This is a genomic window from Mycobacterium xenopi (assembly GCF_009936235.1).
GTDB classification, from domain to species: Bacteria; Actinomycetota; Actinomycetes; order Mycobacteriales; family Mycobacteriaceae; genus Mycobacterium; species Mycobacterium xenopi.
Genome location: NZ_AP022314.1, coordinates 1,147,676 through 1,203,634 on the forward strand (window position 1 = coordinate 1,147,676; position 55,959 = coordinate 1,203,634).

Annotated in this window: 55 protein-coding genes, 4 pseudogenes and 1 riboswitch (2 of these 60 only partly in view); of the genes and pseudogenes, 32 read left to right on the forward strand and 27 right to left on the reverse strand. The window is 65.1% G+C overall.

What is annotated here, in order from left to right; translation table 11 throughout:
- The 5 genes in view from MYXE_RS05310 to MYXE_RS05330 are tightly spaced (each overlapping or abutting the next) and all read left to right on the forward strand, a layout consistent with a single transcriptional unit that may run on beyond the window.
- Positions 1-313, forward strand: the end of a protein-coding gene (locus MYXE_RS05310; protein ID WP_085195933.1) for an MCE family protein. It extends 716 nt beyond the left edge of the window; 313 of the gene's 1,029 nt are visible here — the last part of the coding sequence; the start codon falls outside the window, past its left edge; it ends in the stop codon at positions 311-313.
- A complete protein-coding gene (locus MYXE_RS05315) occupies positions 313-1,431 on the forward strand; it encodes an MCE family protein (protein ID WP_085195935.1) in 1,119 nt (372 codons plus the stop codon). The genes MYXE_RS05310 and MYXE_RS05315 overlap by 1 nt, the downstream gene beginning before the upstream one ends.
- Complete coding sequence (locus tag MYXE_RS05320) at positions 1,428-2,834, forward strand: MCE family protein (protein WP_003922659.1); 1,407 nt, start codon at positions 1,428-1,430, stop codon at positions 2,832-2,834. Before MYXE_RS05315 ends, MYXE_RS05320 begins: the two co-directional genes overlap by 4 nt.
- Entirely contained in the window at positions 2,834-4,024 is a 1,191-nt protein-coding gene (locus MYXE_RS05325; protein WP_112650043.1) for an MCE family protein, read from the forward strand. The genes MYXE_RS05320 and MYXE_RS05325 overlap by 1 nt, the downstream gene beginning before the upstream one ends.
- On the forward strand, positions 4,025-5,752 hold the full coding sequence (locus tag MYXE_RS05330) for an MCE family protein (RefSeq protein ID WP_085195937.1): 1,728 nt from the start codon (positions 4,025-4,027) through the stop codon (positions 5,750-5,752). It abuts the gene before it with no gap.
- Positions 5,753-5,782: 30 nt separating this feature from the next.
- Here MYXE_RS05330 and MYXE_RS05335 read toward each other — a convergent pair whose 3' ends face one another.
- The 3 genes from MYXE_RS05335 to MYXE_RS05345 all read right to left on the reverse strand — a co-directional run bounded on the left by MYXE_RS05335 (position 5,783) and on the right by MYXE_RS05345 (position 7,712).
- On the reverse strand, positions 5,783-6,307 hold the full coding sequence (locus MYXE_RS05335) for an Rv2253/PknI dimerization domain-containing protein (protein WP_039891147.1): 525 nt from the start codon (positions 6,305-6,307) through the stop codon (positions 5,783-5,785).
- A 125-nt stretch (positions 6,308-6,432) separates the two neighbouring features.
- Complete coding sequence (locus tag MYXE_RS05340; RefSeq protein WP_003922664.1) at positions 6,433-7,026, reverse strand: hypothetical protein; 594 nt, start codon at positions 7,024-7,026, stop codon at positions 6,433-6,435.
- Complete coding sequence (locus MYXE_RS05345; RefSeq protein WP_139821165.1) at positions 7,026-7,712, reverse strand: hypothetical protein; 687 nt, start codon at positions 7,710-7,712, stop codon at positions 7,026-7,028. The genes MYXE_RS05340 and MYXE_RS05345 overlap by 1 nt, the downstream gene beginning before the upstream one ends.
- A gap of 189 nt (positions 7,713-7,901) precedes the next feature.
- Here MYXE_RS05345 and MYXE_RS05350 point away from each other — a divergent pair, with 189 nt between their 5' ends.
- Both MYXE_RS05350 and MYXE_RS05355 read left to right on the forward strand, forming a co-directional pair.
- The gene (locus MYXE_RS05350; RefSeq protein WP_003922667.1) at positions 7,902-8,279 is read left to right on the forward strand and encodes a hypothetical protein; all 378 of its coding nucleotides are present in this window, start codon (positions 7,902-7,904) and stop codon (positions 8,277-8,279) included.
- Between the two features lie 82 nt (positions 8,280-8,361).
- On the forward strand, positions 8,362-9,807 hold the full coding sequence (locus MYXE_RS05355; protein ID WP_039891231.1) for an adenylate/guanylate cyclase domain-containing protein: 1,446 nt from the start codon (positions 8,362-8,364) through the stop codon (positions 9,805-9,807).
- Here MYXE_RS05355 and MYXE_RS05360 read toward each other — a convergent pair whose 3' ends face one another.
- Genes MYXE_RS05360 through MYXE_RS05370 form a run of 3 tightly spaced genes read right to left on the reverse strand, consistent with a single transcriptional unit; the run spans position 9,808 to position 12,840 of the window.
- The gene (locus tag MYXE_RS05360) at positions 9,808-10,629 is read right to left on the reverse strand and encodes an SDR family NAD(P)-dependent oxidoreductase (RefSeq protein WP_003922671.1); all 822 of its coding nucleotides are present in this window, start codon (positions 10,627-10,629) and stop codon (positions 9,808-9,810) included. It lies immediately after the preceding gene.
- 10 nt (positions 10,630-10,639) lie between these two features.
- The gene (locus MYXE_RS05365; RefSeq protein WP_085195939.1) at positions 10,640-11,836 is read right to left on the reverse strand and encodes a cytochrome P450; all 1,197 of its coding nucleotides are present in this window, start codon (positions 11,834-11,836) and stop codon (positions 10,640-10,642) included.
- Entirely contained in the window at positions 11,833-12,840 is a 1,008-nt protein-coding gene (locus tag MYXE_RS05370; RefSeq protein ID WP_085195941.1) for an LLM class flavin-dependent oxidoreductase, read from the reverse strand. Before MYXE_RS05370 ends, MYXE_RS05365 begins: the two co-directional genes overlap by 4 nt.
- A gap of 138 nt (positions 12,841-12,978) precedes the next feature.
- Here MYXE_RS05370 and MYXE_RS05375 point away from each other — a divergent pair, with 138 nt between their 5' ends.
- The 3 genes from MYXE_RS05375 to MYXE_RS05385 are packed head-to-tail and all read left to right on the forward strand — an operon-like array spanning position 12,979 to position 15,337.
- Positions 12,979-13,572, forward strand: a complete 594-nt coding sequence (locus tag MYXE_RS05375) for a TetR/AcrR family transcriptional regulator (protein WP_085195943.1) — start codon at positions 12,979-12,981, stop codon at positions 13,570-13,572.
- A gap of 20 nt (positions 13,573-13,592) precedes the next feature.
- Entirely contained in the window at positions 13,593-14,408 is an 816-nt protein-coding gene (locus MYXE_RS05380) for a MaoC/PaaZ C-terminal domain-containing protein (protein WP_085195974.1), read from the forward strand.
- 32 nt (positions 14,409-14,440) lie between these two features.
- The gene (locus MYXE_RS05385) at positions 14,441-15,337 is read left to right on the forward strand and encodes an LLM class flavin-dependent oxidoreductase (RefSeq protein WP_085195976.1); all 897 of its coding nucleotides are present in this window, start codon (positions 14,441-14,443) and stop codon (positions 15,335-15,337) included.
- 87 nt (positions 15,338-15,424) lie between these two features.
- On the opposite strand, the gene MYXE_RS05390 is transcribed toward MYXE_RS05385, so the two are convergent.
- The gene (locus MYXE_RS05390) at positions 15,425-16,702 is read right to left on the reverse strand and encodes a cytochrome P450 (protein ID WP_085195945.1); all 1,278 of its coding nucleotides are present in this window, start codon (positions 16,700-16,702) and stop codon (positions 15,425-15,427) included.
- 163 nt (positions 16,703-16,865) lie between these two features.
- On the opposite strand from MYXE_RS05390, the gene MYXE_RS05395 reads away from it, so the two are divergent.
- Complete coding sequence (locus tag MYXE_RS05395) at positions 16,866-17,477, forward strand: TetR/AcrR family transcriptional regulator (RefSeq protein ID WP_085195947.1); 612 nt, start codon at positions 16,866-16,868, stop codon at positions 17,475-17,477.
- An 18-nt stretch (positions 17,478-17,495) separates the two neighbouring features.
- Here the strand turns inward: MYXE_RS05395 and MYXE_RS05400 are convergent, their stop codons facing one another.
- The 8 genes from MYXE_RS05400 to MYXE_RS05435 all read right to left on the reverse strand — a co-directional run bounded on the left by MYXE_RS05400 (position 17,496) and on the right by MYXE_RS05435 (position 23,141).
- Positions 17,496-17,975, reverse strand: a complete 480-nt coding sequence (locus MYXE_RS05400; protein WP_085195949.1) for a VOC family protein — start codon at positions 17,973-17,975, stop codon at positions 17,496-17,498.
- On the reverse strand, positions 17,972-19,126 hold the full coding sequence (locus MYXE_RS05405; protein ID WP_085195978.1) for an FAD-dependent oxidoreductase: 1,155 nt from the start codon (positions 19,124-19,126) through the stop codon (positions 17,972-17,974). The genes MYXE_RS05400 and MYXE_RS05405 overlap by 4 nt, the downstream gene beginning before the upstream one ends.
- 4 nt (positions 19,127-19,130) lie before the next feature.
- The gene (locus MYXE_RS05410) at positions 19,131-19,634 is read right to left on the reverse strand and encodes a nuclear transport factor 2 family protein (RefSeq protein WP_003922686.1); all 504 of its coding nucleotides are present in this window, start codon (positions 19,632-19,634) and stop codon (positions 19,131-19,133) included.
- 16 nt (positions 19,635-19,650) lie between these two features.
- A complete protein-coding gene (locus tag MYXE_RS05415; RefSeq protein WP_085195951.1) occupies positions 19,651-20,319 on the reverse strand; it encodes a TetR/AcrR family transcriptional regulator in 669 nt (222 codons plus the stop codon).
- Positions 20,316-20,699, reverse strand: coding sequence for an SDR family oxidoreductase (locus MYXE_RS05420; protein WP_003922690.1), 384 nt, complete (start codon positions 20,697-20,699; stop codon positions 20,316-20,318). The genes MYXE_RS05415 and MYXE_RS05420 overlap by 4 nt, the downstream gene beginning before the upstream one ends.
- Positions 20,696-21,784, reverse strand: a complete 1,089-nt coding sequence (locus tag MYXE_RS05425) for an NAD(P)H-dependent amine dehydrogenase family protein (protein WP_085195952.1) — start codon at positions 21,782-21,784, stop codon at positions 20,696-20,698. The genes MYXE_RS05420 and MYXE_RS05425 overlap by 4 nt, the downstream gene beginning before the upstream one ends.
- A 182-nt stretch (positions 21,785-21,966) precedes the next feature.
- Positions 21,967-22,398 carry a hypothetical protein gene (locus MYXE_RS05430; protein ID WP_003922694.1) on the reverse strand — a complete coding sequence of 144 codons (432 nt, stop codon included), beginning with the start codon at positions 22,396-22,398 and terminating at the stop codon, positions 21,967-21,969.
- Between the two features lie 17 nt (positions 22,399-22,415).
- Complete coding sequence (locus tag MYXE_RS05435; protein WP_085195980.1) at positions 22,416-23,141, reverse strand: enoyl-CoA hydratase/isomerase family protein; 726 nt, start codon at positions 23,139-23,141, stop codon at positions 22,416-22,418.
- A 92-nt stretch (positions 23,142-23,233) separates the two neighbouring features.
- On the opposite strand from MYXE_RS05435, the gene MYXE_RS05440 reads away from it, so the two are divergent.
- The 7 genes from MYXE_RS05440 to MYXE_RS05470 all read left to right on the forward strand — a co-directional run bounded on the left by MYXE_RS05440 (position 23,234) and on the right by MYXE_RS05470 (position 29,775).
- Complete coding sequence (locus tag MYXE_RS05440) at positions 23,234-24,793, forward strand: AMP-binding protein (protein WP_003922697.1); 1,560 nt, start codon at positions 23,234-23,236, stop codon at positions 24,791-24,793.
- Between the two features lie 13 nt (positions 24,794-24,806).
- Positions 24,807-25,985, forward strand: coding sequence for an amidohydrolase family protein (locus MYXE_RS05445; RefSeq protein WP_003922699.1), 1,179 nt, complete (start codon positions 24,807-24,809; stop codon positions 25,983-25,985).
- 10 nt (positions 25,986-25,995) lie between these two features.
- Entirely contained in the window at positions 25,996-27,423 is a 1,428-nt protein-coding gene (locus tag MYXE_RS05450) for a FadD3 family acyl-CoA ligase (protein WP_085195954.1), read from the forward strand.
- 84 nt (positions 27,424-27,507) lie between these two features.
- Entirely contained in the window at positions 27,508-28,323 is an 816-nt protein-coding gene (locus MYXE_RS05455; protein WP_085195955.1) for a hypothetical protein, read from the forward strand.
- Positions 28,324-28,418: 95 nt separating this feature from the next.
- Complete coding sequence (locus MYXE_RS05460; protein WP_232061808.1) at positions 28,419-28,925, forward strand: twin-arginine translocation pathway signal; 507 nt, start codon at positions 28,419-28,421, stop codon at positions 28,923-28,925.
- A 25-nt stretch (positions 28,926-28,950) separates the two neighbouring features.
- Positions 28,951-29,577, forward strand: a complete 627-nt coding sequence (locus MYXE_RS05465) for a fatty-acid--CoA ligase (RefSeq protein ID WP_085195958.1) — start codon at positions 28,951-28,953, stop codon at positions 29,575-29,577.
- Positions 29,578-29,589: 12 nt separating this feature from the next.
- The gene (locus MYXE_RS05470) at positions 29,590-29,775 is read left to right on the forward strand and encodes a (2Fe-2S)-binding protein (RefSeq protein WP_003922706.1); all 186 of its coding nucleotides are present in this window, start codon (positions 29,590-29,592) and stop codon (positions 29,773-29,775) included.
- Between the two features lie 10 nt (positions 29,776-29,785).
- Here MYXE_RS05470 and MYXE_RS05475 read toward each other — a convergent pair whose 3' ends face one another.
- Positions 29,786-31,468 (reverse strand): alpha-keto acid decarboxylase family protein, encoded by a 1,683-nt coding sequence (locus tag MYXE_RS05475; RefSeq protein ID WP_085195960.1) that lies wholly within the window; start codon positions 31,466-31,468, stop codon positions 29,786-29,788.
- Positions 31,469-31,534: 66 nt separating this feature from the next.
- Here MYXE_RS05475 and MYXE_RS05480 point away from each other — a divergent pair, with 66 nt between their 5' ends.
- The gene (locus MYXE_RS05480) at positions 31,535-31,981 is read left to right on the forward strand and encodes an SRPBCC family protein (protein WP_085195982.1); all 447 of its coding nucleotides are present in this window, start codon (positions 31,535-31,537) and stop codon (positions 31,979-31,981) included.
- 184 nt (positions 31,982-32,165) lie between these two features.
- A pseudogene (locus tag MYXE_RS05485) lies at positions 32,166-32,528 on the forward strand (SRPBCC family protein); the annotation flags it as partial.
- Between the two features lie 171 nt (positions 32,529-32,699).
- On the opposite strand, the pseudogene MYXE_RS05490 reads toward MYXE_RS05485, so the two are convergent.
- Positions 32,700-34,104, reverse strand: a pseudogene (locus MYXE_RS05490) (IS1380 family transposase).
- Positions 34,105-34,286: 182 nt separating this feature from the next.
- A complete protein-coding gene (locus tag MYXE_RS05495; RefSeq protein ID WP_085194687.1) occupies positions 34,287-35,498 on the reverse strand; it encodes a pyridoxal phosphate-dependent aminotransferase in 1,212 nt (403 codons plus the stop codon).
- Positions 35,499-35,692: 194 nt separating this feature from the next.
- Here MYXE_RS05495 and MYXE_RS05500 point away from each other — a divergent pair, with 194 nt between their 5' ends.
- Positions 35,693-36,904, forward strand: a complete 1,212-nt coding sequence (locus MYXE_RS05500; protein ID WP_085194685.1) for an acetyl-CoA C-acetyltransferase — start codon at positions 35,693-35,695, stop codon at positions 36,902-36,904.
- A gap of 4 nt (positions 36,905-36,908) precedes the next feature.
- Positions 36,909-39,046 (forward strand): annotated as a pseudogene (locus MYXE_RS05505) (3-hydroxyacyl-CoA dehydrogenase NAD-binding domain-containing protein).
- A gap of 17 nt (positions 39,047-39,063) precedes the next feature.
- On the opposite strand, the gene MYXE_RS05510 reads toward MYXE_RS05505, so the two are convergent.
- The 3 genes from MYXE_RS05510 to MYXE_RS05520 form a co-directional block, all read right to left on the reverse strand.
- Complete coding sequence (locus tag MYXE_RS05510) at positions 39,064-39,669, reverse strand: class I SAM-dependent methyltransferase (protein WP_085194681.1); 606 nt, start codon at positions 39,667-39,669, stop codon at positions 39,064-39,066.
- 140 nt (positions 39,670-39,809) lie between these two features.
- A complete protein-coding gene (locus MYXE_RS05515) occupies positions 39,810-40,673 on the reverse strand; it encodes an LLM class F420-dependent oxidoreductase (RefSeq protein WP_085194679.1) in 864 nt (287 codons plus the stop codon).
- A gap of 3 nt (positions 40,674-40,676) precedes the next feature.
- Positions 40,677-41,888 (reverse strand): FAD-dependent monooxygenase, encoded by a 1,212-nt coding sequence (locus MYXE_RS05520; protein ID WP_085194677.1) that lies wholly within the window; start codon positions 41,886-41,888, stop codon positions 40,677-40,679.
- 76 nt (positions 41,889-41,964) lie between these two features.
- On the opposite strand from MYXE_RS05520, the gene MYXE_RS05525 reads away from it, so the two are divergent.
- The 4 genes from MYXE_RS05525 to MYXE_RS05540 all read left to right on the forward strand — a co-directional run bounded on the left by MYXE_RS05525 (position 41,965) and on the right by MYXE_RS05540 (position 45,164).
- A complete protein-coding gene (locus tag MYXE_RS05525) occupies positions 41,965-42,501 on the forward strand; it encodes a TetR/AcrR family transcriptional regulator (RefSeq protein WP_039891152.1) in 537 nt (178 codons plus the stop codon).
- A 16-nt stretch (positions 42,502-42,517) separates the two neighbouring features.
- On the forward strand, positions 42,518-43,507 hold the full coding sequence (locus MYXE_RS05530) for an LLM class F420-dependent oxidoreductase (protein WP_085194674.1): 990 nt from the start codon (positions 42,518-42,520) through the stop codon (positions 43,505-43,507).
- 87 nt (positions 43,508-43,594) lie between these two features.
- Entirely contained in the window at positions 43,595-44,008 is a 414-nt protein-coding gene (locus MYXE_RS05535; protein WP_003922729.1) for a Zn-ribbon domain-containing OB-fold protein, read from the forward strand.
- Positions 44,009-44,018: 10 nt separating this feature from the next.
- Entirely contained in the window at positions 44,019-45,164 is a 1,146-nt protein-coding gene (locus tag MYXE_RS05540; protein WP_085194672.1) for a thiolase family protein, read from the forward strand.
- Between the two features lies 1 nt (position 45,165).
- Here the strand turns inward: MYXE_RS05540 and MYXE_RS05545 are convergent, their stop codons facing one another.
- On the reverse strand, positions 45,166-46,818 hold the full coding sequence (locus tag MYXE_RS05545) for a DNA repair helicase XPB (protein WP_085194670.1): 1,653 nt from the start codon (positions 46,816-46,818) through the stop codon (positions 45,166-45,168).
- A gap of 43 nt (positions 46,819-46,861) precedes the next feature.
- Positions 46,862-49,129, reverse strand: a complete 2,268-nt coding sequence (locus MYXE_RS05550; RefSeq protein ID WP_085194668.1) for a helicase-associated domain-containing protein — start codon at positions 49,127-49,129, stop codon at positions 46,862-46,864.
- Between the two features lie 131 nt (positions 49,130-49,260).
- On the opposite strand from MYXE_RS05550, the gene MYXE_RS05555 reads away from it, so the two are divergent.
- The 4 genes from MYXE_RS05555 (at position 49,261) to MYXE_RS05570 (ending at position 51,172) form a co-directional block, all read left to right on the forward strand.
- A complete protein-coding gene (locus tag MYXE_RS05555) occupies positions 49,261-49,461 on the forward strand; it encodes a hypothetical protein (RefSeq protein ID WP_003922735.1) in 201 nt (66 codons plus the stop codon).
- An 81-nt stretch (positions 49,462-49,542) separates the two neighbouring features.
- Positions 49,543-49,968 (forward strand): cyclic pyranopterin monophosphate synthase MoaC, encoded by a 426-nt coding sequence (moaC, locus tag MYXE_RS05560; RefSeq protein ID WP_232061809.1) that lies wholly within the window; start codon positions 49,543-49,545, stop codon positions 49,966-49,968.
- On the forward strand, positions 49,968-50,450 hold the full coding sequence (locus tag MYXE_RS05565) for a MogA/MoaB family molybdenum cofactor biosynthesis protein (RefSeq protein WP_085194664.1): 483 nt from the start codon (positions 49,968-49,970) through the stop codon (positions 50,448-50,450). The genes moaC and MYXE_RS05565 overlap by 1 nt, the downstream gene beginning before the upstream one ends.
- A gap of 296 nt (positions 50,451-50,746) precedes the next feature.
- Positions 50,747-51,172, forward strand: a complete 426-nt coding sequence (locus MYXE_RS05570; RefSeq protein ID WP_085194703.1) for a molybdenum cofactor biosynthesis protein MoaE — start codon at positions 50,747-50,749, stop codon at positions 51,170-51,172.
- A gap of 3 nt (positions 51,173-51,175) precedes the next feature.
- Here the strand turns inward: MYXE_RS05570 and MYXE_RS05575 are convergent, their stop codons facing one another.
- The 4 genes and pseudogenes from MYXE_RS05575 to MYXE_RS05590 form a co-directional block, all read right to left on the reverse strand.
- Positions 51,176-52,198, reverse strand: coding sequence for a transglycosylase family protein (locus MYXE_RS05575; RefSeq protein ID WP_085194662.1), 1,023 nt, complete (start codon positions 52,196-52,198; stop codon positions 51,176-51,178).
- A 9-nt stretch (positions 52,199-52,207) separates the two neighbouring features.
- Positions 52,208-52,418: riboswitch (cyclic di-AMP (ydaO/yuaA leader) on the reverse strand.
- 210 nt (positions 52,419-52,628) lie between these two features.
- A complete protein-coding gene (locus MYXE_RS05580) occupies positions 52,629-52,901 on the reverse strand; it encodes a MoaD/ThiS family protein (protein WP_003922740.1) in 273 nt (90 codons plus the stop codon).
- A gap of 4 nt (positions 52,902-52,905) precedes the next feature.
- Positions 52,906-53,984 (reverse strand): annotated as a pseudogene (gene moaA, locus MYXE_RS05585) (GTP 3',8-cyclase MoaA).
- On the reverse strand, positions 53,981-54,385 hold the full coding sequence (locus tag MYXE_RS05590) for a YccF domain-containing protein (protein ID WP_085194660.1): 405 nt from the start codon (positions 54,383-54,385) through the stop codon (positions 53,981-53,983). Before MYXE_RS05590 ends, moaA begins: the two are co-directional and overlap by 4 nt.
- A gap of 157 nt (positions 54,386-54,542) precedes the next feature.
- On the opposite strand from MYXE_RS05590, the gene MYXE_RS05595 reads away from it, so the two are divergent.
- Positions 54,543-54,950 (forward strand): cold-shock protein, encoded by a 408-nt coding sequence (locus MYXE_RS05595; RefSeq protein WP_003922744.1) that lies wholly within the window; start codon positions 54,543-54,545, stop codon positions 54,948-54,950.
- A gap of 94 nt (positions 54,951-55,044) precedes the next feature.
- On the forward strand, positions 55,045-55,959 hold the 5' end (the start) of the coding sequence (locus MYXE_RS05600) for an acyl-CoA dehydrogenase family protein (protein WP_085194658.1). 1,023 nt of this gene lie beyond the right edge of the window; the window shows 915 of its 1,938 coding nt (coding positions 1-915); it begins with the start codon at positions 55,045-55,047; its stop codon lies beyond the right edge, outside the window.

The following is a 55,959-nucleotide window of genomic DNA, read 5'->3' on the forward strand; positions in this document are numbered from 1 at the left end:
AGCCGCCATCGACGCCTTGGATAGGGGCACCGCCTCGCTAGCAGATCTGCTGTCGAATGCGAGGCCCCCATTGGCGGGCACGGTGGAGCAGCTGAGCCGACTGGCACCAATCCTGGAGCAGGACAAGGACCGCCTCGACGCCGCGATCCAGAAAGCGCCAAAGAACTACCGCAAACTGTCGCGACTCGGCGTATTCGGCGCCACCATTCCGTACTACCTGTGCCAGATACGCATCCGGGGCACCGACCTCAACGGCAACACGGTGGTTGCGCCCTGGTTCAGGTCCGAGGCACCGAGATGTGAGGAACCCTGATGCTCAAGTATCGCGGCGCTAGCCTCATCAGGGCGGGATTCATCGGTGCAGTGCTCATCGTATTGGTCATTCTGGTTGGCCTCTCGCCCGAGCGACTGGTCTCGTGGGCAACGGAAGTTCGCTACCAAGCCTTGTTCGCCGAGGCCGGCGGTCTTGCGGTCGGCAACACGGTCACGGTGTCAGGAATCAAAGTTGGCACGGTATCGGGCGTGTCCCTGCACAACGGCGATGCCTTGGTGACTTTCACGATGAAGGGCAATGTGCCGCTCGGCTCAGACACCACCGCTCACATCAGGACCGGCACGCTGCTAGGTGAACGGGTGCTGACCGTGGAATCGGCAGGCCACGGCACGATGCATCCGATGGAGGTCATCCCGGTCTCGCGCACATCCTCGCCCTACTCCCTGACCGAGGCAGTCAGCGACGTGACCAAATACGCCGCGGAGACCAATACCCAAACTCTCAACCAGTCACTGGACACACTTTCGGCGACGTTGAACCAACTTGCACCGCAATTGGGGCCCACTTTCGACGCAGTGAGCCGGCTGTCGCGAAGCCTCAACAGCCGCAACAAGACCCTGGGCGACTTGTTCAAAAATGCCGCCGATGTCACCGGAATCCTGTCCGAACGCAGTCAGCAGGTTAACAAGCTCATCCTCAACGCCGACGATCTGCTCCAAGTTTTGGTCGTGCGGCGACAAGAGATCGTCGATCTGCTGGCCAACACAGCGGCCGTGGCCAAGCAACTGACGGGATTGGTGCACGACAACGAAAGCAAGTTGGCGCCGACACTGGAGAAGTTGAATGCGGTGACCGCGGTGCTGGAAAAGAACCGCGACAACATTTCCAAGGCACTGCCGGGACTGAAGAAATTCCAGCTCACGGTGGGCGAGTCGGTATCTAGCATGTACGCCTACTCAGCGTTCGTCCCGAACTTCCTTGTCCCACAACTTTTCCAGCCGTTCCTCGACTACCTGTGGGGCTTCCGCACGTTCGATACCACCCGCGGCCCCGGCTTCCCGTCACCGGTGCCACGATCGCTGGTGCCCTGGCCGTACAACGGCATTCCTCCCTGTGAGGGCTGTACGTTGGGCGGACGGATCGGAGGATCGCAATGATTCGGCGCAGCCGGTTGGCAGCGGTGCTAGCGATCGCGTTAGCCGGCTTGTTGGTCGGTGGCGCCGCTTTGGTTGTCCATCACACGTTCTTTCGTCCGAGAACCATCACCGCCTACTTCACCACTGCCACCGCGATTTATCCAGGCGACGACGTTCGGGTCTCCGGTGTCAAAGTGGGCAGTATCAAGTCCATCGAGCCGCACGGCACAACGGCTAAGATGACGTTGCACATCGACCGCAGTGTACCGATCCCGGCCGATGCGAAAGCGGTGATCGTCGCCCAGAATCTGGTGGCTGCCCGTTACGTACAGCTCACTCCCGCCTACCGAGCCAGCGGTCCGGTAATGCCGGACGGGGCGGTGATACCAGTTGAACGCACGGCGGTGCCTGTCGAATGGGACGAGGTTAAAACCGAATTGATGCGGTTGGCAACGGAATTAGGTCCCAACAGCACGGTATCGACGCCGGCGGTCTCGCGGTTCATCGACAGCGCCGCAAATGCACTTGAAGGCAACGGCGACAAATTGCGGCAGGCGCTCGCGCAATTGTCCGGGGTTGCGCGGATTCTCGCCAACGGGAGCGGCAACATTGTCGACATCATCAAAAATCTGCAGACCTTCGTCACCGCCTTGCGCGACAGCAACGTGCAGATCGTGCAGTTCAACGACCGGCTGGCCACGCTCACCAGCGTAGTCAACGACAGCCGATCCGAACTGGATGCGGCCCTGACTGAATTGTCGACAGCTGTCGGGGAGGTGCAGCGATTCATCGCCGAAACCCGCGACCAGACAAGCGAACAAATCCAGCGCTTGGCCAATGTCACCCAGGTCCTGGCCGACCAGCATCTGGATCTGGAAAACATTCTGCATGCGGCACCGAATGCGCTGGGAAACTTCTTCAACGACTACAACGCCGACACCGGAACCATCGTCGGAGGGTTCGGCATCATGGACTTCGCAAATCCCGTCGCATCGGGTTTGCTGGTTCCGCTGCCAATTCCCGGCTGCACGCAGACCGGCGCTATCGGGAACATCACCGCGGTCGAATCGGCCAAGTTGTGCTCTTTGTTTATCGGTCCAGGGCTGCGGCTGCTCAACTTCAACAATCTGCCGTTTCCCATCAACATATTCCTGCAGAAGTCGATAGATCCAAGCAAAATTATCTACAGCGAAGAGCGCCTGGCGCCCGGTGGCGAGGGCCCGAAACCTGGACCGCCAGAACAGCCGCCCGCGGTGTCGGCCTACACCGGTCTGCCCGGGGATCCGGTCGGTCCGCCAGGGGCCGTGCCGCCGGCGCGCATACCGGGAGCGGCGATGCCGCTGCCACCGGCACCATCGAGACCGATGGAATCGCCGCCCCCACCGCCACCGGCGCCAATGCCAGCTGAAGGGCCGCAATCATGATGCGTTTAGTGCGGCGGGTACTTGCGATTGGTTGCTGTGCGCTGCTGAGCGTGACCGGATGCGCCTTCCACGGCCTGAACTCATTGCCTTTACCGGGCGCCGTGGGGCGCGGGCCCGGAGCGAACATCTACCACGTCGAGATCCCTAACGTCAGCACGCTGGAGTCGAATTCGCCGGTAATGATTGACGACGTCGTCGTGGGCAGCGTCGGCCCAATGAGGGTAAAAGACTGGCACGCCGACGTTGAGATCTCGGTAAAACGCGATGTTGTCGTTCCCGCGAATGCAGTGGCCAGTGTCGGTCAAACCAGCTTGCTGGGATCGATGCACCTGGAGCTCAACCCGCCACTTGGTCAGCCGGGCATCGGGCGGCTGCAACCGGGTGCCACCATCCCGCTCAATCGGTCGTCGACATATCCGTCGACGGAGCAAACGCTTTCATCGCTATCGATCGTTGTCAACGGCGGCGGGCTTGGGCAGATCGGCGAGATCGTCCACAATTTCAGTGCGGCTTTGTCCGGCCGAGAGAGCGCCGTTCGTGACCTCATCAACCGCCTCGACACTTTCGTGGGTACCCTGGACCAGCAGCGCGACAACATCGTCGCGTCCATTCAAGCGTTGAACCGGCTGTCTACCACATTCGCCGGGCAGCGTGACGCCCTCACCCGCGCGCTGCGCAAGGTTCCGCCAGCGTTGGATGTGCTGATCAAGGAGCGGCCCCGATTCACGGCCGCACTGGACAAACTTCGCGTCTTCAGCAACACCGCCACCGGACTGATCAACGACACTCAGGCTGATCTGGTCAAGAACCTGAAAAACTTGGAACCGACGATCCGTGCGCTTGCCGACGTCGGGCCGGAGCTCGACACGGCGATCGCGGCGGCGACGGTTTTCCCGTTCACTCAGAACTTCGTCGACCGAGCCGTTCGAGGCGACTACTTCAACCTGCATGTCGATTTGGACCTGAGTATTCCACGGCTCAAGCGGGGACTGCTGTTGGGCACCCACTGGGGACAACTCGACATGCCATTGGTACCCGCTCCCGGGGAACCGTATTACCTGAACTACACGCTCGATCCCCTGCACGCCGGGGTCGCGCCACGGCTCCCCGGTCCGCCGCCTCCAGGTGCCGCGCCGCCAACTGGCCCGACGCCACAGTTAACCGGCCCGCTGCTCGAGGGAGGCGGATAGATGCTGTCGCGCTTTGTCCGGATACAGCTGGCAATATTTACTATTGTCGGGGCCATCGGTGTGATCGCGATGGTGCTTTTCTACATCCAAGCGCCGACGCTGCTGGGCATTGGGCGGATGACAGTCACCTTGGAGTTACCGGCCACTGGCGGTCTCTACCGGTTTTCCAACGTGACCTACCGGGGTGTTCAGGTTGGTAAGGTCACCTCGGTGGGACTGACAGCCAATGGTACGAAAGCGACGCTCTCCCTTGCTACTTCGCCCAAGATTCCGGCGAACTTGCAAGCGGATGTGCGCAGCATCTCGGCAGTGGGCGAACAGTATGTCGATTTGCGCCCAAAAACCGACTCCCCACCTTACTTGCGCAACGGGTCGGTTATTCCCATGCGTGACACTACGATCCCGCAATCTGTTGGCCCCTTGCTCGAGCAAGTCAACGCCTTGATCAGCAGCATCCCCAAGAACAAGCTCAGCCAATTGCTCGACGAGTCGTTCCAAAGTTTCAACGGGGAAGCTTACGATCTCGGGTCGTTGTTCGACTCGTCTACGAGGATCTCCGCAGACGCGAACAGCGTCGCTGACCGCACCCGGACCCTCACCGAAGACACTGTCCCGCTGCTAGATTCGCAAGCACGCACCACCGATTCGGTCAGAACATGGGCGCGCAGCTTAGCTGGGATCTCGGACGTGTTGGTAACTGACGATTCCCGGGTTCGCACCCTGCTGCAAAACGGTCCTGAGGCCGCGAACGAAGCGTCCCGGCTTTTTGAACAGATCAAACCGACGCTGCCGGTGCTCCTCGCCAACTTGACAACCATCGGGCAGATCGGCGTCACTTACCACCCCGGCTTGGAGCAACTCTTGGTATTGCTGCCGACGGCGGTTGCCATCGAGCAGGCGGCCGGTCCCGTCAACCATCCAGAAGGTTTCGCTCAAGGCGACTTTGCGCTCACGATCGACGATCCGCCGATATGCACGGTCGGCTTTTTGCCGCCCAGCCAATGGCGCTCTCCCGCCGACACCAGCGACATCGACACCCCGGATGACATGTACTGCAAACTCCCGCAGGATTCACCGCTTTCGGTTCGCGGTGCCCGTAACTACCCGTGTATGGACAAGCCCGGAAAGCGCGCGCCCACGGTCGAAATCTGCAAGAGCGACAAGCCATACATGCCGCTCGCGATGAGGCAGCACACGCTCGGCCCCTACCCCCTCGATCCCAACCTGCTCGCGCAGGGCATTCCGCCCGACGACCGGGTCACCGCCAGCGACAGGCTCTACGCCCCGACTGAGGGCACACCGTTGCCACCAGGAGCGATCCCTCGGGGCACACCTCCTGGGCCGCGGGGTGCGACTCCGCCACCAGGCACGTTGGGAGCGGCTGCACCGCCGCAGCCGTCATCGGGACCGCCGCCGGCGATCATCGCACCGCAGTCCGGTGAGGTTTCACCCATTGCGCCACTTGACGTCCCCTCGCCGGGTGAGTCGCCCCCGCGATCAGCCTCGCCGCCACCTACGATTCCGCCGCCCGCCAATGTCAACGGCGGACAGCCGCAAGCTGCGCCGAGTGCATTCGGCACGATCAAGGAATCTCGGCTACCAGTGGTGATCGCAAAGTATGACCAGCGCACCGGTCGATACGTTGGCCCGGACGGAAAGCTTTACCAGCAGTCGGATCTCGTCAGCCCTTCAGCGCCGAAGAAGTGGCAGGACCTGCTACCCACCTGAAGCCGCACGGCATTAAGTCCCGAGCTCCCGTCAGCCAATCCGGTCCAGGCGGAACGGCATTTCGACCATCAGCCACTGGTTTCGCCCGCAGGCGCCGCTCGGGCCGAGCGTCCTGTCCTTGCCTGCCAATGTCGGCGAACCGATTTGCAGTTCAGCGCTCGACTCGTTCACCGGATAGAAATAGAAGGTCTGCTGCCCAGAATAAGCGGTGCCGTCGGGGCAGCGCTCCCAGTTCGGCACTTCACGTTTGACGTACCAGGAGGTCCCGTCGACCGTATATACCGGTGCGCTCCATCCCTGGTCGCTCGTGACCGAGCCGCTGCACTCGTAAAATGTTGTGCATGACGACCTGATTATCCATGTGCTGACGACTGTCGCCTCGTTGTTGTACTGATCGTTGGTCTTCGCCCAATCACCAATCGACGTGGCGCGGTACGTTCCATTGAGGGCGACCTCCTCTTTGGTTGTCGCCCACGCCGTGGATGCCGCACTCGAACCGCCAAATACGGTAAGAGCCACTAGAAGAGCGGTCGAAGCTGATCCCATCACGCGCATTCATGCTCCTCAACGGGCTTAACTGGCTAGCGGCTTTTCGCTGTCGGTAGTGGCGTTCTCGAGCGACGAGAATACACCGCTACTGGCCGTGAGGTGCCGCTTCGAACCAGATATGACGACCGTGATCACAATGGATCGAACTTCTCGATCAGCCAGGAACCGTTGACCTTTCTCAGCGTGACGCGGACGCCGCTGGGCGTCACCAATGGTTTTGGCTTCTGCTTGCTTGTCGTGGTCTGGTCGAGGAACACAAGCACGATCGCCGAATCCGGCTGTAAGTCCGACACCGCAGCCCGCACTACCTTGGCGGTTTGGGCGAGTTGCATCTGCTGCGCCGCCGGTGAGACGATTTGTGCGGTGAACTGGTTGTAATAGGTCAGCAAGTCGCCGGTCAGGTGGGACCGCGCCCGATCGAAATCGCGATTCAGATTGTTGGCCGAATACGACAGCAGCGCTACCGCGCCATCGGAAGCCGCGTCGATCACCTGCTGTTTCGCTGCGTCGTCGAGTCGGCGGTCAGGACGATACTGACCGAAGAACAGACCGGCAGCAAGCCCCATAGCGGCAATGACCGACGCCGTCCAGAGAATAAGGCTTCGCCGAGCCAGGCACCAGCGCATCCGGGCGGTGATCCCGGCGATTTTGCCCGGATGGCCCGGCTCTGACGCACCGCCGACAGCATCGGTGCTGTCAATCGACGACGTCTGCTCGACCGCCATTAGATGAAGTCGACTTTCGACAATTTGAGCTGACCGCCATCGCGGCTGATACTGACGCTGAGCCGCCAAGATGCCGGTGGCCGTTTGGTTTTATCGGGATTGGTGGTGTCGGATTTCGCGGCGACGAGCACTACTGCGGAATTGTCGGTCATCGACTCGACGGCGACGACGCCCACGGTTGCTTTGGTGCTGACCTTCGAATTTTCGGCCTGCTTGACCAGAACGCTCGAGGTCGCGCGCAGCTGGGATTTCAACGGGTCGGTGGAAGCGTCGATAATGCGCTGGAAGTCGTCCCTAGCATGGTTGGCGTCAATCGACATGAACGTCACCACCGCCTGCTTGGCCGCCGCGGCGAACTCCGCCGCCAGTTGTCGTTTGTGAGTGACGGTGTGGTGCTGCCATAACATGTAACCGCTTGCACCGACCGATGCGCAGATCAGGACGATTGCCGCCGCGGTGCCCAGCGCTTTTCGTCCCGGGATACGCAGCTTCGGCCGCCAGGAGAAGGCCAGTCGCCGAGGCGGTTCTTCGTCGACGCGGTCGGAGGACTCGGGCTCGGCGCCGGATGCCGCTTCCGCTTGCTGGCGCAGCCGCATCGCGCGTGCGCGGGCCTCCTCGGCGGTCGCTTCGGCCTGCGCGGCTTGCTCCTCGGCTTCAGCAAGCGACAGTTGCTCCGGATCGTGCACGGAGAACCACATTATCACTTCTGCGTGCCCGCTCATGGGTCGCTTCGGAGGCTATATTCAGGGCAAATACACCGTGTCCGGCCAACATTGGGGGCGGTGGACAGGGTGCCCCGGCGAATACTCGGGTTGGCGAGCCCCAACCTTCTCCGAACAGGAGAATTTTCTTTCCGGCTGTGCCAAAGTATTGGCGTGCGCTACTTCGTGGCAGCGGTCGCGGCGTTGCTCGGCGTTGGGGCATTGAGTTCACCCCCTGCCGCCGCCGGGCCGACGGTGTGCGACTATCCAGCTTGCACACCCGGCATCGCGCCCGGCGTCGTGCTCGGGGCGCCGTGTGAGAACACCACCTACTATGTCTTCGGGGTCACCGACTGGGGGCGGTTGGTGTTCTGCGGCTCGCCAAGGCGATACCAGCCGCGGTGGTTCCGGTCGCCACCGATGGCCGGGATCAAGGAAGAAAACGCCGACTGCACCCAGTGGATGAACTATGTTGCCCAGGCACCGGACGGGCTGTTCCTGACCTGCATCGCGGAAAACGGTCATACCTTCTGGACCCGCGCCGACACGTAGTCGCCCTCGGCCGTACCTTCTTCCTGTGAGGCAGCTGGGTCCACCGGGGGCGGCCAAGCTGTCGATTCGGTACGCGGCCGCGCTGGTGTTAGCTCACCTCATTGCCGCCGGCGAGGTCGTCGTCATCGCGCTAGCGCTGGGCAGCCATACCGCCGGTGGAATACACGTCCACTTGAACGCGAAGAACACGGTAGCGGCCATCGCGCTAGTTGTGTTGGGGGCCGCTGTGGTCGGGGCAGGCGGAGTCATGTCCCTCGCTCCGTCGCTGCGCTGGTTTGTCGCCGGTCAGGAGCCAGACCCGGACCAACGGCGCGCAGCGTTGAAGCTCATTCGCAACCAGTCGGTGGTTCTCGCGGTCACGTGGGTGGCCAGCGGCGCAGTTTTTGCATTGCTGAACATTCATGGCGGAGTCCCGGTTGTCGTGTCGACAGGCCTGGCGGTGTTATTCGGTGGGGCTGCCGCCACGGGCAGCGGTGTGCTGCTCACGCAACGCACCGTGCGTCCGATCATCGCTGCTGCCACACACGGTTTCGAAGGCTTCGTGACCGCCCCGGGCGTGTTGGCACGGCTGGTCGGCATGTGGCTGCTGACCAGTGCGCTTCCCAGCGTGGCGATAGCGTCGCTGATCTTTCTGCGGTCGCTGGGCTGGATTATCCACAAGAGCGCCTCGGTCGAGATCCCGGTACTGGTGCTCTCGGTTGTCGCGGTATTGCTGGGATTGCGGGGGACGATCCTGGTCGCCAAGTCGATCTCCGATCCGGTTCGCGAAGTCGTGGCGGCGATGGCTGAGGTCGAACGTGGCCGAATCGGCACCACGGTCGACGTCTACGAACGCTCCGAGATCGGCCGTCTACAAAGCGGATTCAATCGAATGGTGTCCGGCCTGATCGAACGTGACCGGCTGCGTGACCTGTTCGGCCGACACGTCGGAGTCGACGTCGCCCGTCGTGCGGTCGAAGAAGAAGCATCGTTGACCGGCGACGTCGTGGACGTCGCGATTCTGTTCATCGACCTGGTGGGCTCGACACGGTTGACGGCGAGCCATCGGCCCGACGAGGTCGCGCAACTGCTTAATAAGTTCTTCGAAATCGTCGTCGCCGAGGTAGACCAAAGGCAAGGATCGATCAACAAGTTCGAGGGCGACGCGGCGCTGGCCGTGTTCGGGGCGCCGCTGCGGCTCAATGGAGCGGCATCTGCGGCGTTGGCGACCGCACGCGCCCTGGGCGCACGGCTGCGCGAGCTGCCGCTGGTGGACTTCGGCATCGGCGTCTCGGCCGGCCCAGTGTTTGCCGGCAATGTCGGCGCCGAAAACCGCTACGAATATACGGTGATCGGCGATGCTGTCAACGAAGCGGCGCGACTGGCAGATCTCGCCAAAACCACGGACCGCAGAATCCTGTGTTCAGATGCCGCCATCGCCCGAGCCGACCCGGCCGAGCGGAAGCATTGGGTAGCAACAGGTTCCGTTGTGCTTCGCGGCCGCTCCGACACCACTCATGTGTCGGCACCCGCAGACGAAGGGGTTTGATCAGGCGCTGGCCACCACCAGACTGTGATCCCAAAGCTCACGGGCTAGTCGTGGATCGTTCGCCGCACGGTGTGGTTTGGCAATCTTGTGCCGCGAGTAGTATTCACCCGATTTCCAGTCGACGCCGGGTGTGCTGGTGGCGAGCCAGACCAGCTGGTCGGCTCCTTGATCGGCGGTTGCCACGAATCGCGTCGTCGGCGTATGCCGCATGAACGCAAGAATTCGCGATCCGGATGCGGGGCCGAAGTTGGAGTCGACATACCCCGGATGAAACGCCACAGCCGACAGCCCCGCATCGTGATATCGCCGGTGTAGTTCTTTGGTGAACAGGATGATTGCCAGCTTGGTGAGGGCGTAGACCTTGCTGGGACGGCAGCGGTGAGTGTTCTCCAGGTCCTCGACGCTAACTTTGCCGAGCAGCTTCTGTGATGCGCTGGAGGTGTTGATGACCGAGGCGCGGGAATCGACCAACAGATCCAGCAGCTGCGTGGTGAGCAGAAACGGCGCTAGATAGTTGACCTGGAAGGTCTTCTCGTAGCCGTCTTCTGTCATCTCGATTTTGGTTGTCATGCCGCCGGCATTGTTGGCCAACACGTCGATACGGGGGTATCGGGAGCGCAACTGCTGCACCAATGTTCGCACTTGCGCCAGGTTGGCGAAGTCGACCACGAAACAGTCGGCGCCCAGTTCAGCGGCCATGGCGTTGGTCTTGCTTTCCGAGCGTCCGATCACGACGACGTGTTCGCCGGCGTGAGACAAGCGACGCGCGGCCGCGGCACCGATCCCGTCGCTGGCGCCCGTGATAACGATAGTTTTGGTCACCGGCCTACCGTCAACCCGTGATAACAGGCAATCGCGCCCATCCGCGCACGCTGGCGGTGTGCGCCCTGACCGCGTTGTCATAGTCGACCTGCCAATCGGGCCAGCGATTGAGCACTTCTTCGAGAGCCACACGGGCTTCCATGCGTGCCAGTGCCGAACCCAGGCAGAAATGCAGCCCGTGCCCGAAGCTCAGATGCGAGCCTGTGCGGTGGATATCGAATCGTTCCCCGTCGGTGAAATGCCGCTCGTCGCGGTTGGCAGAGCCGTTCAGCAACAACATGATTGAGCCCGTCGGGACGGTCTGGCCGTAGTACTCGACGTCACGGGCGACGTAGCGAGCCTGCACCGGTGACGGTGCCTCGTAGCGCAGCACTTCTTCGATGGCCTGCGGAATCAGTGACCGGTCGGCCACGATCTCGCGGCGCTGATCGGGGTGATCGGACAGCAGTTGGCCGATGAACCCGATCAGCCGTGTCGTCGTCTCGTTGCCTGCCCCGGCGATCGTGCTGGTGTAGGTGAGCACTTCGGTGCGGCTCAGCCGTCGGCGCGTACCGTCGGGTTCTTCCAGCTCGGCGTTGAGCAGTTCGGTCATCAGATCGTTCGACGGATGTTTAGCCCGCCAGTCGATGTAGTCGGCAAAGATCTGATATGTCTGCTCGAAACTGGTGGCGTCGAAGGTCGGCTTGGCCTCCTTCAGCGTCAAGATGGTGTCGGTGCGCTTGCGGATCATTTCCTGGTCGGACTCCGGGATGCCGACCAGATAACCGATCACCCGCATCGGCATCTGCGCACCGAGATCTTCGATGAAGTCGAACCGGCCTGAGCCAACGTGGGGATCGAGGGCCCGGACACAGTACTGGCGCGCTAATCCTTCGACCGCCTCCATTCGGCGGGGAGTGAAAACCCGTGACAGCAACCGCCGATGAGCATCGTGAATCGGCGGATCCTCCCACAAAATGATCCCGGGCGGAATCTCAGCCCCGCTGAGCAGGAGGTCAGCGGTCGTTCCCCGGCCGGATAGGAATGTCTCCCAGTCATTAAGCGCGGGAGCCACATCGGCGTAGCGGCTCAGCGCGAAGAAATTGAACCTCTCGTTGTAATAAAGCGGCGCCTCGTCGCGCAGTCGCTTCCACACCGGATATGGGTCATTGTCGATCTCGAAATCGAATGGGTCATAGTACACGTCGGTGGTTTCGACGCTCGTCATTCCTGCACCCCTTGTGTCTGTGGGATCTTGGTCTTAGCCAGCTCGGGGACCACGTCATTGGCAACGCGCTCCAGGTATGGCCAAGCGATATCGGGTGGCAGTCCACCGCAGAGCGGCGCCAGGGTGAGCATGCCGCCACTTTGCAGGTGGTCGATCGCTTGCGGCACAGTGAAGATGCGGTATGTGCGGGAGATGGCCCGCAGCTCGTCAACGGTGTGCACGTCGGCGATGCCTGCCGATATCTCGTTGCCCGGGTTCCAGTCTGCGTAGGTCCGAGCATCATGGAGCAGATAGGGGCCGAGCTCGTCCCATGCCCGGTCGATATCCTCGGCGACAAAACACACTGACGGTGTGTCGCGGTCCGGCAGCAAGGTCATCCCAGGCTCGTGTCCATGTGCGCGACAGGCGGCGTCGTAGGTTTCCTGGGAGCCGGGGACATTGGCTTGGGCGAGGAAAGGAAGGCCGTATTTTCCGGCGCGCCGAGCAGCGGCCAGACTGCCGCCACCCCACATCAGCAGCGGGCCACCGGCGGTGCACGGAGGCGGTGTCACTTTGACGCGGCGCCCGTCACGGACGACAGTCTCACCGCGTAGTAACCGGCGAAGCAATTGCACGTACTCATCGGCGATGCGTCCACGCGCACCCATGTCCACGCCGAAGTGCTCATACTCCTCGCGCCGATACCCCAAACCCAAGATGTAAGAGACCCGGCCGCGGCTGATGATGTCGAGCACCGCCATCTCCTCGGCGAGTCGAACCGGGTCATAAAGCGGAAGGAGCACCACCGAGGTCAGCGCCAGGCGCTCCGTGCGCGCCGCCACCGCGGAGGCGAGGATGAGCGGCGTTGGTAGATATCCGTCCTCGGAGCCGTGATGCTCGCACAACACTGCTCCCAGGCAGCCGCGAGTCTCTGCCCACGCGCACATTTCGATCGCCGTCGCATAGAGCTCGGTCGCCGGCGCGCCCATGGCGGTGGCGCGCATATCGAAACGCATCGAGAACATTGCGACCTCCGCCGGCGGTGTTGCCGGCCCCGAAGTAGGATTTAAGCGTCTGCTTAAATCCGCTGAGCATATGCCTAACATGCTGTGCGTGAGTGGTCAATACTCGTTACTGCCCGACAGGAGGATGGCGGAGTAGAGATGGCATCGCCGCGCAGGTTTGGCCCACCGGATGCGAAGACGCGCACGATGCTGCTGGATGCGGCCGAGCAGCTGATGCTCGACGAGGGCTGGGCGGCGGTCACCGGGCGACGGGTGGCCGAGAAGGCGGGGCTGCGGTCACAGCTTGTGCACTACTACTTCCGCAGCATGGACGAGCTGCTGCTTGCGGTATTTCGCCGCCGCGCCGAGCAAAGCTTCAAGGCGAACACGAAGGCGTTGAACTCACCGCAACCGCTGTGGGCGCTGTGGCGGATGTTCAACAATCCGCCGTTCAGCGCGTTCACTATGGAGCTGTTCGCGTTGGCTAACCACCGGGCGGAGCTAAGAGCGGAGCTCGCCTGCTATGCCCAGCGATTCCGGGACGAACAGGCCCAGACGTTCGCCAAGGTGCTCTCGGGTTACGGGGTAGACACAGAGCAAGTCCCGCCGGTCGCAGTGGCGTTCCTGCTGACGGGCGTGCAGGGCGTGCTTTTCATGGAGGAGGCCCTCGGCATCTCGGCCGGCCACACCGAAGTTGTCGCGCTAGTCGAACGCTACCTGCGCGACGTCGAGGGCGACCCGGTCGTCCCGTGAGCCGGATTCGAGTAGGCGCCGTGTCACGGCATGGCCCGTTTCCGGGGCGGCTTGAGCCGGATCGCATTGCGGCATACGCGGCTGCCACTGGCGACGAGACCAAAGCGGTGTTGGCCGGCGAGGCCGTCCCGGCGATCTTCCCGGTCATCCTGGCCTTCCGTGCGCAGCAGGCGGCCAATGCGGACGTGCCGGCCACTGCGTGGCAGCAGGCGCGTGGCGGTCTGCACGGCGAGCACGACATCGTGCTGCATCGGCCCCTGGTTCCCAACGAGCCGCTGGATACCTGGTCGTCCGTTTCCGCGGTGCGGACGACCCGCGCAGGCACCCAAGTGGTGCTGCACATCGAGCAATTCGACGGCCAGGGCCAATTGGCTGTCGAACAATGGTGGACCACAATGCTTCTCGACTTGCACTCGATGGTCGACACGGGATCGATGCCAGCAGGTCACCGCTTTCCCGACTCGGCTCGCAGCAATCCGATCGGCTCGGCAACCCACAAAATAAGCGAGCATCTGGCACACCGTTACGCCGAAGTGTCCGACGACTGGTCGGCCCACCACTTCGACATCGAGGCAGCCCGTGCAAGTGGATTCGACTTCCTGTTCGCCCACGGGTTGTGCACCATGGCGATCTGCGCTCATCGTGTTCTGCGTGTCGTGGGCATCGACGATCCCGGCCGGATTCGACGGGTGGCAGTGCGGTTCGCATCGCCGACACCTCTCGGCACCCAGCTAACCGTGAATGTCTATGGCATCGACGGACAGTCGTTCGCTTTTGAGGCGAGCTGCGCGGGGGTAACCACCATCACTCACGGACGATTGGAGCTTCGGGCGTGACGAATCTCGACATCGGGATCTATGTGCCGCAGATGGGGTTTTCTTACGCCGACGTCTTGCATCGCGCTTTGCGCTGCGAGGAACTCGGTATCGGGTCGCTGTGGCTCTACGACCATCTGTACGGCCCCGGCGTTCCCCAGATCTCCTCGCTGGAAGCCTGGACCTTGGCCACCGCGTTGTTGAGCCGCACTGAGCACATACGCATCGGACATCTGGTGTTGTGCAACCAGTTTCGCCATCCGGCGTTGCTGGCGAAGATGGCCACGACGCTCGACCAGATATCGGCGGGAAGATTGCAGCTCGGGATCGGCAGTGGCTCCATCGAGGACGAACACAGCAGGACGGGTCTGCCCTGGGCAAGCTTCGCCGAACGGTCTGAACGCCTGGCCGAAGCTCTGGAGATTTTGAGTCAGGCGTTCAGCAAAGGCGTCATCGATTTCGCCGGCAGCCATTACACGGTGCGCGACATGCCGATTGTGCCAGGCCCGGCGCAGCAGCCCCGTCCACCGGTGATCGTTGGCGGCGTGGGGGAGAAGCACACCCTGCCGTTGGTCGCGCGCTACGCCGACGTGTGGAACGTGCCTACGTATGCGCTCGGCCAGCTTGAGCGCAAGCTGTCGGTGCTGCGATCGATCTGCGACGACATCGGCCGTGATCCGGCGACCATCGTGCTGTCGGTCGAGGCCGTTATGGCGGTCGCCCCTGACGACATCGCGCTGCCGACAGTTCGCCAGATCGCCGAAAAACGTTTCGGTGCGCCAGGATTCGGCCTGCACGAAGGAGGGCTGATCGGCACACCGCAGGCGATTGTGGAGCGGCTGCACGAACTGCGCGAGCTCGGCTTTCAGCAGGTCGTGCTCTTCACTCATGACCGGGCATCCGATGAGACGCTGGAACTACTCGCCTCGACGGTGATCGCCGAGCTTTGATCCTGCAGCCGCTCAGGCCTCTTAATCCCTTACCCGCAATTTCTCGGCAAATCGTCGATTCCGACGCGGCGCTACGGGCGGAGTTCCTCAGCGGACCGGCGTGAAAACAAGGTGCAATTCGCTGAGCCCGCGCAAGATGTACGTCGGCTCATAGCTATAACGGCGATCCCCGACCGGGCCGTGTTTGGCTTCGTTGATCTTGATATCGGACATCCGGTCCAAAATCCGCTCAATCGAGACGCGGCCCTCCACGCGGGCCAGAGGTCCGCCGGGGCAGGAATGTACACCGCGGGCAAACGCCATGTGCTCGCGGACGTTCTTACGGTCGAGCCGGAATTCGTGCGGGTTCTCGAACCGGCGCGGATCGCGGTTGGCCGCGCCCGGCAACACCATCACGATCGCGCCAGCGGGAATGTCGACACCGCCCACCGTGGTGGGCCGACGGGCCAGCCGGGAGTCACTTTTGACCGGACTCTCAAAACGCAGCGACTCCTCGATGAACGCCGGAATCAAACTGCGATCCTGGCGTAGCCGTTGCTGGATATCCGGGCGGTCTCCAAGCACCTGCAGCGCCGCGGACAGCAGCTTGGCGGTGGTTTCCTGTCCGGCTGCGAACAGGAAGGTGGCTGAGCGCACCACCTCGATGACTTCGGGGGTGGATCCATCCGGGTACTTCGCCGTCGCCAGGGCGGTGAGCACGTCGTCGCGCGGCTCACGGCGCCGGTCCTCGATGTAGGAGCAGAACTTGTCGTCAAGCCACTCCAGCGGGTTGATGCCGACCGACTCATGGTCGAGCGACCCAACCCGGGCTCCGGGGCGATCGGCACCCAGCACGGTGCGGAATTGCTTGTGGTCTTCTTCGGGCACGCCGAGCAGGTCGGCGATCACCAAGGTGGCAAAGGGCTTGGAGTATTCGGCGATGAACTCACACTCACCTTCGGCGAGAAACTCCTCGAGCTGGCGGTCGGCCAGGCGCCACATGAAGTCTTCGTTTTCCTTCAGTCGGCTCGGCGTCAACAGCCGGCTCAGCAGCGACCGTGCCCTGGTGTGCTCCGGCGGGTCCATGGTGACCATGTGCTCGAACATCGGGAACTGGTCGCGGTGCGCGTCGATCTGAGCGCCGATGTCGTCGCCCTCGGGCTGGAAGGGCAGCGGCGGAAACGGCCCGCCCAAGGCCACGCAGTTCGAAAATGTGTCGGTGTCCTTATATACCGCAGTGGCCTCGTCGTATCCGGTGACGGCGAAGACGTTGTAATTCGGCAGCTTGAGCACCGGGTTTTTGCTTCGCAGGTAGTCGAAGTAGGGGTGCGGATCGGGGACCAGAGACGGGTCGGTGAAGAAGTCGACCGATTCGAAGGTGGTCATGCTCTGCGTGCCTCCCGATGCCGGCTTGCTTGGTGGCGGCCAGACGCCATGCCGCCCGAGTGATGTGCTGAGCACTTGCTTAGCATGGTCGTATTGTCGTGGTCAAGCTCACGCCGGGGGCACCGATACGATCGGCGGTGCAATGAGTGAACGGAGCCCAGGCATGACAACGGCGCGAAGAATCGGGGCGCCGGACGCCAAGAATCGCTCTGTGCTGCTCGACGCGGCCGAGCAGCTGATGCTCGAAGAAGGTTACGCCGCCGTCACTTCGCGCCGCGTCGCGCAGAAGGCGGCACTCAAGCCGCAGCTCGTTCACTACTACTTCCGCACGATGGACGATCTGTTCTTGGCCGCGTTCCGCCGTCGCGCCGAAGAGGGGCTTCGCCTGCAGGCCCAAGCGCTGCAGTCGCCGCAGCCGCTGTGGGCGCTGTGGCGGTTCAGCACCGATCCCGCGGCCACCGCGCTGACAATGGAATATGTGGCGCTGGCCAACCATCGCAAGGCGCTCAAAGCCGAAATCGGCTACTACGCCGAGCGTTTCCGCGAAGAGCAAACCAAGGCCGTGGGCACCGTTTTGCAGCGTTACGGCGTCGACGCCGCCGACGTGCCGCCGTTGGTGTGGTCGGTGCTGATCACCAGCGTTTCGCGGGTGCTGGTGATGGAGCAAGCGCTCGGCATGTCGCTCGGACACCCAGAGACCGCGGCGTTTGTCGAGCGCTATCTGCATCGGTTGGAGGGCGACCCACAGCCGGTCGTGGCGATACCGACGCGCTAATTCGCTATACTCACGGATTCACTGTTTGGTGTAGCCCCACAGCTGTGCCGAGTTTCGCTCCCCGTTGGGATAGGACACGAACTCGATGGGGGTGCCGTCGGGATCACGGACGAAGAACATGCGCACGCCGCCGATGTCGACCGGCTGCTGTTCCGGCTGGACGCCGGCGGCGGTAATCGCAGCGTGCGCGGCCTCGATGTCGCGGACGCTCAAGGAGATGTTGGTATAACCGAGCTTGGCGTCATGCTGTTGTGGTTCCAAACCGCGGTGTGCGAACTCGAGAAGTTCCACAACCGTGCCGGCGAGCATCCCGCCGATCATCCTTCCGCGGGCTCCGGCTTCTCCGGTGACGGCTTCCATCGACGGCCCCTCTAGCTGGAGGTCGAAGAACACCTCGAGGCCGAGCAGGTCGCGGTAGAACCGCAAGGCGGCCTCCATGTCCGACACCGCGATGCAGATGTGCGAAAACCCAAGGATGTCAATCGGTTTCTGCGTCATCGTAGAGGCGCCCTTTCGGATAAAGTGGCGAGCTGCGGGTCGTTGCGCCGAACCCCGCGGTAATAGCCCCAGCCCACGACCAACGGCAGCAGCACCTTGTGGAATGTCCACGCCGGGAAGCGGAATGCACGTCCGTGCGCCGTGTAAACGTCTAGTCCGTCGGGCAGGGGACCCAGCACCGAACCCCATCGCCGCCCGGGAGGCTGGTAACGGCGCAGTGGTCGACCAGCGAACGCAGCCAGCACGTTGTGTGCAAGCAACGCGTCGACCCTGTTCCGGGCGGAGGTGCGAAGCGGGTCTGTGGCTGCGACGTCGCCGACTGCGAAGAGATCTGGGTGGCCGGAAACGCGCAAATCCGGTGTCACGCGGACGAATCTGTGCTCGTCAAGCAGCTCTGTCGGCAGCCATCCGGTGTTGGGCCGGACCCGCCCGACCGTCCACAGGACCGCGTTGGCTGATGCCGGCGGTTGTCCGGTGCTCCATCGCACGGGCTCGCTGGTAATGCGATCGCAGTCGAAGCCGGCGGGTATCACTGCCCGGTGGCGTGGATGGAGCCGCACACCGAGGTCGGTGAGGCGGCGTGCGACGCGGTCCCATGTCCGCGGGTGATGGTGGATGAGCGCCCGTTCCCCAGGGAAATACAGGTCGACCCGCTTGGCCGGCCAGGTGGTGGCGAGCTGAGCGGCGCTGTTTGCCGCTGCGGCGCCGCCGCCGATCACGATGACCGATTCGGCGGCGGCCAGGCGCTCATGCATCATGCGCAGTTCGGCGTCGATTTCGGCGGCTGTCTGCAGACTGGGTTGGCGCCAGAATCCATTGGTTACTCCGGTCGAGATAACCAACGCGTCGTAATACTCACTGACAGTTGAGCCGTCGGCGCTGCGCGCGAACACCGTTCGAGTTGTCAGGTCGACCCCCGTCAGCGAGGCGTGGACGATTCGCACCGGGTCCAGGCCACGAAACCGGTCGAATGGGATCCAATTCAGCCGCACCCACTGTTCAGGTCGGCTGAGCCGCCAGCCCAGTTCTTGGCCGCTGAGCAACCCAGGCTTGGCCGATATCGCGACGACGTCGGCGTGGCGAGCCAGTCGGATCGCCGCCAGGACACCGCTGTCACCGAGCCCGGCGACCACAACCCGCTTCCGGGTCACCACGTCAGTCCAGTTGCCAGTTCATGTTTTTGGCGAAGGCAAGCGCGTCCTCGGAAATGGTGCCCAAGGCCTGGCAACGCTTGGTGTACTCGTGGACCATGGCCAGGAAGTTAAGCGGGTTGTATGCGTCTTCTTCGTAGCTCCACAGCCCGTTGCCGGCGTAGTGCAGCACCGTCAGGGTGGCGGCCTGATGGATGCTGCCGTCGCCGGGATCCTTCATGCGGTTGAGAATCTTCCCGATGACCCAGCCTCGGTCGTCGTCGATGGTGTACCACTCCGCCGGGTAGAACGGCATCTCGGAGCCAGGAAACACGCTCATCGTCGCGGTGATCCACTCGCGGATCCGTTCTCTGCCATGCATTTCGCCGTATACATGTTCCAGGTAGACGGCGTCCTCAGTAAACAGGTCGGCGTATCGCGACCAGTCCGAGCTTCGTCCAATTTCGACGACGGCGTGGCTGTAGTCGCGGAATGCACGCTCGATCTCACCGCGTGACCAGTGCCCCATGTGCTCCTCCGATCAGCTAGCGCCGCGCTCTTTTCTGAGGTCGGGTGGTTCGGCTGCGCCGCGGTTGCCAGCGGGGATGCATCACAGCCTGCAACGCCTCAGACACCAGCAACTGAAGCGGCTGACGATCCTCGGTGCTGGTACGCACCCATCGCTGAAACGCGAAATCTGCGGCGGCGAAAGCCAAGTGGACCAGCAAGGCAGGCCGGATGTCGCGGTCGGAGTCGGTGCGCATGCGGGCAGCGGTGAGTTTGACCAACCGGCTCTTGTCCTCCGGCGCCATGCTGACTTTCTCGAGCAGGTTGGGGGCGGCCAGGATCGCGGCGCGCCATTGTTCCGTCTCGCTGTCATGGAATGCGCCGGTGCGGGCTTCGATTGCGCGCGCTAGCGCGACGTCGGGTGGCTCCTCGCTAGGACGCTGTTCGAGCAGCAACGCAATGGCCTCCCAACCACGCCGTACCTGGTCTAGGAGCAGCTCTTCTTTGCTGGGGATATGGCGAAAGAAGGTGCTCGGCGAAACACCAGCGGCGGCAGCGATCTGCTCGGTGGTGACGTTCTCATAGCCGTGAACGGCGAACAGCCGATAGGCGGCCAACCGGATATCAGCGCGGATTTGTGCGCGCTGGCGGTCTCGTAACGGCGGGGGCTTGGCGGGCGCGCTTTCCGCGGCGATGTCGTCGGTCATCGTGCTTGCGACTGCAGCGGCGGGACGGGGATGGTGAAGGCGGGTGCGGTCGTGCCGCCGTCGACCCGAGGGACACCGGTCACCCACGACGACGCCGGCGATGCCAGATAGACGACGGCCGCGGCGATGTCGCGCGGTGCGCCGGTGCGACGTGCGGTTGCGTTCAAATGCAGACGGGGCGCGGTGCCTCCGGCGTTGTTGACCAGGATGTCGAGCCGCCAGTCCTCGTCGATCGTCGCATCGGTAACCACCGTCAGCCCGCTGCGACCGGTCCGTTCGATTTGGTGCACGATGTCATCCAGCTGGGATTTCGTGCGGGCGGCACCGCCGCCGGCGACGATGGCGACCTGATCGGTGATCCGGACATCGTCGAGAATCACCGCACCGCCCCGGCAAGTTTGGGCGCGGGCCGTCCGGCGATCATCGGCAGATCGAGGTAGGTCTTGATGCCCGGGTCGGCGCCACACACATGCGGGATCGCGTGCACGCAGTGATTGGCGGTAGCCACCACGCCCGGGTTTCGCCGCAGGCCCTCGGCGATCGACTCCGGTTGCAAGCCTTTGACAATCAGTTCGATATCGGGGTCGCCGGTGATCTGAATCTCGAAGCGCTCACCGCGGTCCCCGAAGCTCCAATTCGGGTCCAGGTGCTCCTCACCCATCAGCCAGTTGACCGCGGCGGTGATCACCGGCTGCCCGTCGACGAGTGCCTGCCAGCGGAAGCGACGCGCGGCTACCCTGCCGGGCTCGATCGTAAGGAAGCCCGCGTCAATGGGCGCGGTAGCCACCGCGACTTCCTCGGTCGACGAGAACGTCGGATCCCTGAATCCCAGATAGTCGGCCACCATCCACACCGACGACTTGAAACCGCCTTCCAGCAAGCTGGCCATTGGGCTGCGGGCGGCCTCCTCCGGTGTGGCGCCGAAGCCCATGATGTGGCGCACCACATCGGGTGCGTTGTAGGTGCGGATGTCGGAGAACTCCTCGGCCCGCACGTGTGTGATCGCCGTCGATAACGCCGAGATCATCAGCGGGAACTTCTCGGTGATCCCGCCGGGATGAATACCTGAGCCATGCAACGTGACGCCGCCGTCGAAGCAGGCTTGCTCAATGGCCTGCACGCGCGGATCGGTTCGATCCGGGTACACCCAGCCCACCGGTGTGACGACGTTTCTCCCCGACCGTAGGATGGCTTTGACCTCCTCGTCGTTGGGAACCAGCGGCGCGTACACGACGCAGTCTGCGTCAACGGCCAGGACGTCATCCTTGTTCGAGGTGGCCGTGACGCCCAATGGCTCGCGACCGAGGATCTCACCGACGTCGCGGCCGTGCTTGTCGGCGCTGTGGACCCAGCAGCCGGCCAATGCGAGGTCAGGGTGATTGAGCACGGCCTCGATCGCCGCCTTGCCCACACCACCGGTCGCCCATTGAATTGCCTTGAAGGCCTTAGTTTTTCGTGGTTCCATCGACCACCGTCCCACTCGAACCCAGACGCTGCGGCGAGCGACTCCTTGGTCAGGAGCCTATGGCGAGTTGACAGCGACTGTCAACAAGGGCGAAATTGCGGGTTCACGTGTGATGCCGGGACGGAAAAGTGCTACTTTTCAACCAAATACGAGGTTTCGAATTCGGCGTCGCGGCAAATCGCTTACCAGTGACGTATCGAGCACAGCACACCCTTGGCTCCGTCATTGGAGACGACAACGACCCCGTCGACGGCGAGTTTGCAGTGAAACATCGGCGTGCCGGGCTCGGTCCCGGTGCTGGCGGTGAAGAACGCCCATAGATCAGGTCTGGCCAAGTCCAGCTCGTGAGTCCACGGCGCGTTAGGCGCGACGTCGACTTTGACATTCGGGACGAACTGGTACGGGTTGTGGCTGTAGTCGGAAAAGATCGGCGGCTCTTGGTCGAGGTAATAGATGTCCGCATAGATCGGATGGTCTACCGTCAGCGTGTACTTCACGTGATGAAGTGGCGGATTCTCGTCGGCGCGGGACGCGGCCGCGGTGATCCCGAGATTGGCCGCAGCCAACAATATGGCCAAACCGAAGCCAAACAAGCCTTTTCGGATGGCTGTCATATCGCTCCTCCGGCTATTCACCGCTGACTGGCGTTGCGGTTCATCACCCGCTCGGCCGCCTGCCAGTGCGCATCCGCGACCCACAGGCGCGCAAAGGATGCTATCGCTTCATCAACCGAAACTCCGCTGATTACCCGCTTTACTTCGGCTGCCGGCCGGTTGGCCAGCGACCTGGCCAGCGAGCGCCAGCCCTCGCCGAACGAGGTGCGCGGCAACACCACATCCACCAACCCGATGCGCTCGGCCTCGGCGGCCTCGAGCACCCTGCCGGTGCCTGCCAGCAGCAGCGCCCGGCTCCTTCCGACCAATGCCGCCAACCGCTCGGCGCCGCCCCAGGCCGGCATGATCTCCAGCGCCACCTGGTTGAAACCGATCTTGATGTCGTCGGCGGCCACCCGGATATCGGCGGCCACTGCGACCTCGGCTCCGCCGCCGAGGGCATGACCGTTCAGCGCGGCGATCACCGGGGCGGGAAAGCGCGCCAGCCGGTCGCAGATCGTGCGCATTCGCCTCGCCATGGCGGCTGCGTCGTCCTCGGTCCTGATGGCGTTGAGTTCTTTGAGGTCACCGCCCGAGACGAATGCCCGGTCGCCGGCTCCGGTGATGACCAGCGCGTTGGCTCCCTCGGCGGCGTCGAGCGCCTTCTCCAGCTGCGCCATGGTGTCCAACGCGATCGCATTGCGGGCGTGCGGGCGATTGATCGTGAGCACGGCAAGCCCCCGGTCGAACTCCAGGTCCACCATGCGCCCGCGCTCCATCTGGCGATATTGGCATTCTCGTATATGGAGAATAACATCACCGTCTGCGGAACTGGTCGTCGGTTGGAGTCCCCGTCATGCGCACTGTGCCTGCCGAACTGGTCGAGCGATACCAGCGGGAGGGGTGGTGGACGCCGCATACTCTCGGCGATGTGCTGGCGCGCGGGCTAGGACGCGCTGCGCACACCGAGTTTCGGGTGCACTCTGCGGTGCGGCCGTGGACCGGCAAATTCCGCGACGTCGAGGCGGTGGCGCGCAGGCTCGCCGGCGGTTTGCGCGCCCGTGGTGTCGGCCCGGGTGATGTGGTCGCCTTCCAACTGCCGAACTGGATGGAGGCCGCCGCGGTGTTCTGGGCTGCCGCGTTCCTCGGCGCCGTGGTGGTGCCGATTGTTCACTTCTACGGCCGAAAAGAGTTGTCGCACATACTGTCTACGGCGCGGCCGTGCGTGTTCGTGACCGCCGAGCAGTTCGGTCCGATGTGCTATCAGCCCGACCTGGCCGAAGCGGTCCCGATCGTCGGCGTAGTGGGCCGCGATTTCGACGAGCTGTTGGCCCCTGAACCGATGGCGGGCACGGTCGCCGCCGACCCGGCCGCCCCGGCGGTGATCGCATTTACCTCCGGGACGACCAGTGCTCCCAAGGGGGTCATTCACACTCACCAGACGCTGGGTTGCGAGACCCGCCAGCTCTTCGAGGGATATCCGCCCAACCGCGGACGGCAGTTGACGGCGGCGCCCGTGGGCCATTTCATCGGAATGCTCAGCGCGTTTCTAGTTCCGGTGCTGGAGGGCGCGGCCATCAACCTTTGCGACGCCTGGGAGCCGAACCGTGTGCTGGCACTGATGAAAAGCGACGGTCTGGCAATCGGTGGCGGTCCGCCCTACTTCTTCACCAGCGTGCTCGATCACCCCGACTTCACCGAGGAACACCTGCGCAGCATGCGGACCGCCGGGCTGGGCGGCGCCGCGATCCCCGCCGCGGTGGCTCGCCGGCTTGCCGACAACGGCATCCATGTGTTCCGCTCCTACGGCAGCACCGAGCATCCGTCGGTCACCCTGACACCTCATGACGCACCCGCGGAGAAGCGGCTGTTCACCGACGGGCTGCCGCGGCCTGGTGTGGAAATCCGACTCGCCGAGGACGGCGAGATCATCAGTCGCGGACCCGATCTGTGTCTGGGCTACACCGACGAAACGTTGACTGGGCGGGCCTTCGACGCCGAGGGCTGGTACCGCACCGGCGATGTCGGTGTCCTCGACGATGATGGCTATCTGACCGTTACCGATCGCAAAGCCGACATCATCATCCGCGGCGGCGAGAACATCAGCGCGCTCGAAGTCGAAGAGGTGCTGCTGGCCATGCCGGCGGTCGCTGAAGCGGCAGTGGTCGCTGCTCCCGATGCCCGCCTGGGCGAGCATGCCGCCGCGGTATTGCGGATCAGGCCCGGGTATGCGATGCCGACGCTGGCGGAGATCCGCGAGCACTTCGACCGGATGGGTGTTGCCCGACAGAAATGGCCCGAGGAGCTGCACCAGGTCGACGACTACCCGCGTACCGCCAGCGGCAAGGTCCAGAAGCAACTGGTCCGTGAGGGCATTGCGGTATGCTCTAACCGAGAATATCATTCTCCAAAATAGCAATGGAGGATCCATGTCGATGTCCGACCTGTCGTATCCGCTGTTCGACGCGGACAACCACTTGTACGAAACCCAGGATGCGCTGACCAAATACCTGCCCAAGCAGTACCGCGACGCGATCCAGTACGTGCAGGTGAACGGTCGCACCAAGATCGCGATTCGCGGGCACATCAGCGACTACATCCCCAACCCCACCTTCGAGGTGGTGGCGCGCCCCGGGGCGATGGAGGAGTACTTCAAGCACGGCAATCCCGAAGGCAAGAGCCGGCGCGAGATTTTCGGTGAGCCGATGCGTTCCATTCCGGCGTTTCGTGAGCCGGGCCCGCGGTTGGAGTTGATGGACGAGCTGGGTGTGGACCGCTCGCTGATGTTCCCAACGCTAGCCAGCCTCGTCGAGGAGCGCATGCGTGACGACCCCGAACTCATCCACGTGGTGGTGCATGCGCTGAACCAGTGGCTCGACGAGGTATGGGGCTTCAACTACAAGAACCGGATCTTCACCGTGCCGGTTGTGAGCCTGCCGATCGTCGAGAAGGCTATCGAGGAGCTTGAGTGGGTAGTGGCCCGCGGCGCCCGTGCGATCCTGGTGCGTCCGGCACCGGTGCCCGGGTATCGCGGTCCGCGCTCGTTTGCGTTACCCGAGTTCGACCCGTTTTGGCAGCGGGTGGTCGAGCACGACGTGCTGGTGGCCATGCATTCGTCGGATTCCGGCTATGCCCGATACACGGCCGAATGGGATGGCACCGACAAGGAGATGCTGCCCTTCCAGACCAATGCGTTCGCCATGCTCAACGAGTGGCGCCCGGTTCAGGATGCGGTGGCCTCCTGGGTGATTCACGGGGCTTTGTTCCGGTTCCCGCAGTTGAAAGTCGCGGTGATCGAGAACGGGTCGAAGTGGCTGGCCCCGCTGCTGGATCAGCTGGCCGACGTGTACAAGAAGACGCCGGAAAGCTTCCTGGGCAACCCGGTCGAGGAGATCAAGAACCGCATCCACGTCAGCCCGTTCTACGAGGACGGGGTCAGCGACCTGATCGATCTGATCGGGGTGGATCGGGTGCTGTTCGGGTCGGACTATCCACATCCGGAAGGACTGGCCCAGCCTCGCCACTTCGCCGACGCACTCCAGCACCTGGACGTGGGCGATCAGGCGAAGATCATGGGCGGCAACTTGTCTCGGCTCGTGTCGGTGTGACGACCGCGGCATGACCTGGGCGACCATCCCGGAGATGGTCTTGAGTGCGGCCGACCGCTTCGGCGATGCCGAGGCGGTCGTCGACGGTTCGCTGCGGCTGACCTTCGCCCAGCTGGTCGACCGAATCCGCTGCGCCGCAGGGGCGTTCGCGGGTATCGGCCTCGACAAGGGCGACCGAGTGGCCATCTGGGCGCCCAACTGCGCCGAATGGATCATCGCCGCGTTCGGCCTGCTGACAGCCGGTGGTGTGCTGGTCCCGGTCAATACCCGCTTCCAGGCAGCCGAGGCCGCCGACATCATCACCCGCAGCGGTGTCAAGGCTGTCCTCGTCGAAAAGGGCTTTCTCGGTAGGGATTTCGCCGTTCCGGCCGGGGTGCCCGCCATTGACCTGAAATCGGACTTCCTGACCAGCGGCTCGCCCCTGGAACGCGAGGTCAGCGGGGACGACATCGCCGACGTCATCTACACCTCGGGCACTACCGGCCGGCCCAAGGGCGTCATGATGAACCACGCGCAGACGCTGCGGAACTATGCGGATTGGTGCGAGCTGGCCGACCTGCGCGAAGGCGACCGCTATCTGATCGTCAACCCCTTTTTTCACACCTTCGGCTACAAAGCGGGCTGCATCGCCTCCCTGATCCGGGGCGCCACCATGATCCCGGTAGCGGTCTTCGAGGTCGATCGTGTGCTGGAACTCGTTGAACGCGAACGGGTTACGATGCTGCCCGGTCCGCCCACCCTGTATCACTCGCTGCTGGCGGCACGGGGCAAGCGTGATCTGTCGTCGTTGCGGGCGGCGGTGACCGGGGCCGCCGACATCCCGGTGGAGCTCGTTCGCCGAATTCGCAGTGACCTGCCTTTCCAGTCGATCATGACCGGCTACGGATTGACTGAGGCCGGGACGGTCACGGCGTCGCGTCGTGGCGATTCGTTCGAGGACATCGCGACGACCGCCGGCAGGCCGTGCGACGGGCTTGAGGTGCGCATCGCCGACGACGGCGAGGTCCTGGTCCGCGGCTACAGCGTCATGCAGGGCTACCTCGACGACCCGGTGGCTACCGCCGAGGCGATCGACGACGAGGACTGGCTGCATACCGGCGACCTCGGCAACCTGGACGAGGACGGCCGGCTGCGCATCGTCGGGCGGAAGAAGGACATGTTCATCGTGGGCGGCTTCAACGCCTATCCGGCCGAGATCGAGGGTTTCCTGCTTGAGCATCCCGCCGTCGCGCAGGCCGCGGTGATCGGTGTACCGGACGAGCGGCTTGGGCAGGTGGGCAAGGCATTCATCGTGCGAAACGCCGCAGTGGAAGCAGACGAGTTGCTGAGCTGGTGCCGGGAGCGGATGGCGGGATTCAAGGTGCCGCGCGCGGTGCAGTTTGTCGAGGCATTACCCGTCAACGCCACGGGCAAGGTGATGAAAGATGACCTGCGGTAGGGGGCGAGCAGACGCAAACGCCTCGAAAACTCGGGTTTTCGTGGGGCCTTTGCGTCTGCTCGCCCGGCAACGGAGAATGCTCAGGTGACCGAGGACAAGCCGCCGAGCACAGCCGCCGAGATTCTGGCGATGGCCGAGCAGGCCGAGGCAGAAGCCGCGGAGGCCGAGGCTCTCGCGGCTGCCGCGCGGGCCCGCGCCCGCGCCATTCAGCTGCGCCGGCAGGCCGAAGCCGCCGCCGAAACCAGCGAAGCCAGCGAACCCGCCGACGCGCAAACGGAGACGTCCATCGAGGTCGAGTCGGCGAGCGAGCCCGAGGCAGCGTACACCGAGGACAGCACCGCCGACGCCGACGCACCCGCTGGTGATGCCCGGCAGGACAAGCCGGGATGGTTTCGGCGTTGGCGTCGGCGCATCAGGTTGTCGGTCGCCGCAGCAGTCCTGGCCGCGGTCGTCGTCGTCGCCGCGCTGGGCGGAAGCGTGTACATGGTGCTGCAGCACCGCAACCTGGCCCAGCAGCGTGAGCGCGCAGCCGAATTCGCCGCCGCCGCAAGGCAGGGCGTCGTGACGCTGACCTCCCTGGACTTCAACAATGCCAAGCACGATGTGCAGCGCATCCTCGACAATTCCACCGGTTCGTTCAGGGACGAATTCCAAAAGATGGCCGACGATTTCATCAAGGTAGTGGAACAGTCGAAGGTGGTCGAGAAGGGCACTGTCCAGGCGGTGGCGGTGGACTTGGACTCGATGACCAAAGATTCGGCGACAGCGCTGGTGGTGTCCAGGTCGGAAGTTACGAACGCTGCCGGTGCAAAGGAGGATCCACGCAATTTCAGGCTGGTCGTGACGGTTGCCCGCGACGGTGATCAGCTCAAGATGTCGAAAGTCGAGTTCGTGCCGTGACCGCCGAAAAAACGTCGACGGTCGACGGGACCGCTACGACCGGCCCGAGTCAACGGCCCGAGGAAGCGACGGCACCGGCGCGGTCGCAGCGTCTCATCCGCCGGGTGGCGGAGTTGCTGCGCGCCAACCTGGTCCCGGTGCTGGTGGCATTGCTGGTGGTGGCCTCGGTGGCATCGGCGGCGTGGTTGTTCTATTTCCAATATCGGCCCGACCGGGCCACCGACGCCGCGGCCGCCAAGTCCGCGATCTCGGCCGCCACCGACGGGACCGTCGCGATCCTGTCGTATTCCCCGGATAGCCTCGACCGCGACTTCGCGACCGCCAAGTCACATCTGACCGGTGACTTCCTGTCGTACTACAACCAGTTCACCGATCAGATCGTTGCTCCCGCCGCCAAGCAGAAGTCGCTGAAGACCAGCGCAGTGGTGGTGCGTGCTGCGGTGTCGGAGATACATCCGGACTCCGCTGTGGTGTTGGTCTTTGTCAACCAGAGCACGGTCAGCAAGGACCGCCCCGATCCGGCCTTGACCTCGAGCAGCGTCTTGGTCACCTTGACCAAAGCCAATGGCAAGTGGCTTATTTCGTCGTTCAATCCCGTCTAGGACGCCAGCCCGTGGGATGTCGACGATGACAAACGACCTGCAATCTCTGGTACTCGCTTCCGACTATCGGGTGCCCGACCCGACGCGGGTGTGGCCGCTGCTTCAGCGTCGCAAATCGGCGCTCGCCGGCATCGGCGCCCACCACGTTGTCGTGTACGCATCGACCACTGAATACGGCCGTGTTCTCGTGACCCTCGGTGTCCGCAACCGTGAGCCGATCGTCGACCTTTTGAGATCGCGGGTGTTCTTCGACTGGTTCGACGCCGTTGGCGTCAAGGACATTCCGGCTGTCTTCGCGGGCGAGACCGTCGAACGGATTGAACTGACGCGGCCGTCGCCCGCCGAGCCCCCCAGCGTCATCGTGGCGACGATGACGTCAGTGGCAGACGTGTCGAGTTTGGTCCAACGCGTTCACCTGGCACGCGAACGGTTCAAGGCCGCTGGCATCGAGAAGACATGGATATATCAAGCTTTCGACGATCCGCGGGAAGTGCTGATTCTGCAGCAGATCGACACCGATGCCAACGCGCGGCGGTGGATCGACCACCCAGATCCGGCAGCGGAGTGGATGGACGGTGCGGGACAGGGTCCCTATCCGCCGATCTTCGTCGGCCGCTTCCTGCACATGATGCGGATCGACGAAGCGCGGTGATTGGGTCGACCCATGTATGTGTGCCTGTGCAACGGGGTTACCAGCCAGACCGTGGCTGACGCCGTCGCGAATGGGGCGTCGACGACAAAGAAGGTCGCCGAGGTATGCGGGGCAGGCGCCGAATGCGGCCGCTGCCGGCACACCGTGCGCGCGATGATCACGTCCTCACGCACCGGATGCGAAGCACAGCAACGATAGACGGAGAAGCTCAGCGGCGGGTGCTGCCGTCCGCAGAGGTGGGCCGGGCGAGTTCGCCGAGTAGGTCAGGGACGTCGAAGCGGGGCACCACGACTTCGATGAACACCATCCTGTCCTGGTGCTGGGCGGCGGCGGTGAACGCGTCGTCGAGCTCTCCATAGGTTTGCGCCCGGAACGTAAGCGCGTTCGTCACGCCCAGCGCACGCGGCACCTGAAGCCAATTCCAGCTCACAATGTCGTTGTAGCAGGCGTTCTTTCCGTGTATCGCCCGCTCGATGGTGTAACCATCGTTGTTGACCAGCACGATCACCGGCGTCAGCCCTTCGCGGGAGAAGACCCCCAGGTCTTGGACGGTCAGCTGCGCGGCTCCGTCGCCGATCAGCAGCACCGGTCGGCGGTCCCGGTGGGCCAGGCCGGCACCGAGCGCCGCTGGCAGGGTGTAGCCAATCGACCCCCAGAGGGGCTGGCCGATGAACGTCACCCCCCGCGGAAGCCGGTGGCACGCCATCCCGTAAAACGAGGTGCCCTGGTCGGCGACCACCACATTCCCCGGAGTCAGCGCCGCAGCAAGCCTGTCCCACAACATCTTTTGAGTGAGTGGCTGGTCGCGCGGCGGAGACTGCAATGGCCCGCTGTCGGATGCGGGTGTGACCGGCGGCGACGTGATTCCGCGTTCAGCGATGATCGTGGCCAGCGCTTGCAGCGCGGTCCCCATTTCCAGGGGCGCGAACACCTGGCCCGCCACGGTGCTCTGATCGACTCCGACGTCGATGGTTCGGGCCGGGTCGATGCGCTGGCTGAAGAAGCTGCTGACCATGTCGGTGAACACCACACCGGCGGTAACCAGGACCGGCGCTTCCTCGACCGCGCGGCGCACGGGCTCCGGGCTGGCTGCGCCCACATAAATGCCGAGGAAATTCGGATGGCTCTCGTCGACCAGGCTCTTTCCCCACATCAAAGTGGCGTGGGGAACCACGTCGGCGGACAGCAGCGCCTGGAGTTGAGGGATGGCGTCGAGGCGATGGACCAGGTAATCCGCGAGCACGGTGACTTGATGGTCTGCGATGAGTTTGGTTGCGGCGTCGATGAATAGCGAAAGAGCACGTGGGCTGGTGCCGCCGGTGTAGCGCGGCAGCGGAGCGGCCGGCGGTTCAGCCGGAAAGCGAGCAACGTCGGTGGCCATCAGGATATACCCGGGCTGTTTTTGTTCCCGCACCTCCGAGAGCACCCGATCGATTTCCCGGGTGGCCGTCGCAGGCATGAGGGTTGTTTGCGCACAAGTGATTTCGCGGCTGATGCGCAGGAAGTGCTCGAAGTCGCCGTCGCCGAGCGAATGATGCAGCGCCCGCCGCGTTCCCTGCGCGTCCTTGGACGGACCGCCCACGATGTGCACGACCGGCACATGTTCGGCGTAGCTGCCTGCGATCGCGTTGGCCGCCGACAGTTCGCCGACCCCGAACGTGGTGACCACAGCAGACATTCCACGCAGCCGCCCGTACCCGTCAGCGGCGTAGCCAGCGTTGAGCTCGTTGGCGTTGCCCACCCAGCGAAGACCGGGATGGGCGACGATGTGGTCGAGAAATTCAAGGTTGTAGTCACCGGGCACGCCGAAAATTTCGGAAACACCGAGTTCGGCCAGGCGGTCGAGCAGATAGTCACCGACGGTGTAGGAGGAATGCTCGAATCCAGTCACGAAGACGACCGTACCCTCAGCCGAAAAGCGCTCCGGGCATTGCGCCGTCTCGCTATGGTGCGGGCCATGGCAATCAGGGAAACTCGCGAAGTCGTCATCGAAGCAAGCCCGGGGGAGATCCTCGACGTCATCGCCGATCTGGAATCGCTGCCCGAGTGGTCGTCGGCACATCAAAGCTCTGAAGTGGTCGAAAGGCGAGACGACGGTCGGCCCAAAGTGGCCCGGATGAAGGTCAAGGCGGCGGGCATCACCGATGAGCAGGTGGTCGCCTACACCTGGGGTGAGAGCACCGTGAGCTGGACCTTGGTCAGTGCCAGTCAACAGCGTTCCCAAGACGCGGTCTACACGCTGACACCGGAGGGCGACAAGACTCGGGTGAAGTTCGAGATCACCGTCGACCCGACGGTGCCGCTGCCGGGGTTCCTGCTCAAACGGACCATCAAAGGGGTGATGGACACCTCGACCGAAGGACTGCGAAAGCGTGTGCTGAGCGTCAAGAAGGGCCGCGGTTGATCGGAGCGCCGGCGGGAGAGGCTTGGCTCCCGACGGCGACTGCGGGTCACGACGTCGACAATGTGCCTGCCACCGTCGTCCGCGCCCGGCCATCGTGACCGGGCGCCGTCGCTGCGCCAGATGAAATCGGCTGGTAATTGCGGATTCGCCGTCGAAGACCCAGCGTGTTGCTAGCTTGGTGGCAGTGGCCGCACGAGCATCCCGGGAAATCGTTATCGACGCGCCGCCGGACGTGATTATGGAGGCGCTCGCCGATGTCAGCACGCTGACGGCGTGGTCGCCGGTGCACAAAAGGGTTGAAGTACTCGACCGCTACGATGACGGCCGTCCGCACCATGTGCGGGCCACCATCAAGATCTTCGGGCTGGTGGACAACGAGATTCTCGAATACCACTGGGGCCCCGACTGGGTGGTCTGGGATGCCGAAGCGACGTTTCAGCAGCATGGACAGCACGTGGAGTACACCCTCAAGCGCGAAGGCATGGACAAGACCCGGGTGCGCTTCGATATCACCGTCGAACCGTCGGGACCAATCCCGGAGTTCTTAGCCTGAATCCGTGGATGGGTGATTTCGTGTTGCCGTCGACGCGGTTGTTTTGGGATGCGGCCGAGTGTGGCGCGGTGGGGCGTGGGTGATCCGCTGGCCTGTACCAGCTTTCCTTTGGGTTCCTTGGGTCGGGCCTGGGATGGCGGGGCGGACAGGGCTTGGAAGGTGGGGTCAGGCGGCGCGGGGTTGCGCGATCGGGTAACCGATGACGTTGTGCCACAGGGCCTTCCATCTGGCTCGCCAATGCCAGTGGGCGGGTAGGTGCAGCATTGGTTTGCGGGCCGGGGCGGCGAAGCGGGCCGGGATGTTGATCAGGTCGCGGCGCAGGGTAGCCCCGCGGGCCCACGGCATGGTGGCCACCGGCGAGGGTGCCGACGGCGCGCAGCAGGTTATGGGCGATCACCGCGCAGGCCAGCCAGGCGCAGTTGGCCGCGAACAGCCCCGACGGGATGTGTGCCAGTGGGCCGTCGATTAAATCGGCGAAGGTGGTTTCGATGATGGCGTGGCGTCGGTGGGTGATATCGGCCTGGTCGACCGGCAGCGCGGAGTTGGTGACAAACGGGTGATAGCGCCACACCGGAAACAACGCATCCAGGTGGCGGGCGTCTTTGACCCGGCGCACTACCAGCCGCACGGTCAGTGTTCGGCCGCGGGCCAGGCGCAGGGTGTAGGGGGTTTCGGCGACCTGGGCATCGGAGATCAACGCCCCGGTGTCGGGGTCTTCGACCGCGCCCGGGTAGTGCACCGGGGTCCAGGCGGCCTCGTCGATGGCGGCGATCGCGGCGTTGATGCGCTTGTTGCGGCTGATCGACAGGGAGAATTCGGCGCCTCGCTGAATGCAGGTGGTGATCACTTTCTTGGTGCCAAACATTGAGTCGCCGCGCACCAGGATCGGCGCGTCGGGGTTGATCGCTTTCGCGGTGGTGATCGCCTGCTTGAGCTGGTATGCGGCACCGCGCCCGGAGGCGGCTTTGCCGCTCCGTAGCTGCGCCTCGGCGATCACCGGCGCGGCGGTCGCCGTGGAGATGGTGGTGATCTGTGGGGACAGGCCCAGCCGCAGCAGCGCGCGGCTGGCGATCTTGGCATGACCGAAGGAGGCGCCCTGCTTGGCGTGGCCGTAGACCGGGCGCAGCAGCGAGTCGATGTCCAAAAACATCCGCTCGTCGGCGCCAGCCAGCAGCGGGGTGCGCGCCGCCAGTGCGATCAGATGCTCGCGGGCCACTGCGGCGAGTTGTTTGGTATGCCCGAAGGTGAACTCGCGCAAAAAGATCCCCAACGTCGATGGGGCATATACCTCGTTGAACACCCGGGGTGTGCCGCCGGCGCGCAGCACATTGGCATCATCGATGCTGTCCGCGCCGCACATCATCCCGGCGACGATCGAGGTCAGCTTGCCAGCCGGGTTGACCGCGCCGGACTTCACCCGAGTCGACGGCAGATCCACGCGCTCGTTGATCAATTCCGAAAGACCGGTCTGCTCAGCCAGTTCCAGCACTGGCACCAACCCGGCCGCCGACAGCAGATTCTGCTCGTCAAACACCGCCGATCCGGTGGTGAACGTATACGATGAGTGCATCGAAAGTGCCTTCCCGGACTATGGACAAATGCGGCCTCAGCACTCGTATTGTCCCAGTTCAGAAGGCATTTTCGCTGTTCACACGCCGATCAAATCACCGGAACCATCCACGGATTTAGGCTTAGTCAAACGGGCCAGCAACATCGTGTTGGGCACCGCGACCGAGGGGCTACGCGAGCGGGTTATGGGCCGGGCGCAGGACGCCCGTCAGCCGCAATAGCGCTTCGGTCGCGAAGCGCCGCCAGTCGGCGGATCGCCTCATCGAGGGTGTCGTCCCGTTTGGCAAATGTGAACCGCACCAGGTGATTCCAGAGCCTCGCCTGCTCGCCGTCGGGGTCACAGAAGGCCGACATCGGGATCGCGGCCACCCCCACCTTCACGGGCAGTGCGGCACAGAACGCGGTGCTGTCGTCGTGACCCAAAGGGCGAGGGTCTGCGCACAGGAAGTAGGTGCCCGAGCTGTCGTGGACGTCGAAGCCGAGGTCGGCCAGTGCGCTCGCCAGCCGGTCGCGCCTGGCCTGCAGCGCGGTGCGCAGTGCGGCCACCCAGGCCTCTTCGTTATTGAGCGCCTCGGCCACCGCCGGTTGGAACGGGGCGCCGCCGACGTAGCTCAGATACTGCTTGGCTGCCCGTACTCCGGCGATGAGATCCGCTGGGCCGCAAGCCCATCCGATCTTCCAGCCGGTGCAATTGAACATCTTGGCAGCACTGGAGATGGTGATGGTGCGCTCGGCCATGCCCGGGTAAGTGGCCGGCGGCAGATGACGGCGGTCGTCGTATACCAGGTGCTCGTAAACCTCGTCGGAGATGACCAGCAGGTTTGCTTCGACGGCGATTTCCGCGATGGCCGCCAGTTCGGCGTCGGTGAGCACCGTGCCGGTGGGGTTGTGCGGCGAGTTGACGATCAGCGCTTTGGTGCGCGGCGTCACCGCACGGCGCAGCGCGTCGACGTCTAGCGCGAAGCCGCGGCCATCCAACACCAGGGGGACGACAACCCGCCGCGCCCCGGCCATGGCCACCACCGGCGAGTAGGAGTCGTAGAACGGCTGGATCAAGATCACCTCGTCGCCCGGCTCCACCAGTCCGAGCACCGCCGCGGCGATGGCTTCGGTCGCGCCGACCGTCACCAGCACTTGGGTGTCCGGATCGTAGTCGACGCCGTAGTGCCGTCTGCGGTGTGCGGCGATGGCTTGGCGTAGTTCCGGGACACCGATGCCCGGGGGGTACTGGTTGACTCCCCGCGCGATGGCGTCCTGCGCGGTTTTCAACATCCCGGGTGGGCCGTCCTCGTCGGGAAAACCCTGCCCGAGGTTCACTGCGCCGATCCTTGCGGCCAGCTCCGACATTTCGGCGAAAACCGTGGTCGCATACGGCCGCAGTCGCGACACCGTCATGGTCCTTCAGCGTAGAGCGCTCGGCTTAGCGCTCGCGAATGGAACGCCACGGCGAGAAATCGGCTGGAACCTGGGCCTGGCGTTACGCCGGAAGGGTCCGACGCCTCCCAACCAACAGGTTGATCGGCGGCTTTGTTAGGGTGACGGGCTGTACGCGCCCTATACGCGCCGCAACCAGTGAAGAGGAATCAGCCATGTCCGAAGAAGCCTTCATTTACGAGGCTATCCGCACACCGCGCGGCAAGCAGAAAAACGGCTCACTACATGAGGTCAAGCCGCTTGACCTGGTCGTCGGCCTCATCAACGAGCTGCGTCGGCGCTTCCCCGACCTCGATGAGAACATGATCAGCGACGTCATCCTCGGCGTGGTCTCGCCGGTCGGCGACCAGGGCGGCGACATCGCCCGCACCGCGGTGCTGGCGGCGGGCCTGCCCGACACCACCGGCGGGGTGCAGCTCAACCGGTTCTGCGCCTCCGGGCTGGAGGCGGTGAACACCGCCGCGCAAAAAGTGCGCTCCGGCTGGGACGACCTGGTGCTGGCCGGCGGTGTGGAGTCGATGAGCCGGGTGCCGATGGGTTCCGACGGTGGCGCGATGGCGCTCGACCCGGCCACCAACTACGACGTGGGGTTCGTGCCGCAGGGCATCGGGGCCGACCTGATCGCCACCCTGGAGGGCTTCTCCCGCGAGGACGTCGACGCCTACGCGCTGCGCAGCCAGCAGCGCGCCGCCGCGGCCTGGTCCGGAGGCTACTTCGCCAAGTCGGTGGTGCCGGTGCGCGACCAGAACGGACTGCTGATCCTCGACCACGACGAGCACATGCGGCCCGACACGACCATGGAGGGTCTGGCCAAACTCAAGCCGGCCTTCGAAGGCGTTGCGGCGCTAGGGGGTTTCGATGACGTGGCGCTGCAGAAATACCACTGGGTGGAAAAGATCAACCACGTCCACACCGGCGGCAACAGCTCAGGGATCGTCGACGGCGCGGCATTGGTGCTCATCGGGTCCGAAGCCGCGGGCAAGTCGCAGGGTCTCACCCCGCGGGCCCGCATCGTGGCGACCGCGACCAGCGGCGCCGAGCCGACGATCATGCTGACCGGCCCCACCCCGGCCACCCGCAAGGTGCTCGACCGGGCCGGGCTGACGATCGACGACATCGACCTGTTCGAGCTCAACGAGGCGTTCGCGTCGGTGGTGCTGAAGTTCCAGAAGGACTTGGGCATTCCCGACGAGAAGTTGAATGTCAACGGTGGTGCGATCGCGATGGGCCACCCCCTGGGCGCCACCGGCGCGATGATCCTCGGCACCATGGTCGACGAACTCGAGCGCCGCAAGGCCCGCCGCGCATTGGTCACGTTGTGCATCGGCGGCGGCATGGGTGTCGCCACCATCATCGAGAGGGTTTAAGGGCATGGCAGTCAACACCATTGCTTGGGAGAAGGACGCCGACGGCATCGTCACGCTGACCATAGACGACCCGTCCGGGTCGGCCAACGTGATGAACGAGGCCTACCTCGAGTCGATGGGTAAGGCCGTCGACCGCCTTGTCGCCGAGAAGGATTCGATCACCGGGGTGGTGATCACCAGCGCCAAGAAGACCTTCTTCGCCGGCGGTGATCTCACCGCGATGGTCAAGGCGCGACCGGAGGATGCGGGACAGTTCTTCGACACCGTGGAGACGGTCAAAAAGCAGCTGCGCACCCTCGAGACGTTCGGTAAGCCCGTCGTCGCGGCCATCAATGGTGCAGCGCTGGGCGGCGGTCTGGAGATCGCGCTGGCGTGTCATCACCGCATCGCCGCCGACGTCAAGGGCAGCCAGATCGGAGTGCCGGAAGTGACCCTGGGCTTACTGCCCGGCGGGGGCGGTGTCACGCGGACGGTGCGGATGTTCGGCATCCAAAAGGCGTTCGTGGAAATCCTCGCGCAGGGCACCCGGTTCAAGCCGGGCCAAGGCCAAGGAGATCGGTCTTGTCGACGAGGTGCTGCCAAGCGTCGAGGAATTGGTGCCGGGCCGCCAAGGCCTGGATCAAGGCCAACCCCGACGCGCACGTGCAGCCGTGGGACAAGCCGGACTACAAGATGCCTGGCGGCACCCCGTCGTCGCCGTCGCTGGCGGCCATCCTGCCGTCGTTCCCGTCGAACCTGCGCAAGCAGCTCAAGGGCGCGCCGATGCCAGCGCTACGGGCCATCCTCGCCGCCGCCGTGGAGGGCGCTCAGGTCGACTTCGAAACCGCCAGCCGCATCGAAAGCCGATACTTCACGTCGCTGGTGACCTCGCAGGTCGCCAAGAACATGATTCAGGCGTTCTTCTTCGACCTGCAGCACATCAACTCCGGCGGCTCGCGGCCCGAGGGCTACGAGAAGACCACGTTCAAGAAGGTCGCCGTGCTCGGTGCCGGAATGATGGGCGCGGCCATCGCCTATGTGTGCGCCAAGGCGGGCATGGAAGTGATCCTCAAAGATGTGAGCCTGGAAGCCGCGCAGAAGGGCAAGGAATACTCGGAAAAGCTGGAAGCCAAGGCGCTTTCGAAGGGCAGGACTACTCAGGAACGTTCGGATGCGCTGTTGTCCCGTATCCATCCAACCGCTGACGTCGATGACGCCGCCGGCGCTGACCTGGTGATCGAGGCGGTATTCGAGTCGGTTGACTTGAAGCACAAGGTGTTTGGCGAGATCGAGCCGGTGGTGGCGCCCGACGCGGTGCTGGGGTCCAACACTTCGACGCTGCCGATCACCGAGCTGGCCGCCGGTGTCAAGCGCGCCGAGGACTTCATCGGCCTGCACTTCTTCTCACCTGTCGACAAGATGCCGCTGCTAGAAATCATTAAGGGCCGCAAGACGTCTGACGCCACCCTGGCCAAGGCTGTGGATTTGGCGATGCAGATCGGGAAGACCCCGATCGTGGTCAACGACAGTCGCGGTTTCTACACCAGCCGGGTGATCGGCACGTTCATCAACGAGGCGATCGCGATGCTCGGCGAGGGCGTGGAGCCGGCCAGCATCGAACATGCCGGCGGTCAGGCCGGTTACCCGGCACCGCCGCTGCAGCTCTCCGACGAGCTCAATCTGGAGCTGATGGCCAAGATCGCCAAAGCGACGCGCGAAGGCGTCGAGGCCGCGGGCCAGACCTACACCCCGCATCCGGCCGAGGCCGTCGTCAACAAGATGTTGGAGCTGGGCCGGCCGGGCAAGCTCAAGGGCGCCGGCTTCTACGACTACGCCGACGGCAAGCGGGTTGGGCTGTGGCCGGGCCTGCGGGAGACCTTCAATTCTGGTTCCTCCAAGCCGCCGCTGGCCGACATCATCGACCGGATGCTGTTCGCCGAGGCGCTGGAAACCCAGAAATGCCTCGACGAAGGGGTGCTGACGTCCACGGCCGACGCCAACATCGGATCGATCATGGGCATCGGGTTCCCGCCGTGGACCGGTGGCACCGCGCAGTTCGTCGTCGGCTACCCCGGCGGTAAGGAAGGTTTCGTCGCGCGCGCCCGCGAGCTGGCCGCCAAGTACGGCGACCGCTTCCTGCCACCGGAGTCGCTCACCTCGTAGCGTCTGCTCGTCGGGGGCTACTGGCGCTGCAGCAGGTAGGTTCGGGCGTGGAATCGGGCTGCGAACCTGCTGTTGTCTGCCCAGCGCGGTTCGTCGGTCGCCGACAACAGCGACCAGGCGGGCGTGAAGCGACGTTCGATTTCCGACTGCTCGACGCCCGCCGGGCCGAAACCGCCGCGGGGCGCGAAGGCCACCATCACCAGTCGTGCGCTTGGCGCGGCGGCGGCGCTGATCTCGTCGACATAGAGGTCGCGGTCATGAGCACTCATACCGTGGAAGCACCCGTTGTCCACGATCACTTGGAATCCCGAGCCGATTCCGGCCTGACGCAAATGCGTGACGTCTGCCCGCACGAAGCTGACCGCGACGTTGGCCGCCTGAGCCTTTGCGCGAGCTTTGTCGAGTGCCTTCGGCACGAAGTCAACCCCGGTGACTTGCCATCCGTGTTGGGCCAGGTAGATCGACGCATCTCCGGTGCCACATCCCACGTCGAGCGCAGATCCTGGCGGCAGCGCGTCGGGTCCTTCGATGAGTCCGCGTAATACCGGGGACTGCGGATGGCCGTCCCACGGAGTAAAGCCCAGCCGGTAGAAGACGCGAAACAGTGTGTGTCGAGAAGCCATTGCCTCACCGTATTACGCGGGGGCCGCGGCTTAAAGTCTCGAGGTCGGCTACATTGCGGGCATTGTTTGGTCGTCGGTGCCGGGCTTGATCCGGCTAACCAGACCGCACCATCGGCTCGTGCCGACAGCTCGAGTCGCCGTTATGCGTTGCAGGCGGCGGCTAGTCGGCGCCATTGCTCGCGCGGGAAGGCCGTCTGGTCGGCCAGCAGCACTTGCACGCAGACATGGTCGGCACCGGCGGCTTGATGCTCAGCAACCCTGCGCATGACGGCCTCCTCGTCACCCCAAGCGATGATCGCGTCGAAGAGCCGATCGCTCACCTGCGCCAGGTCGTCGGAGGAGAACCCGGTGCGCAACAAGTTTTTCGCATAGTTCGGCAACGCCAAATACGCCCGCAGCCAATCGGTTCCGATCGCGCGGGCCTCGTCGGCGCTATTGGTCAGGATCACGGTCTGCTCCGGCAGCAGCAACGGGCCATCGCCCAAAACCGAACGCGCAGTGGCGGTGTGCTCCGGTGTGACGAGATACGGGTGGGCGCCTCGGGCACGAGTGGCAGCCATTGCCAGCATTTTCGGGCCCAGCGCCGCCAGCACCCGCCGCTCGGCCGGCACCGGCTGTGCTGCGGCGTCCAATCCGTCCAGGAACGACGCCGTCGCCGCCAGCGGTTTACGGTATCTGCCCGGCTGTTTCGCGTCGATCAGCGGGGCGTGGCTGACACCGATCCCCAGCAGAAAGCGGTCTCCGTGCGCAGCGGTCAGCTCGGCATGGGATTTGGCGACATCGTCGGGTGCATGCATCCACAGGTTGAGGATGCCCGTGGCGATCACGGTCTGCTTGGTGGCGGCAAGCAGTCGCTTCACTGCGTCGAAGACCGGACCACCGACGTCCGGAATCCACAGCGCGGTGAAGCCCAGCTCGTCTAATTCCGCTGCGGCCTCGGCAGATTCGGCTGGATCGCCGTAGCGCAGCTGGCTACTCCATATTCCGACCCCGGAAAGCTCCACGGGTCAATGTTGCCAGAGGCCGGCAGTGTAGTCGGGCACCGGGATCGAGTCGTGCATGCGCACGCCCTTGGTGTTCAGCTTGGCCACGGCCCGGGTGAGCGGGCTAGGCAGGGCCGACACCAGCTGGGCGCCTCGGGTCACCGCCCACAGGGCGGCCCGGGAGGCGGGGACGACGGTTTTGGCCGCAGTGCGGGCGAAAGCGCGGCTGCGTCGCACCGGTTCCCGCAGCTGGTGTTCGTAGGCCGTGAACGCTGCCTGGTAATCGCCGCCCGCGCGGGCGAGTTCCCCGGCCAGCACATAGGCGCCGACCACCGCCAGGCTGGTGCTGCCGCCGACGGCCGGACCCGGGCAGTATCCCGCGTCACCGACGAGCGTCACCCGCCCACGCGACCATGTGTCCAGCTGCAACTGGGTGATGGAGTCGAAGTAGAACGCCGGCGTGGTGTCGAGGCATTCGAGCCAACCGTCCACCCGCGGATGTATTCCGGCGAATGCGTTGCGCAATAAGTCCTTCTGCCGCGGCACATCTCGATGGTGGCATTGCAGTTCAGGGCTGTGGAACATGAATACCGCCCGTGCATCGTCCAGGTGATGCGCGCTGTAGACCCCGGCCATCCGGCCGATTTCGACGTGACCGATCATTTCCCCCTCGGGCGCAAGCGTTTTCGGCACTGACGCCACCGCCAGATATGCCCCGAGGAATTGGGTGATGCCGGCGTCGTCACCGAAAGTCAAACGCCTGACGTTGGAATGTAGCCCGTCGGCGCCGACGACGACGTCGAACTTGCGTGGCGGGGTCCGCTCGAACGTCACGTCCCCGTCGGGTGAAATGGCCGTGATCGAGTCGCCGAACAGGTACTCGATGTCGTCGCGACCGGCGTCGTAGTAGATCTCGCTGAGGTCGTCGCGCATGATCTCGACATGCCGGTCGGAGGCGGTGCGGTAGATCTTGGTTAGGTCGACGCGGATCGGCCGTCGCGCGCCGTCATGGTAGATGCTTAGTCGCGTCGTCTTGGTGGCGCGGTCCTCGATGCGGGGCAGCACGCCCATGTTCGCGGAGATCTCCATCGCCGGTCGGAACAAGTCGACGGCGTGGCCTCCGGTTTTGCGTAACGTCGGCGCGCGCTCGACGACCGTGACGTCGAAGCCGCGCCTGGCCAGCCAGTAGGCCACCACGGGTCCGGCGATGCTGGCACCCGAGATCAAGACCCGCACCGGAAACCTCCTTACTTAACGATTGGTAAGCCTAGCATGTCCGCTTACCGATCGATAAGTCAGTTAAACTTCGCAGGTGAGCCGACCCCGCTCCGATACGCGCGAGCGCATCCAAGATGTGGCCCGCGAGCTGTTCCTGCAGCAGGGCGTGCAACGCACCAGCCTGCAGGACATCGCCGACAAATTAGGGATCACCAAGCCCGCGCTGTACTACCACTTCGCCTCGCGCGAAGAGCTGATCCGCAGCATCGTGCAGCCCCTGATCGACGAGGGCGAACAGTTCATCGCCGAAAGGGAAGGCCGGGGCGGCGTCGACGTGCGCGAGTTGCTCGAGGGCTACTTCGATTTTCACTACCGGCATCGGCGCGATCTGGTGGTAGTGCTGGCGGAGTTCGCCATCCTCGAAGACCTCGGCCTGATCGAAAAGGTGCTGGCGTGGCGGGAACGGCTCGGCAAGCTGGTGTTCGGGCCGAAACCGACGCTGGCGCAAGCGACCCGCGCGGTGATCGCGTTCGGCGGCCTGCAGGACTGCTGTCTGCAGTTTCCCGACGCACCCGTCGAGAAGCTGCGTGCCGCGGCGGTCGAGGGCGCGCTGGCCGCCCTGGGCCTTTGACATAGGGTCGGCAGCTATGCGTTTTGGACTGTTCATTCCGCAGGGCTGGCGGCTGGACCTGGTGGGTATCGCACCCGCCAAACATTGGGCGGTGATGCGCGAGCTGGCCGCCTACGCCGACGCCAGCGCGTGGGATTCACTGTGGGTCTACGACCACTTCCACACCGTGCCGGTGCCGACCGGCGAAGCCACCCACGAGGCGTGGTCGCTGATGGCGGCCTATGCGGCGGCGACATCGCGGATCAAGCTGGGTCAGATGTGCACGGCGATGAGCTACCGCAACCCGGTTTATCTGGCCAAGGTGGCCGCGACGGTCGATGTTATCTCCGGCGGCCGAGTGCAGATGGGCATCGGCGGCGGCTGGTACGAACACGAATGGCGCGCTTACGGTTACGGGTTTCCATCCGCGAAAGTCCGGCTCGGGCGGCTCGACGAGGGTGTGCAGATCATGCGCGACGCGTGGCGCGACGGCAAAGTCAGCTTCGCCGGTGAGCACTATCAGGCCGACGGGGCAATCGTGGCCCCGAAGCCGTTGCAGGACAATGGTATTCCGTTGTGGATTGCCGGCGGCGGGGAGAAGGTGACGCTGCGGATCGCCGCGAAATACGCGCAATACACCAATTTCACCCCGGAGCCGGAGGCGTTCTCCCGCAAATCTGAAGCGCTGGCCCGCCACTGCCGCGACGTCGGCACCGACTTCGATGCGATCGTGCGCTCGGTCAACGTGAACGCCGTGGTAGGCACCTCGGAGTCCGAGGTGAACGAGCGGCTGCAACGCATCCGCGACCGAATGATCGCATACGTGCCCGAATCGGCGGCCGATGCGATGATCGCCGGCACCAGCGGCCCCGAATCGGCCGTCGGCACGCCGAAGCGGGTGATCGAGCGGCTCGAGCGCCTGCGTGAGCTGGGCTGCCGCTACGTCATCTGCTACTTCCCGGAGGCCGCTTATGACAGGTCCGGTGTGGAGTTGTTCGAGCGCGAGGTGATCCCTGCGCTGGGCTAGGAGAATGGGATTTCCGTTTTCGCGGAATGCTGTTGTAGCGTCTGGTGGCGAGCACTATTGTCTTTTCTGACCTCGGAGGATCACCCGATGCAGAAGGCGCTGGCGCCGGACATCACTACCTGGCCCGACGACAACCCACAGCTGATCGGCAGCCGCTGCGCTGACTGCGGCGCCACCACCTTCCCAGTGCAGCAGCGCTGCCCGCGGTGCAGCGGTGGGCAGATGTCCGAGCTGTTGCTGCCGCGCCGGGGCACCGTGGTGGCCTGGACCACCCAGGGATTTCCGCCGGGGCCTCCCTATGCCGGTCCGACGGGTGACGCGTTCAGCCCGTTCGGGGTCGGCCTGGTTCAGCTTGGCGACGTGATCCGCGTCGAGGGCCGGCTCACCGAAAATGATCCGGCCAAGCTGCGGTTCGGGATGGAGGTCGAGCTGACCATGGTGCCGTTGACCACCGACGACGACGGCAACGAGGTCATGACATTCGCGTTCCGGCCGGTCTGAGGAGTCTGAGATGAACGATGTGGCAATTATCGGTGTGGGCCTGCATCCGTTCGGGCGCTTCGAGGGTAAGTCCGCGATGGAGATGGGCGCCGAAGCGATTCAGGCCGCGCTGGCTGACGCGAGCCTGGACTGGAAGGACATTCAGTTCGGTGTCGGTGGCAGCCACGAGGTGTCCAACCCGGACGCAGTCACCAGATTGGTTGGACTGACCGGAATTCCGTTTACCGACGTGTTCAACGCGTGCGCCACCGCGGCAAGTGCCACGCAGCTGTGCGCCGACACGATCCGGCTGGGCAAGTACGACATCGGCATCGCGGTCGGTATGGACAAGCATCCGCGCGGCGCTTTCACCGACGACCCCGCCAAGCTGGCCCTGCCGGCCTGGTACGCCGAGAACGGGCAGTTCGTGACCACCAAGTTCTTTGGGATGAAGGCCAACCGCTACATCCACGAGCACGGCATCTCAGCTGAGACGCTGGCCAAGGTGGCCGCCAAGAACTACCGGAATGGGGCGTTGAACCCCAACGCTTTTCGGCGCAAGCCGCTAACCGAAGAGCAGATTCTCGGTTCGCCGGTGCTGAATTATCCGCTGACCCAGTACATGTTCTGCGCTCCCGACGAGGGAGCGGCGGCGGTAATCATGTGCCGCGCCGACATCGCACACCGGTACACGTCGAAACCGGTGTATTTGCGGGCTGCCGAGATCCGCACCCGCAGGTACGGCGCCTACGAGGTGCACGCCACCTTCGCGCCGATCGAAGAAGACGTGTCGCCGACCGTCTACGCGTCGCGGGCCGCGTTCGAGGCGGCCGGGGTAGGGCCCGAGGACGTCGACGTTATCCAGTTGCAGGACACCGACGCCGGCGCCGAGGTGATCCACATGGCGGAGGCCGGATTCTGCGCCGACGGCGATCAGGAGAAGCTGATCGCCGACGGCGCCACCGAAATCAGCGGCCCGATGCCGGTCAACACCGACGGCGGGCTGATCGCCAACGGTGAGCCGATCGGCGCGTCGGGGCTGCGGCAGGTTCACGAGCTGGTGCGTCAGCTGCGCGGGGAGGCGGGGGACCGTCAAGTGGGCGGCACACCGCGGGTCGGCTTTGCGCAGGTGTACGGAGCGCCGGGTACCGCCGCCGCGACGATCCTGACCACGTAGGCTAGATTGCCGGGCCCAGCAGGTCGTCGGCGTCGCGGATGACATAGCCGTAGCCCTGCTCGGCCAGGAACCGCTGCCGGTGGGCGGCGTATTCGGTGTCTTGGCTGTCGCGGGCCACCACCGAGTAGAACACGGCGCCGCCGCCGCCTGCCTTGGGCCGCAGCAACCGGCCCAGGCGCTGGGCCTCCTCCTGCCGCGACCCAAATGTCCCCGAAACCTGTACGGCCACAGCGGCTTCCGGAAGATCGATGGCAAAATTGGCCACCTTAGACACCACCAGGGTGGTGACCTCGCCGCGGCGAAACGCGTCGAAGAGCGCCTCACGCTCGGCGGTCTTGGTCGACCCTTGGATCACCGGCGCCCCCAGCAGGGCCCCCAGTTCTTCGAGCTGGTCGAGGTAGGCGCCGATCACCAATGTCGGTTCGCCCGGGTGGCGACTCAGGATCGACTTGACCACCGCGATTTTCGAGTGCGCGGTCGAGCAGACGCGGTACCGCTCTTCGGGTTCGGCGGTGGCGTACCTCATCCGCTCGTTGTCGGTCAGCGTCACCCGCACCTCGACACATTCGGCGGGAGCGATCCAGCCCTGTGCCTCGATGTCCTTCCACGGCGCGTCATAGCGCTTCGGCCCGATCAAGCTGAACACGTCACCCTCGCGGCCGTCTTCGCGGATCAGCGTGGCGGTCAGCCCCAACCTTCGCCGCGACTGCAGATCGGCGGTCAGCCGGAACACGGGGGCCGGGAGCAGATGCACCTCGTCGTAGATAATCAGTCCCCAGTCGCGGCTGTCGAACAGCTCCAGGTGCCGATAGTCGCCCTTCCTGTTGCGGCGGGTCATCATTTGATAGGTGGAGATGGTGACGGGGCGAATCTCCTTGCGTTCGCCGGAGTATTCGCCGATCTCGTCAGCTGTCAGCGACGTGCGGGCCACCAACTCGCGTTTCCACTGCCGCGCGGCGACGGTGTTGGTGACCAAGATCAACGTCGTCGCACTGGCTTTGGCCATGGCCGCCGCGCCGACCAACGTCTTGCCCGCCCCGCACGGCAACACCACCACCCCGGAGCCCCCGGACCAGAAGGACTCTGCCGCCAACCGCTGGTAGTCACGCAGATGCCAGCCGTCTTCCCGCAGGCTGATCGGATGCGCCTCACCGTCGACATAGCCGGCGAGATCTTCTGCGGGCCAGCCGATTTTGAGCAGCATCTGCTTGACCCGGCCACGCTCGCTGGGATGCACGACGACGGTGTCCGCGTCGATGCGGGCGCCGAGCATGGGGGTGATCTTCTTGTTGCGCAGCACCTCTTCCAGCACCGCGCGGTCCAGGCTTACCAGAGTCAGGCCGTGTGCGGGATGCTTGACCAACTGCAGCCTGCCGTAGCGGGCCATGGTGTCGACGATGTCGACCAGCAACGGCTGCGGCACCGCGTAGCGGGAGTAGCTGACCAGCGCGTCCACCACTTGTTCGGCGTCGTGCCCGGCGGCGCGGGCGTTCCACAGGGCCAGCGGGGTGATGCGGTAGGTGTGCACGTGCTCGGGCGCGCGTTCCAATTCAGCGAACGGCGCAATCGCCGCGCGCGCATCGCCGGCCAACTCGTGATCGACCTCGAGCAGCACCGTCTTGTCGGACTGCACGATCAGCGGCCCGTCGCTCATGGCCCCGATTATCCGGATTCCGCCGACATCTCAGCGCCGCTCCTCATCGCCCGGCGTCGTCGTCGGCGCGCGCCACGGACGTGATGCGATGGACGGCGAAGTCGCGCAGCCGTCCAGACGCGGAATCGAAGGCCACCAGTTGGCCGCCGCGCAAGGTGATCGGCGATACCACGCGCTGGGTGGCCACCCCTGCGGCATCGACGTAGCCGATCACTACGGTGGCGGCATCGCGGACCGCCTGCTGCAGCAGCGCCATGACCGTCGCGGGATTCGCGCGTATGCCGGCAAACGGTGCCGCGGTGACTTTGCGCAGCACCGAGACCACGGCGCTCAGGCTGTCGCGGGTGGGTCGGGGGATCGGGCGCAGCGTGCGACGATACTGGGGGGTGGGCACTCGGGCACCGCGGACGCCGAGGTCGACGATAGTGCCCGAGGAATCCTCGGCGGCCGGGGCGAATCCACCGTCGCGCAGGGCCGCCAGCACTTCGGAGATCGGTGCCTGCGAGACGGCCACGGTCGGTGCCAACACCCGTAGCTGTAGCTGTTCGGCGGCGGGCGTGGCCACCGCCTGGGCCAACAGCGCGGGATCTTCGCAGCGCACAAACGATGCCGCCATGCCGACCCGAAGCTGCCCGTGGCGCCGGGCAACATCGTCGATGAGGTAGGTAAGGCCCTGCGGCACAGGTGTTTTCGAGTGCTTTTCAAATAGCGCGTGCAGCGAGTCGGCAGTCTTACCGAGGTCTAGGGCATGCCGGATCGACTGTTCGCTCACGCGGTAGACCATTGCCGCGCCAGCCGACTCGACGGTGGCGACGGCGGCCAGTTCCTCGGCCAGGTGCCGGTCCAGCGGGCCGGGCACCACCACGGTCAGGTCGGCCTGCACCAGGAAGTGGTCGATCGGTTCGGGAAGCGCCCGGCGCATCGCGGCGACCACGGCGTCGTCGCTGGTCTGCGGGTCCAGCAGTGCGCGGCCGGGCGTGCTGATCGCTCCGCGGCCGACCAGGCCCAGGAAGTGGGCTTCGTCAAGCAGGTCTGCGACCGGGCCGGGCTGCAGCCGCTTTGCCCACCGGGGACGCCGCCACACCAGTGTTGCCGACGCGGAGGTCTGATCGACGCCGGCACCGGGCGGCAGCTCGGCCAGCAGGCCCAACAGCAGCCGGCGATCCAGCGGAGCCGCCGTCGAGTACACCGAATCCGACAGCGCACCATAGGGTTTCGCGTCGGGGCCGCGGGTGCCGATCAGCGCGGGACGGGTCGGCAGGTCCAGCCAGGTGCTGGCCAGCAGATGCCACCGCTCGGCGGTCGAGGCTTCCGCGAACCGGTCGGCGGCCACGGTTGGCGCCCAGTAGGGGCCGTCACCGTCTTCGGGCGGTGGACTGGGCATTCCGCTGGCGATCAGCCCGGCGGCCGCCGCGACTTCGAGGATCAGGCCCAGCCGCGCGTCGTCGATGCCGGTCGCCTTCGCTAGCCGCTTGACCTCGCGGACCCCCAGCCCGCCGCTGCGCAGCTCGGGAACCGGTGCGGCGGATAGGGTTTCGAGCAGCACGTCGAGTTCACGCAGCAGGTCGATAACGGCGCCCGCCGCCGCGGCGTCGGCGTCGGCTTGGGTGGTGGTCGTGACGACCGGGTCGGGCGCGGTCAGCTGCGTCGGGCCGGGGTCCTCCCCGCGCAGCACGTGACCTACCTGGCGCGGCAAGATCACTGTCTCGGCGTCGATGCGCCGCAGCAGCCCCTTGGCCAGCAGCCGGGGCACCGGTCGCTCCGGGGAAGCGCCGGGAGCCGCGTCGCGGGTGCGGCCCATCGGGGAGCCTTCCAGCAGCTTGTCCAGCACGATCAGCTCGTCGTCGTCGAGTTCGTCGATCAGCTCGACAATCTGCTCCCTGGTGCGGGTTTCGTCCTCCAGGGTCACCTGGCCGGGGTGCCAGGGCAGCCCGGCCCCGGCGTCGGCGGCCACCCGGACCTCGGTGTCGCCCCACACCAGGGCGCGCTCTTTGAGGTCATTAAGCGCGGCAAGCACCTCGGCCTCGGGCGCTCGCGCACCGATCAGTGTCAGCAGCTTGGCCACCGGCACCGGCGCAGTGTCGGCGTGCAGCACCAGCAACGCGTCGATCAGCGCCAGCCGTAGGAAGTCGAGCTCGTCGGTGGCGGCCCTGATGGATTGTCGCGCCTGGGCCCGGGCGGCCAGGGCGGCGATGCTGCCGGGCGGCGGCTGGGCAAGGTCGGGGCGGCACTCCAGTAAACGGATCAGCCGCTCGTCGGGCAAGTCGGCCAGCCAGGACCCCAGCGGGATATCCGGGGTGTGTCGGGTCATTGCTGACCAGCGTAAAGCAGTGGCGGCCGCGAAGACGACGGCGAGTAACTGCAGCTTACGAGCAAGAGGTCGAGCAACTAGCAGCGGCGGGCTCGGCCGCCTGTGACAAGCAGACCTGTCAGAATGGACGCGTGGCTGACATCGCTGAGAACAAGGCGCGCAAGACTCGCTACGTCGACAACGGCTGGCCGACGACCAATCCGGACGACCACGCGGTCAGCGAACTGCGCACCGACCGCACCGGCGCGTTGTCCCCGTTCGGGGACGTGCAGTTCCCACTGCCGCCGGACGACCTGCCCTACGTCCACCCGGTCACCGTCGTCAACCGGTAGCTGGTGACGGCGGTGTCCGAAACGGCAGCAGCATCGGGCGCAGGCCCGCTTTCGCACCTCGACGACCGCGGGGCGGCGCACATGGTCGACGTCACCGAAAAGGGCGCCACCAAACGCACCGCGGTGGCTGCGGGAGCGTTGCGGACCTCGGCCGACGTGGTGGCGCTGATCTCCGCCGGCGGGCTGCCCAAGGGTGACGCGCTGGCTACCGCGCGGGTGGCCGGCATTCTGGCCGCCAAGCGCACCAGCGACCTGATCCCGTTGTGTCATCAGCTTGCGCTGACCGGTGTCGACGTCGATTTCAGCGTTGGTGCGTCGGACATCGAAATCACCGCGACCGTGCGCAGCACCGACCGCACCGGAGTGGAGATGGAGGCGCTGACCGCCGTCAGCGTCGCTGCGCTCACGCTCTACGACATGATCAAAGCGGTGGATCCGGCCGCGCGCATCGACGACGTCCGTGTGCTTCGCAAGGACGGCGGCCGCAGCGGTACCTGGGTGCGCTGATGGGGGAGCGGTCCGCGCGAGTCATCATCGCGTCCACCCGCGCATCCGCTGGCGTGTATGACGACAGGTGTGGCCCGATCATCGCTGAATGGCTTGAACGGCAAGGGTTTTCAGGTGTGCAGCCGCGGGTAGTTCCCGACGGGGACCCGGTAGGGCGGGCGCTGCGCGAAGCGGTCGCCGAGGGCGTCGACCTGATCATCACCTCCGGCGGCACCGGCATCTCGCCGAGCGACGACACTCCTGCGCAGACCGCGACGGTGCTCGATTACGAGGTGCCCGGGCTGGCCGATGCGATCCGCCGCTCCGGGCTACCTAAAGTGCCCACCTCGGTGCTGTCGCGGGGGCTATGCGGTGTGGCCGGCCGCACCCTGATCGTCAACCTGCCCGGCTCGCCCGGCGGAGTGCGCGACGGTCTCGGGGTGCTCGCCGACGTGCTCGACCACGCCCTGGACCAACTCGCCGGCAAAGACCATTCGGGCTGATCGAGGAGTGGCGCTGATGACGTGCGCTGGCGACGATGATGCCGGCGGAGCCGGGATAGAGGAGTGGCGCTGATGACGTGCGCTGGCGACGATGATGCCGGCGGAGCCGGGATCGAGGAGTGGCGCTGATGACGTGCGCTGGCGACGATGATGCCGGCGGAGCCGGGATCGAGGAGTGGCGCTGATGACGTGCGCTGGCGACGATGATGCCGGCGGAGCCGGGATCGAGGAGTGGCGCTGATGACGTGCGCTGGCGACGATGATGCCGGCGGAGCCGGGATCGAGGAGTGGCGCTGATGACAGAAGTACTGCGCGCAGCCCTCACCGAAGAGCCGATCTTTTTGGCCGAACATGAGGAATTGGTCAGCCATCAAGCTGCGGGCGCGGTGGTGGGGTTTGTCGGCATGATCCGCGACCACGACGGCGACCGGCAGGTGCTTCGACTGGAATATTCCGCGCACCCGTCGGCCCAGCAAGTGCTCTCCGAGGTGCTACGCGAAGTCGGCGAGCAGTGCCGCGGGGTGCGCGCGATCGCCGCCAGTCACCGGATCGGCGTGCTGCAGATCGGTGAAGCGGCGCTGGTGGCCGCCGTCGCCGCTGACCATCGCCGCGCGGCGTTCGACACCTGCGCTCACCTCGTCGACACCATCAAGGCGCGGCTACCGGTGTGGAAACACCAGTTCTTCGCCGACGGCACCGACGAATGGGTCGGTTCAGCGTGAGCTCTACTGGGCCGGGTTCGCCTGAGGTTGCTGCGCCAGCGCGGCCAGTGCGCTGTTGCCGTTGATGCCCTGCGCCTGAATGGCCTGCCACAGGTCTTTGAGGAAGCCGGGATCCATGTTCTGCGGCGCCGTCGCCGGCAGCCCGTTCGTGTTGGGCATGTTCGCCGGGTCGAGCATGGGTGCGAGCTGCGGTGGTACCTGCAGGTCATGCACCGCCGAGCCCGCAGCGGCCGGATCAATCGGAAGCGCCGGTCCGGGCGCCGGGTCGGCCGGGGCCGGGGTGATGGCCCAGTACGAGACAGCCTGAGCCTCATGCACTTCCGGCGCCTCGCCGAGGGCCGGGTCATCGACTGCCGGCTCGACGGCCGGCTCGAGCGGTGGCACCGGCTCTTCGGCTGGTGCCTCGGACCCGACTGGCTCGGTATCGGGCACGGGGGGTTCGTCGACCCGTCCGGGTGCATCGAACGTCGCAGGTTCAGCCGACGGAGCCGCCTGGTCGTGGACAGCCAACTCGACGGGCGCCGCGGCTTCGTCGACCGGCAGTTCCGCCGGAGGAGTTTCTTCCGCAGGCGGAGCCTCCCACACCGCAGGCTCGCCGGTCACGGCCGCGTCCTCGGGCGGCGGCTCCACCGGTGCGGGGTCGGCGAAGACGCTACGTGGCGTTGCGCTCGAAAGGCCGCCGCCGCACGCCGGCCACGCCCCCCGCCCTTGGGTGGCAAGCACACGCTCGGCCACCGCGATCTGCTGTTCCCGGGTGGCGAGGTTCGCTGACGGGGCGTATTGCCCGCCACCGTGGGCGGCCCAGGTTCCCTGGGTGAACTGCAAGCCGCCTTGGTAGCCGTTGCCGGTGTTGATCGACCAGTTGCCGCCGGACTCGCAGCGGGCCACGCGATCCCACTCGCCGTCGGTTGCCGCTGCGGCGTGGCCCGCCAAAGCCACGCCGCCGCCGCCGATGACGGCTCCGGTAAAGGCGAGTTTCGCGACGCTGACGCTCGATGTCGTGGGCTTGCGATGCCGTCCACTCATACGCCGGTGAAGTCCTCCCTGTACGCGCCCACGAGGTCAGCTGTCGGGTTCGGGCTGGAGAGGTTGCCCGGCCGTCGTCGTCATCCGGGGAAACGACGTGGCTTCACCCCTAGGAGCCGCGGACGGCTCCAGGTCCGATCCGGGCGGACCGGTGGGTCCCCCGCCTCCATCCACCCGGTTGACTCCCCGCCTACTGGATGGAGCTCGGCGCTATAGGCGGGGAGGGCCCGCCCCCTGGTGTGCCTCGGCAAGCCCGCGCAGAACGGTAGCGGCTCAAGCCGATTGAGTCATTTCTGCGTTCCCACGGCGTTTCGCCCAACGCCGTCGCGCAAAAAGCCAGGAAAGCGCAGCGTTAACGCAGGCCAGCGGCTTCGAGATCAGTCCGTAGCCGCACCGTGATCGCTTCGTTATGTGAGGGAAATCACAGAGCTCAACCGCCGGCGAAGGGCGGCAGTACGTCGATTGTCTCGCCGGAACGAAGCGCGGTGTTTGCGTCGCGTACGGCGATGCCGTCGCACAGGTAGGAGCAGCGGCTGAGCACCTTCGCCAGCCGCGCGTCCTTGGCGGCCAAGCCGTCGACCAGGTCAGCCACGGTGGCCCCGGGCCGCACCGACACGGTTTCCGAGTCGGCACCTGCGGCCGCTCGTGCCGCCGCGAAGTAGCGGACAGTGACCCGGACGACGCCGGGCTCGTCGCGGGCCATGGGTTCAGCCACCGATCGCGCTCATCGGACGGTCCGGCTGGATAAAACCCGGGTCGTTGATGCCATGCCCGGCCGGCTTGCCCCACATCGCGGCACGCCACGCCGCCTCGATCGCGTCGTCGTCCGCGCCAACACGCAGCAGGGTGCGAAGGTCGGTCTCCTCGGTGGCGAACAGGCAGCTGCGGATCTGGCCGTCGGCGGTCAGCCGGGTCCGGTCACACGCCGAGCAGAAGGCGTGTGACACCGAGGCGATCACCCCGACCTTTCCGGCGCGTCCATCCGCGTCCTCGACCAGCCATAGCTCGGCAGGGGCCGACCCGCGGGGCGCCGGGTCGGGCCGCAACCGGAAGTACGGTCGCAGCGCCGCGAGCACGTCGTCGGCGCTGAGCGCGGCACCCCGTCGCCACTGGTGCCCCGCATCCAGCGGCATCTGCTCGATGACCCGCAACTGGTAGCCGTGTTCCAGGCAGAACCGCAGCAGGTCGACGACATCTTCGCGACCGGTCACTGGGTCCAGCACCGCGTTGACTTTGATCGGCTCCAGCCCGGCGTCCTTGGCGGCGGCCAGGCCGCCAGCACATCGGGGAGCCGGTCGCGGCGGGCGATCGCCGCGAAGCGGGCGCGGTCAACGGTGTCCAGCGACACATTGACCCGGTCCAGGCCGGCTTCGGCGAGCGCCTGTGCCCGCCGCGCCAATCCCAGGCCGTTGGTGGTCAGCGCGATCTCGGGCCGGGGCCGCAAACCCGCCGCGGCGGCCACCACCTCTTCGAGGTGCCGCGCCAACAGCGGCTCCCCGCCGGTGAAGCGCACACTGGTGATGCCGAGCCGGGTGACGGCGATGCGCAGCAGTCGCGTCAGCTCGTCCGGGCGTAGCAGCTGGTCGGTCGGTAGCCAGTCCAAGCCCTCGGCCGGCATGCAGTAGGTGCACCGCAGGTTGCACCGGTCCGTCAACGACACCCGCAGATCAGTGGCGATCCGGCCATAGGTGTCCACCAGCGGGCCCGCCGTGGGCGCATCGGCATCCAGGACAGCACCGTCTGGCCGGCGCCGCAGCGTCGGCAGGCCTAGCGCGGTCACCGTCACGTGCGCACCCACTCGGCCTGGGTTGTCGCGCCGACCGGCACGATCTCTTTGCCCAGCGGCACCAGCGACACCGGGATCAGCTTGAGATTGGCCAGCGCCAACGGGATCCCGATGATGGTGACGGCCATCGCCGCCGCGCTCACCAAATGCCCGATCGCCAGCCACAGCCCGAACAGCACCACCCAGATGACGTTGCCGATCAGCGCGCCGGTCCCCGCTCCCGGTTTCTCGACGATGGTGCGCCCGAACGGCCACAGCGCGAAGGACGCGATGCGCAGCGCCGCGAATCCGAACGGGATGGTGACGATCAGAACGAAGCACACCAGCGCAGCCAACAGGTACCCCAAAGCCAGCCAGAGGCCACCGAAGATCAACCAGATGACGTTCAGGATCAGGCGCATATCTCCTCCAGCGGTACTGCCAGCCTACCCAGGAAACAGGGGTGCTCGTAGGGCCGGCATCCGAGTAGGATCAGCTATCAATCGCGTCCTGCACAGGCGGGGCGCTTCCTTGTGCAGCCCATCGTAGTTTGACCCGTCAGACAAGCAGGTGAGACCAGTGCCGACTGGCAAGGTGAAGTGGTACGACGCCGCAAAGGGGTTCGGCTTCTTGTCGCAGGAAGACGGCGAAGACGTCTACGTCCGCTCCTCGGCGTTGCCCGAGGGTGTCGAAGGCCTCAAGGCGGGGCAGCGTGTCGAGTTCGGTGTGGCCACCGGCCGCCGCGGCCCGCAGGCGTTGAGCCTCAAGATAATTGATCCGCCACCCAGCCTGGCTCGGGCGCGCCGCGAGGGCGCCGCCGAGCACAAGCACAGTCCCGACGAACTGCACGGCATGGTCGAGGACATGATCACCTTGCTGGAAAGCACGATCCAGCCCGAGTTGCGCAAGGGCCGCTACCCCGACCGTAAGACGGCCCGGCGGGTTTCCGAGGTGGTCAAGGCCGTTGCCCGCGAGCTCGACGCCTAGTTTGCTGCGCCGGACTCGGGTTTGACGACGCCGGTTCGGGCTACTCTGGAGTAACTTGCGAGCTACTCTGGGGTAACAAACGAGAGGGCGTCCGATGGCACAGCAAGCACAGGTCACCGAAGAGCAGGCTAGGGCGGTAGCCGAAGAATCACGCGAAGCCGGTTGGGAGAAACCGTCCTTCGCTAAGGAGTTGTTCCTCGGCCGGTTCCCGCTGGAGTTGATTCACCCGTTTCCCCGGCCATCCGCCGACGAGACCGCCCGTACCGAGGAGTTCCTGGGCAAGTTGCGCGAATTCCTCCAAAACGTCGACGGCAGCGTCATCGAGCGTGATTCGCAGATTCCCGACGAGTATGTGAAAGGCCTTGCCGAACTGGGCTGTTTCGGCATGAAGATCCCGTCGGAGTACGGCGGATTGAACATGTCGCAGGTCGCCTACAACCGCGCGCTGATGATGGTCGCCACGGTTCACCCCAGTCTGGGCGCGCTCCTTTCAGCGCATCAGTCGATCGGGGTACCGGAACCACTCAAGCTTGCCGGGACCGAGGAACAGAAGCGGAGGTTCTTGCCGCGATGTGCGGCCGGGGCAATTTCGGCGTTTCTGCTCACCGAACCGGACGTCGGCTCGGACCCGGCACGGCTGGCGTCGACCGCGACACCGGTTGACGACGGGCAGGCCTACGAACTCGACGGGGTGAAGCTGTGGACCACCAACGGCACGGTTGCCGACCTGCTGGTCGTCATGGCCCGGGTGCCCAAGAGCGACGGACACCGAGGCGGCATCAGCGCTTTCGTCGTCGAGGCCGATTCACCGGGCATCACGGTCGAGCGGCGCAACAAGTTCATGGGATTGCGCGGCATCGAAAACGGTGTGACCAGGCTGCACAAAGTCCGAGTTCCCCGGGAAAACCTGATCGGTCGCGAGGGCGACGGACTCAAGGTCGCGCTGACCACGCTCAACGCCGGCCGGCTGTCCATACCCGCGATGGCAAGCGGCTCGGCGAAGTGGTCG

Bases quoted from the DNA above. Each gene is read 5' to 3' on its own strand.
- MYXE_RS05495 (WP_085194687.1), bottom strand. From the start codon at position 35,498: ATGACGGTGTCGCGACTGCGGCCGTATGCGACCACGGTTTTCGCCGAA.
- MYXE_RS05425 (WP_085195952.1), bottom strand. From the start codon at position 21,784: ATGGAACCACGAAAAACTAAGGCCTTCAAGGCAATTCAATGGGCGACC.
- MYXE_RS05450 (WP_085195954.1), top strand. From the start codon at position 25,996: ATGACCTGGGCGACCATCCCGGAGATGGTCTTGAGTGCGGCCGACCGC.
- MYXE_RS05445 (WP_003922699.1), top strand. From the start codon at position 24,807: ATGTCGATGTCCGACCTGTCGTATCCGCTGTTCGACGCGGACAACCAC.
- MYXE_RS05510 (WP_085194681.1), bottom strand. From the start codon at position 39,669: ATGGCTTCTCGACACACACTGTTTCGCGTCTTCTACCGGCTGGGCTTT.
- MYXE_RS05545 (WP_085194670.1), bottom strand. From the start codon at position 46,818: ATGAGCGACGGGCCGCTGATCGTGCAGTCCGACAAGACGGTGCTGCTC.
- MYXE_RS05325 (WP_112650043.1), top strand. From the start codon at position 2,834: ATGCGTTTAGTGCGGCGGGTACTTGCGATTGGTTGCTGTGCGCTGCTG.
- MYXE_RS05530 (WP_085194674.1), top strand. From the start codon at position 42,518: ATGCGTTTTGGACTGTTCATTCCGCAGGGCTGGCGGCTGGACCTGGTG.
- MYXE_RS05440 (WP_003922697.1), top strand. From the start codon at position 23,234: ATGCGCACTGTGCCTGCCGAACTGGTCGAGCGATACCAGCGGGAGGGG.
- MYXE_RS05590 (WP_085194660.1), bottom strand. From the start codon at position 54,385: ATGCGCCTGATCCTGAACGTCATCTGGTTGATCTTCGGTGGCCTCTGG.
- MYXE_RS05365 (WP_085195939.1), bottom strand. From the start codon at position 11,836: ATGACGAGCGTCGAAACCACCGACGTGTACTATGACCCATTCGATTTC.
- MYXE_RS05335 (WP_039891147.1), bottom strand. From the start codon at position 6,307: ATGCGCGTGATGGGATCAGCTTCGACCGCTCTTCTAGTGGCTCTTACC.
- MYXE_RS05320 (WP_003922659.1), top strand. From the start codon at position 1,428: ATGATTCGGCGCAGCCGGTTGGCAGCGGTGCTAGCGATCGCGTTAGCC.
- MYXE_RS05465 (WP_085195958.1), top strand. From the start codon at position 28,951: ATGACAAACGACCTGCAATCTCTGGTACTCGCTTCCGACTATCGGGTG.
- MYXE_RS05385 (WP_085195976.1), top strand. From the start codon at position 14,441: ATGGGGTTTTCTTACGCCGACGTCTTGCATCGCGCTTTGCGCTGCGAG.
- MYXE_RS05500 (WP_085194685.1), top strand. From the start codon at position 35,693: ATGTCCGAAGAAGCCTTCATTTACGAGGCTATCCGCACACCGCGCGGC.
- MYXE_RS05480 (WP_085195982.1), top strand. From the start codon at position 31,535: ATGGCAATCAGGGAAACTCGCGAAGTCGTCATCGAAGCAAGCCCGGGG.
- MYXE_RS05370 (WP_085195941.1), bottom strand. From the start codon at position 12,840: ATGTTCTCGATGCGTTTCGATATGCGCGCCACCGCCATGGGCGCGCCG.
- MYXE_RS05570 (WP_085194703.1), top strand. From the start codon at position 50,747: ATGACAGAAGTACTGCGCGCAGCCCTCACCGAAGAGCCGATCTTTTTG.
- MYXE_RS05330 (WP_085195937.1), top strand. From the start codon at position 4,025: ATGCTGTCGCGCTTTGTCCGGATACAGCTGGCAATATTTACTATTGTC.
- MYXE_RS05415 (WP_085195951.1), bottom strand. From the start codon at position 20,319: ATGACCGACGACATCGCCGCGGAAAGCGCGCCCGCCAAGCCCCCGCCG.
- MYXE_RS05400 (WP_085195949.1), bottom strand. From the start codon at position 17,975: ATGACGCAGAAACCGATTGACATCCTTGGGTTTTCGCACATCTGCATC.
- MYXE_RS05390 (WP_085195945.1), bottom strand. From the start codon at position 16,702: ATGACCACCTTCGAATCGGTCGACTTCTTCACCGACCCGTCTCTGGTC.
- MYXE_RS05580 (WP_003922740.1), bottom strand. From the start codon at position 52,901: ATGGCCCGCGACGAGCCCGGCGTCGTCCGGGTCACTGTCCGCTACTTC.
- MYXE_RS05565 (WP_085194664.1), top strand. From the start codon at position 49,968: ATGGGGGAGCGGTCCGCGCGAGTCATCATCGCGTCCACCCGCGCATCC.
- moaC (WP_232061809.1), top strand. From the start codon at position 49,543: ATGGTCGACGTCACCGAAAAGGGCGCCACCAAACGCACCGCGGTGGCT.
- MYXE_RS05340 (WP_003922664.1), bottom strand. From the start codon at position 7,026: ATGGCGGTCGAGCAGACGTCGTCGATTGACAGCACCGATGCTGTCGGC.
- MYXE_RS05430 (WP_003922694.1), bottom strand. From the start codon at position 22,398: ATGACAGCCATCCGAAAAGGCTTGTTTGGCTTCGGTTTGGCCATATTG.
- MYXE_RS05410 (WP_003922686.1), bottom strand. From the start codon at position 19,634: ATGGGGCACTGGTCACGCGGTGAGATCGAGCGTGCATTCCGCGACTAC.
- MYXE_RS05315 (WP_085195935.1), top strand. From the start codon at position 313: ATGCTCAAGTATCGCGGCGCTAGCCTCATCAGGGCGGGATTCATCGGT.
- MYXE_RS05375 (WP_085195943.1), top strand. From the start codon at position 12,979: ATGGCATCGCCGCGCAGGTTTGGCCCACCGGATGCGAAGACGCGCACG.
- MYXE_RS05540 (WP_085194672.1), top strand. From the start codon at position 44,019: ATGAACGATGTGGCAATTATCGGTGTGGGCCTGCATCCGTTCGGGCGC.
- MYXE_RS05535 (WP_003922729.1), top strand. From the start codon at position 43,595: ATGCAGAAGGCGCTGGCGCCGGACATCACTACCTGGCCCGACGACAAC.
- MYXE_RS05435 (WP_085195980.1), bottom strand. From the start codon at position 23,141: ATGGTGGACCTGGAGTTCGACCGGGGGCTTGCCGTGCTCACGATCAAT.
- MYXE_RS05470 (WP_003922706.1), top strand. From the start codon at position 29,590: ATGTATGTGTGCCTGTGCAACGGGGTTACCAGCCAGACCGTGGCTGAC.
- MYXE_RS05395 (WP_085195947.1), top strand. From the start codon at position 16,866: ATGACAACGGCGCGAAGAATCGGGGCGCCGGACGCCAAGAATCGCTCT.
- MYXE_RS05575 (WP_085194662.1), bottom strand. From the start codon at position 52,198: ATGAGTGGACGGCATCGCAAGCCCACGACATCGAGCGTCAGCGTCGCG.
- MYXE_RS05550 (WP_085194668.1), bottom strand. From the start codon at position 49,129: ATGACCCGACACACCCCGGATATCCCGCTGGGGTCCTGGCTGGCCGAC.